The 57490-nt window shown below is 56.6% G+C and carries 54 protein-coding genes and 4 pseudogenes (2 of these 58 only partly in view); 27 read left to right on the forward strand and 31 right to left on the reverse strand.

Annotated elements, in window-relative coordinates:
* The 3 genes in view from BLM14_RS22380 to BLM14_RS22390 are tightly spaced (at most 2 nt apart) and all read right to left on the reverse strand, a layout consistent with a single transcriptional unit that may run on beyond the window.
* On the reverse strand, positions 1-216 hold the 5' portion of the coding sequence (locus BLM14_RS22380; RefSeq protein WP_100002044.1) for a hypothetical protein. Its footprint begins 183 nt before the window's first position; 216 of the gene's 399 nt are visible here — the first part of the coding sequence; its start codon is at positions 214-216; the stop codon falls past the left edge of the window.
* A gap of 2 nt (positions 217-218) precedes the next feature.
* Positions 219-620, reverse strand: coding sequence for a hypothetical protein (locus BLM14_RS22385; protein WP_100002045.1), 402 nt, complete (start codon positions 618-620; stop codon positions 219-221).
* The gene (locus tag BLM14_RS22390) at positions 617-1384 is read right to left on the reverse strand and encodes a ParA family protein (RefSeq protein ID WP_133123864.1); all 768 of its coding nucleotides are present in this window, start codon (positions 1382-1384) and stop codon (positions 617-619) included. The genes BLM14_RS22385 and BLM14_RS22390 overlap by 4 nt, the downstream gene beginning before the upstream one ends.
* Before the next feature lie 409 nt (positions 1385-1793).
* On the opposite strand from BLM14_RS22390, the pseudogene BLM14_RS22395 reads away from it, so the two are divergent.
* Together BLM14_RS22395 and BLM14_RS22400 are read left to right on the forward strand one after the other, a co-directional pair.
* A pseudogene (locus BLM14_RS22395) lies at positions 1794-2441 on the forward strand (two-partner secretion domain-containing protein); the annotation flags it as partial.
* 322 nt (positions 2442-2763) lie between these two features.
* Positions 2764-3066: a helix-turn-helix domain-containing protein gene (locus BLM14_RS22400; RefSeq protein ID WP_100002047.1), complete on the forward strand. Its 303-nt coding sequence runs from the start codon at positions 2764-2766 to the stop codon at positions 3064-3066.
* Between the two features lie 1000 nt (positions 3067-4066).
* Here the strand turns inward: BLM14_RS22400 and BLM14_RS22410 are convergent.
* The 11 genes from BLM14_RS22410 to BLM14_RS22460 all read right to left on the reverse strand — a co-directional run bounded on the left by BLM14_RS22410 (position 4067) and on the right by BLM14_RS22460 (position 10013).
* Complete coding sequence (locus BLM14_RS22410) at positions 4067-4258, reverse strand: hypothetical protein (RefSeq protein ID WP_133123865.1); 192 nt, start codon at positions 4256-4258, stop codon at positions 4067-4069.
* Positions 4259-4423: 165 nt separating this feature from the next.
* Positions 4424-4750 (reverse strand): DUF736 domain-containing protein, encoded by a 327-nt coding sequence (locus BLM14_RS22415; protein WP_100002050.1) that lies wholly within the window; start codon positions 4748-4750, stop codon positions 4424-4426.
* Between the two features lie 728 nt (positions 4751-5478).
* Entirely contained in the window at positions 5479-5886 is a 408-nt protein-coding gene (locus tag BLM14_RS22420; RefSeq protein ID WP_100002051.1) for a hypothetical protein, read from the reverse strand.
* Entirely contained in the window at positions 5879-6136 is a 258-nt protein-coding gene (locus BLM14_RS22425) for a type II toxin-antitoxin system Phd/YefM family antitoxin (RefSeq protein ID WP_100002052.1), read from the reverse strand. Before BLM14_RS22425 ends, BLM14_RS22420 begins: the two co-directional genes overlap by 8 nt.
* Before the next feature lie 153 nt (positions 6137-6289).
* The gene (locus BLM14_RS22430) at positions 6290-6715 is read right to left on the reverse strand and encodes a hypothetical protein (protein ID WP_100002053.1); all 426 of its coding nucleotides are present in this window, start codon (positions 6713-6715) and stop codon (positions 6290-6292) included.
* Entirely contained in the window at positions 6705-7037 is a 333-nt protein-coding gene (locus BLM14_RS22435; protein WP_335672083.1) for a type II toxin-antitoxin system prevent-host-death family antitoxin, read from the reverse strand. The genes BLM14_RS22430 and BLM14_RS22435 overlap by 11 nt, the downstream gene beginning before the upstream one ends.
* A complete protein-coding gene (locus BLM14_RS22440; protein ID WP_100002054.1) occupies positions 7016-7459 on the reverse strand; it encodes a hypothetical protein in 444 nt (147 codons plus the stop codon). Before BLM14_RS22440 ends, BLM14_RS22435 begins: the two co-directional genes overlap by 22 nt.
* 87 nt (positions 7460-7546) lie before the next feature.
* On the reverse strand, positions 7547-7810 hold the full coding sequence (locus tag BLM14_RS22445; RefSeq protein ID WP_100002055.1) for a hypothetical protein: 264 nt from the start codon (positions 7808-7810) through the stop codon (positions 7547-7549).
* A 238-nt stretch (positions 7811-8048) separates the two neighbouring features.
* Positions 8049-8384 carry a hypothetical protein gene (locus tag BLM14_RS22450; protein WP_100022264.1) on the reverse strand — a complete coding sequence of 112 codons (336 nt, stop codon included), beginning with the start codon at positions 8382-8384 and terminating at the stop codon, positions 8049-8051.
* A gap of 38 nt (positions 8385-8422) precedes the next feature.
* Positions 8423-9382, reverse strand: coding sequence for an ArdC family protein (locus BLM14_RS22455; RefSeq protein ID WP_100002057.1), 960 nt, complete (start codon positions 9380-9382; stop codon positions 8423-8425).
* A 340-nt stretch (positions 9383-9722) separates the two neighbouring features.
* Positions 9723-10013 carry a hypothetical protein gene (locus BLM14_RS22460; RefSeq protein WP_100002058.1) on the reverse strand — a complete coding sequence of 97 codons (291 nt, stop codon included), beginning with the start codon at positions 10011-10013 and terminating at the stop codon, positions 9723-9725.
* A 477-nt stretch (positions 10014-10490) separates the two neighbouring features.
* On the opposite strand from BLM14_RS22460, the gene BLM14_RS22465 reads away from it, so the two are divergent.
* The gene (locus tag BLM14_RS22465) at positions 10491-10973 is read left to right on the forward strand and encodes a helix-turn-helix domain-containing protein (RefSeq protein WP_133123866.1); all 483 of its coding nucleotides are present in this window, start codon (positions 10491-10493) and stop codon (positions 10971-10973) included.
* 215 nt (positions 10974-11188) lie between these two features.
* Here the strand turns inward: BLM14_RS22465 and BLM14_RS22470 are convergent, their stop codons facing one another.
* On the reverse strand, positions 11189-11413 hold the full coding sequence (locus BLM14_RS22470) for a hypothetical protein (RefSeq protein ID WP_100002060.1): 225 nt from the start codon (positions 11411-11413) through the stop codon (positions 11189-11191).
* 379 nt (positions 11414-11792) lie between these two features.
* Between BLM14_RS22470 and BLM14_RS22475 the strand changes: the two genes are divergently transcribed.
* The 3 genes from BLM14_RS22475 (at position 11793) to BLM14_RS22485 (ending at position 14596) form a co-directional block, all read left to right on the forward strand.
* The gene (locus tag BLM14_RS22475) at positions 11793-12497 is read left to right on the forward strand and encodes a response regulator transcription factor (RefSeq protein WP_100002061.1); all 705 of its coding nucleotides are present in this window, start codon (positions 11793-11795) and stop codon (positions 12495-12497) included.
* A 239-nt stretch (positions 12498-12736) separates the two neighbouring features.
* On the forward strand, positions 12737-13987 hold the full coding sequence (locus BLM14_RS22480; protein ID WP_100002062.1) for an 8-amino-7-oxononanoate synthase family protein: 1251 nt from the start codon (positions 12737-12739) through the stop codon (positions 13985-13987).
* Positions 13988-14065: 78 nt separating this feature from the next.
* A complete protein-coding gene (locus BLM14_RS22485) occupies positions 14066-14596 on the forward strand; it encodes a GNAT family N-acetyltransferase (RefSeq protein WP_100002063.1) in 531 nt (176 codons plus the stop codon).
* Here BLM14_RS22485 and BLM14_RS22490 read toward each other — a convergent pair.
* From BLM14_RS22490 to BLM14_RS22510, 5 genes are all read right to left on the reverse strand, one after another.
* Positions 14593-16092 (reverse strand): M81 family metallopeptidase, encoded by a 1500-nt coding sequence (locus BLM14_RS22490; protein ID WP_162293223.1) that lies wholly within the window; start codon positions 16090-16092, stop codon positions 14593-14595. The two genes, BLM14_RS22485 and BLM14_RS22490, sit on opposite strands and share 4 nt — an antisense overlap.
* A 46-nt stretch (positions 16093-16138) precedes the next feature.
* Complete coding sequence (locus BLM14_RS22495; protein ID WP_418314255.1) at positions 16139-17215, reverse strand: ABC transporter substrate-binding protein; 1077 nt, start codon at positions 17213-17215, stop codon at positions 16139-16141.
* A 55-nt stretch (positions 17216-17270) separates the two neighbouring features.
* Complete coding sequence (locus BLM14_RS22500; RefSeq protein ID WP_100002066.1) at positions 17271-18011, reverse strand: ABC transporter permease; 741 nt, start codon at positions 18009-18011, stop codon at positions 17271-17273.
* A gap of 106 nt (positions 18012-18117) precedes the next feature.
* Complete coding sequence (locus BLM14_RS22505) at positions 18118-19026, reverse strand: ABC transporter permease (protein ID WP_100002067.1); 909 nt, start codon at positions 19024-19026, stop codon at positions 18118-18120.
* A complete protein-coding gene (locus tag BLM14_RS22510; RefSeq protein WP_100002068.1) occupies positions 19026-20132 on the reverse strand; it encodes an ABC transporter ATP-binding protein in 1107 nt (368 codons plus the stop codon). The genes BLM14_RS22505 and BLM14_RS22510 overlap by 1 nt, the downstream gene beginning before the upstream one ends.
* A 283-nt stretch (positions 20133-20415) precedes the next feature.
* Here BLM14_RS22510 and BLM14_RS22515 point away from each other — a divergent pair, with 283 nt between their 5' ends.
* The 10 genes from BLM14_RS22515 to BLM14_RS22555 all read left to right on the forward strand — a co-directional run bounded on the left by BLM14_RS22515 (position 20416) and on the right by BLM14_RS22555 (position 30255).
* A complete protein-coding gene (locus BLM14_RS22515; RefSeq protein WP_100002069.1) occupies positions 20416-21108 on the forward strand; it encodes a GntR family transcriptional regulator in 693 nt (230 codons plus the stop codon).
* 107 nt (positions 21109-21215) lie between these two features.
* Positions 21216-22550 (forward strand): aspartate aminotransferase family protein, encoded by a 1335-nt coding sequence (locus BLM14_RS22520; protein ID WP_100002070.1) that lies wholly within the window; start codon positions 21216-21218, stop codon positions 22548-22550.
* A gap of 20 nt (positions 22551-22570) precedes the next feature.
* Positions 22571-24283, forward strand: coding sequence for an acetolactate synthase catalytic subunit (locus BLM14_RS22525; protein ID WP_100002071.1), 1713 nt, complete (start codon positions 22571-22573; stop codon positions 24281-24283).
* Entirely contained in the window at positions 24283-25056 is a 774-nt protein-coding gene (fabG, locus tag BLM14_RS22530) for a 3-oxoacyl-ACP reductase FabG (protein ID WP_100002072.1), read from the forward strand. The genes BLM14_RS22525 and fabG overlap by 1 nt, the downstream gene beginning before the upstream one ends.
* A gap of 199 nt (positions 25057-25255) precedes the next feature.
* Positions 25256-25975, forward strand: coding sequence for a response regulator transcription factor (locus tag BLM14_RS22535; protein ID WP_100002073.1), 720 nt, complete (start codon positions 25256-25258; stop codon positions 25973-25975).
* A 394-nt stretch (positions 25976-26369) separates the two neighbouring features.
* Positions 26370-26747 (forward strand): helix-turn-helix domain-containing protein, encoded by a 378-nt coding sequence (locus tag BLM14_RS22540; RefSeq protein ID WP_100002074.1) that lies wholly within the window; start codon positions 26370-26372, stop codon positions 26745-26747.
* Positions 26747-27979 (forward strand): type II toxin-antitoxin system HipA family toxin, encoded by a 1233-nt coding sequence (locus BLM14_RS22545; protein ID WP_100002075.1) that lies wholly within the window; start codon positions 26747-26749, stop codon positions 27977-27979. Before BLM14_RS22540 ends, BLM14_RS22545 begins: the two co-directional genes overlap by 1 nt.
* Positions 27980-28351: 372 nt before the next feature.
* Positions 28352-29056: an IS6 family transposase gene (locus BLM14_RS22550; protein WP_100002076.1), complete on the forward strand. Its 705-nt coding sequence runs from the start codon at positions 28352-28354 to the stop codon at positions 29054-29056.
* 65 nt (positions 29057-29121) lie between these two features.
* On the forward strand, positions 29122-29478 hold the full coding sequence (locus BLM14_RS31230) for a hypothetical protein (RefSeq protein WP_133123867.1): 357 nt from the start codon (positions 29122-29124) through the stop codon (positions 29476-29478).
* 102 nt (positions 29479-29580) lie between these two features.
* A complete protein-coding gene (locus tag BLM14_RS22555; protein WP_100002077.1) occupies positions 29581-30255 on the forward strand; it encodes a response regulator in 675 nt (224 codons plus the stop codon).
* On the opposite strand, the gene BLM14_RS22560 is transcribed toward BLM14_RS22555, so the two are convergent.
* Positions 30252-31691 (reverse strand): sensor histidine kinase, encoded by a 1440-nt coding sequence (locus BLM14_RS22560; RefSeq protein WP_133123868.1) that lies wholly within the window; start codon positions 31689-31691, stop codon positions 30252-30254. The two genes, BLM14_RS22555 and BLM14_RS22560, sit on opposite strands and share 4 nt — an antisense overlap.
* Before the next feature lie 274 nt (positions 31692-31965).
* Between BLM14_RS22560 and BLM14_RS22565 the strand changes: the two genes are divergently transcribed.
* The 5 genes from BLM14_RS22565 (at position 31966) to BLM14_RS22585 (ending at position 45572) form a co-directional block, all read left to right on the forward strand.
* Positions 31966-39135 carry a peroxidase family protein gene (locus BLM14_RS22565; protein ID WP_100002079.1) on the forward strand — a complete coding sequence of 2390 codons (7170 nt, stop codon included), beginning with the start codon at positions 31966-31968 and terminating at the stop codon, positions 39133-39135.
* 65 nt (positions 39136-39200) lie between these two features.
* On the forward strand, positions 39201-39737 hold the full coding sequence (locus tag BLM14_RS22570) for a hypothetical protein (protein ID WP_133123899.1): 537 nt from the start codon (positions 39201-39203) through the stop codon (positions 39735-39737).
* Between the two features lie 6 nt (positions 39738-39743).
* The gene (locus tag BLM14_RS22575; RefSeq protein ID WP_100002081.1) at positions 39744-41510 is read left to right on the forward strand and encodes a type I secretion system permease/ATPase; all 1767 of its coding nucleotides are present in this window, start codon (positions 39744-39746) and stop codon (positions 41508-41510) included.
* Complete coding sequence (locus tag BLM14_RS22580) at positions 41507-44212, forward strand: calcium-binding protein (protein ID WP_100002082.1); 2706 nt, start codon at positions 41507-41509, stop codon at positions 44210-44212. The genes BLM14_RS22575 and BLM14_RS22580 overlap by 4 nt, the downstream gene beginning before the upstream one ends.
* A gap of 13 nt (positions 44213-44225) precedes the next feature.
* On the forward strand, positions 44226-45572 hold the full coding sequence (locus BLM14_RS22585; RefSeq protein ID WP_237143590.1) for an HlyD family type I secretion periplasmic adaptor subunit: 1347 nt from the start codon (positions 44226-44228) through the stop codon (positions 45570-45572).
* Positions 45573-46309: 737 nt separating this feature from the next.
* Here the strand turns inward: BLM14_RS22585 and BLM14_RS22590 are convergent.
* The gene (locus BLM14_RS22590) at positions 46310-46771 is read right to left on the reverse strand and encodes a MarR family transcriptional regulator (protein WP_335672084.1); all 462 of its coding nucleotides are present in this window, start codon (positions 46769-46771) and stop codon (positions 46310-46312) included.
* 137 nt (positions 46772-46908) lie between these two features.
* On the opposite strand from BLM14_RS22590, the gene BLM14_RS22595 reads away from it, so the two are divergent.
* The gene (locus BLM14_RS22595; protein ID WP_133123898.1) at positions 46909-47253 is read left to right on the forward strand and encodes a hypothetical protein; all 345 of its coding nucleotides are present in this window, start codon (positions 46909-46911) and stop codon (positions 47251-47253) included.
* A 41-nt stretch (positions 47254-47294) separates the two neighbouring features.
* On the opposite strand, the pseudogene BLM14_RS22600 reads toward BLM14_RS22595, so the two are convergent.
* Together BLM14_RS22600 and BLM14_RS22605 are read right to left on the reverse strand one after the other, a co-directional pair.
* A pseudogene (locus tag BLM14_RS22600) lies at positions 47295-47471 on the reverse strand (nucleotidyltransferase); the annotation flags it as partial.
* A gap of 56 nt (positions 47472-47527) precedes the next feature.
* Entirely contained in the window at positions 47528-48379 is an 852-nt protein-coding gene (locus BLM14_RS22605) for a type IV toxin-antitoxin system AbiEi family antitoxin domain-containing protein (RefSeq protein WP_100002085.1), read from the reverse strand.
* A 324-nt stretch (positions 48380-48703) separates the two neighbouring features.
* On the opposite strand from BLM14_RS22605, the gene BLM14_RS22610 reads away from it, so the two are divergent.
* Positions 48704-48964: a hypothetical protein gene (locus BLM14_RS22610; protein WP_157929582.1), complete on the forward strand. Its 261-nt coding sequence runs from the start codon at positions 48704-48706 to the stop codon at positions 48962-48964.
* 45 nt (positions 48965-49009) lie between these two features.
* On the opposite strand, the gene BLM14_RS22615 is transcribed toward BLM14_RS22610, so the two are convergent.
* The 6 genes from BLM14_RS22615 to BLM14_RS22645 form a co-directional block, all read right to left on the reverse strand.
* The gene (locus tag BLM14_RS22615; RefSeq protein WP_100002207.1) at positions 49010-49921 is read right to left on the reverse strand and encodes a nucleotidyltransferase and HEPN domain-containing protein; all 912 of its coding nucleotides are present in this window, start codon (positions 49919-49921) and stop codon (positions 49010-49012) included.
* 171 nt (positions 49922-50092) lie between these two features.
* Positions 50093-50632 (reverse strand): hypothetical protein, encoded by a 540-nt coding sequence (locus tag BLM14_RS22620; protein WP_100002087.1) that lies wholly within the window; start codon positions 50630-50632, stop codon positions 50093-50095.
* A gap of 37 nt (positions 50633-50669) precedes the next feature.
* Complete coding sequence (locus tag BLM14_RS22625; RefSeq protein ID WP_100002088.1) at positions 50670-51008, reverse strand: hypothetical protein; 339 nt, start codon at positions 51006-51008, stop codon at positions 50670-50672.
* Positions 51009-51014: 6 nt separating this feature from the next.
* Complete coding sequence (locus BLM14_RS22630; protein WP_100002089.1) at positions 51015-51356, reverse strand: hypothetical protein; 342 nt, start codon at positions 51354-51356, stop codon at positions 51015-51017.
* Positions 51353-52069 (reverse strand): thermonuclease family protein, encoded by a 717-nt coding sequence (locus BLM14_RS22635; RefSeq protein ID WP_237143591.1) that lies wholly within the window; start codon positions 52067-52069, stop codon positions 51353-51355. Before BLM14_RS22635 ends, BLM14_RS22630 begins: the two co-directional genes overlap by 4 nt.
* Before the next feature lie 551 nt (positions 52070-52620).
* Positions 52621-53097 (reverse strand): hypothetical protein, encoded by a 477-nt coding sequence (locus BLM14_RS22645; RefSeq protein ID WP_100002092.1) that lies wholly within the window; start codon positions 53095-53097, stop codon positions 52621-52623.
* Positions 53098-53349: 252 nt separating this feature from the next.
* On the opposite strand from BLM14_RS22645, the pseudogene BLM14_RS22650 reads away from it, so the two are divergent.
* Positions 53350-53484, forward strand: a pseudogene (locus tag BLM14_RS22650) (carbohydrate ABC transporter permease); the annotation flags it as partial.
* 454 nt (positions 53485-53938) lie between these two features.
* Here the strand turns inward: BLM14_RS22650 and BLM14_RS22655 are convergent.
* A complete protein-coding gene (locus BLM14_RS22655) occupies positions 53939-54856 on the reverse strand; it encodes a LysR substrate-binding domain-containing protein (RefSeq protein ID WP_100002093.1) in 918 nt (305 codons plus the stop codon).
* Positions 54857-54976: 120 nt separating this feature from the next.
* Here BLM14_RS22655 and BLM14_RS22660 point away from each other — a divergent pair, with 120 nt between their 5' ends.
* From BLM14_RS22660 to BLM14_RS22670, 3 genes and pseudogenes are all read left to right on the forward strand, one after another.
* The gene (locus BLM14_RS22660) at positions 54977-55942 is read left to right on the forward strand and encodes a tripartite tricarboxylate transporter substrate-binding protein (RefSeq protein WP_100002094.1); all 966 of its coding nucleotides are present in this window, start codon (positions 54977-54979) and stop codon (positions 55940-55942) included.
* A 52-nt stretch (positions 55943-55994) separates the two neighbouring features.
* Positions 55995-56447, forward strand: a complete 453-nt coding sequence (locus BLM14_RS22665; protein ID WP_100002095.1) for a tripartite tricarboxylate transporter TctB family protein — start codon at positions 55995-55997, stop codon at positions 56445-56447.
* A 6-nt stretch (positions 56448-56453) separates the two neighbouring features.
* Positions 56454-57490 (forward strand): annotated as a pseudogene (locus BLM14_RS22670) (tripartite tricarboxylate transporter permease); it runs 468 nt beyond the window's last position.

The raw sequence follows: 57490 nt of genomic DNA on the forward strand, positions 1-57490 counted from the left end.
ATAATCCTCCAACGTCGCCACGAGGTCGCGGTGAAATTGTTGGATTTCCCGCAACGCCTGGTCATGTTCGTCGAGAAGGGCGGGGATTTGCGAAACCTCGCGCAGAACGATCATTTTGACGATACTGCCGGGTGTGGTCTTGAAGCGTTTTGCCAGCGCCTGCAGATCGTTCGCGACGGAGTTTTTGATACGAAAAAATATTCGGGGATTAGGCATGGTCAAAGCAACTTTCTGGCTTCCAGTGCTTCCCTGATGAGACGATAGACCGTCTTGGTCGGGATTTCCCGGTATTGTTGAGACAGCGTCCACACAAGGGAAAGCAGCGGTTCAGTCAAACGCAACGTCAGTCGCGCATGCGCCGACTCAACACCCGCCGCATAATCTTTCATGCGTTCTTGAACCGTCGATCTCTGGCGTGGCTTTTCGCTCGCACCATCAGACTCAAGTTGCTTTTTGGTTTTTGTGGCGAAGTACGCTGCGGTCTGCGAAGGCGGCGTAAAGGCAAGGCCGGGATCGCCTTCGGCCGCAATTTTCACATCAGGCAATTCTGGCACGCGACGGTTTCTGGCAAATTGCAGGATGCTGTTGTCCAGACTCTCTTCGTCGCTCTTCTCATTCATGTCTGCGCCTCCCTCAGAAGCTGAATGATTTCATTGTTGAGGATATTGACGCCTTCGATCGCGCCGTAGACAGGCTCTAGCGCCTTTTGCCTCGCTGACGGCGTCAGTTTCGGATTACTTTCGAAATGTGCGCGCCAGTCATAGAGGGTTCCCCAACCGGCCGCGACACGGGCGTAGTAATCGCGGGTCTTGATTATGGGTTTGGCCAAGGGGAAGTTTGCGTTGACCAGTATCTTGGCCGTTTCAGCTACAGCTGGCGAATTGATATTGAAGGGATGAAGATTGTTGAAAATCGCCTTGTAGGGAATCACCGGCCGCTGCATCTCTTTTCCGTTGGTCTCAAGGATGCTGCGGATCGCCATAGCTTGCGTGGCGGAAGTTGCCTCGTTGATGACGGGAATGAGAACGGCGTCACATTGCTTGTAGGCTTCGACTGCCCTGTCATGGAAAAAGCCGCCGACATCAAAGAGCCGGATGTCGCTGGCCGGTATCGAAGCTACAGCGGTATGGAAGTCCTGGGTAGCTGGAATGGCCGTAAGCCCGATGCCCTCAAGCCTGTAACCGCGTTGCCGGGAGACTGTATGCCACCTCGTCGTGGATTGCTGTTCGTCGCAATCCACGACATGAACCGACGCGCCCTGCTGGGCGAATTCTGCGGCGATCAGACTGGTCAAAACTGACTTGCCAACCCCGCCCTTCAGATTGGTGATGGCGAGCGTTAACCCGGCTGCGTTGACGTGCGTTGGGATCCTTCTGGCGTTCATATGATCGGCTGCCGTACGGTTGCTGATGGGCGGATTTGAACGATCGCGGTTGCTGCTGACGACTTCAATTACTAACACTAGAGTGTGATATTTCGATTTACTCGAAGATGCAACCCTATTTTAGCTCTGAGAGCAGGCGGGCGCCTCGCGTTAACATTCGGAAACTTTTTGTGTCGCTGCCTCTATCGATCGGTAGCTGCGGTCTTGGCGCTTTTGCGGCACGAGTTAATCCAAACGTCCTGGGCTTTCTGCCAATCAGAGAGAATTCATTGACGCCTCGCGCATTTCGCCGGCTGTCTGGTGGCAATTTCCGTCTGTTTCCGGGCTGGATAGCGATCGCGTACACGAAATAGCGCCAGGCAAAGCCGCATGGATCGGGGACAGAGCGATGAAGACGAAGCCTGGACACCTGGTGTTTCAGCCGGCTTTGGTAGCGGCGCAGAGCGTCACACCGGAAACCACGGCACCCGCTGCCAACCAACCGGGGATTGGGGCGGCGCCGAATGGCGTACCACTGGTCGATATCGTAACGCCCAACGGCCAAGGTCTATCTCATAACAAATACGACAATTTCAATGTCGGGTCACCCGGGCTGATCTTGAACAATCACAATGGCGAGGTCGGCACCTCGGCGCTGGGCGGTGCGACCCCCCGGCAATGCGAACTTGCGCAATTCCGGTCCGGCAACGGTGATCCTCAACGAGGTGACCAAGCAAAACCGCTCTGCACTGGAAGGTCCGGTTGAAGTGTTCGGCGGGCCGGCCGATGTGATCATTGCCAATCCGGCTGCGGTTTCATCAACACGCCGCATGCGACGCTGACGACGGGAACACCTGATATCGGCGCCGACGGGCGGCTCAGTGGTTTTACCGTCAACGGCGCTGACGTCACCTTCGGCGCGAAGGGCGGGAACTTTGCCTCCGGGCAGGGGGCTGTTGATCTCTTCGACGTGGTCTCACGCTCGGTGCATGTCGATGGCACCATCTACGGCAAGGATCTGCGTCTGACGGCGGGACGCAACAAGTTCAATTATGCGACCGGCGAGGCAACGGCGCTCTACGAGCCGCCTGTCCCGTCCTTCCGCCATTGTCCTTAGGAAATTCAGGTTGTGCGATGGAGGGCCGTAGTTTGTCAGGGTATCTCACTTGGGATCAAAGATCATCAGGCCTGTCAGGATGCCATTTATGCCTACATAAAGTCTCTCGACCCGGCTGAACGGTCCCGTGTTTTGCATTCATCCGGCTATCTCTCCACCGAGGTACACCGTTCGGTAGACGCGCATAAGTTGCATTTTCGTCTATTGTCAGCAGGACATACCAATCCGGGGAACGAGCACGGCATACCTGGTCAGGCAAAAGTCTTTAAATAGGGAAAAACAAATGGAGCAGCAAACTGTTCTCGGACAAGGTGCGCAAGCTATAATTTCCATTCACTGTCATCCGGTTGATCTCTACGTCGGTCAGCAAATTCGCCGTCGACGAGAGGCCATTGGTGTTTCGCAGCAGGCACTTGCGAGAAAGGCCGGCATCTCTTTCCAGCAAATTCAGAAATACGAACGCGGGAAAAATCGGGTCAGCGCCTCTAAACTCTACGTGGTGGCCTGCGCACTACGAGTTCCAATCACTTATTTCTTCCCAGAGATCGACGAGACTGACCCGATCCCGACAAACGGGCCGGACTGATTTCAGGGCGCAAGCCCGCACTGTCCCCAGCTCCTTATCAGCAGAGTTACCGAAACCACGTCTTACTGGGCGCGAAGGATTACAGCAGGCGAATGGAAGATCGTTGAAAATAGAATTCGATTTTCTCGACGACGCAACCCTGTTTCAGTTCTCGGATAATCAGAGATTAGGAGTTTGAGAATCCGAGAGTTTCAGAGTCTCAAACTGTGCGAATCTGAGACTTTGAAACTTTGAGAGTCTGATAGCTTGAGAATTTGAGAGTTTGAGATTCTAAGACTTTCGGCATATGAGAGTGCGAGAATCTCGCCTGCAAATAATCCCTGTTCACGTCCCGAAAATCGCAGTTCTCGTAAACTGCCAGAGCGGTACCTTTTATCGCCCTGCGGGCGAAACGGACTTCTGGCACCAGAAGTCCTATCCTGCCATTTAGAGGCCTATAGCAGCGAACTCTATCCCAAGCGATCAGATCAAGACAAATACCAACCTCGTTGGTCGAACCGAAGGTCAGCTTGGAATCAGATAGAAGGCGCGACGGAGATTGGCTTATAAGTCAAAAGTGAGCCGTTGTCCCGAGCGTCCTGGCGAAAACCAGACACCAGAATGGGTTTCGTTTGCGATGGTGCGACGGGATGAAACGGCGAACGCAACGCAGATGAACACGCCAAAATGAGCCGGAAGCATGACGGGCGATGCGAAATGCAAGGAGCGATCATCGTCCTGAGTTTGAAAGTCTCGGCAGCGTCCACCCAAGGCGGCCCGAAAGGGGCGCTCGGAAAGAGCCTCAAGGTCGATGATGGCCCGCGTGGTGACAAACTGCTCCGCTCATCAAGCTTGGATTTGTCTCGCTCGTTGAACAGGTTCCTCAGGACATTGGTGCCGGGATAAACGTAAGGATCGTCGCTGCTCATCAGGCGGCACGGGCCTTGCCTGCCGCAAATTCCATGTCGACGAGGAACATGGCTTCCTCATCCGTGAAAAAGCCCGCTTCACAAAGCCAGACCTAGGCCATGCCAGGAATGCTCACTTCATTACCGGAACCGCGCATGATGGCGAAAATGCCCTCGAACTCATGAGTCATCATCCCCCGGACCATCGGCGCAAAGACGCTTTCGTCGAGCGTGCGAAAATGCTTTTCGTACAGTTCAACGGCTTCTTCTTTGGTGGTAAGGACGGTTGAGAATACAACGTCCATGACGCTGTCTTGTAGCATGCTAGCGCAGAAAAGACAATGTTTTCCGTGGTTTGCGGGCGTGCTGGCTGCGCCATGGTCTTGTTCCTTTCCGTGGATAATTGCCCTTTTGTGCGGTGCAATCAACAGGATGAGACCCCGCCGAGGCGGGGTCTGTCATGCTGTTGATTAGTTCTCACCGGGGTTCCAGATCATGACGTATTCGTCTTCCTTGCCGCCGGGTGCCTGCGCGATGTTGGCGAAGATCTTGCCGAATTCGGGGGCGGTGAGGGAAACCGAGATGTATTCCTTGCCGCTGGTCTTCGTTGTCCGGGTCCACGCGGCGCCGACCTCAAAGCCGTTCTTTGTGGCGATGACGCGGAAGTCGGGTTCGTCGCTGCCATCCTTCTTGGTGCGGTTTTCGAGGACGGCGATGGGAGCCTTGATCGTCAGGGTGGAGAGGGTGCCGCGGAAGCCATTTTCGGTGCGGGAGAGGGTTGCGAGTGTAGAAGCCATTTTCAAATCTCCTGATTGGCCGGGATCATTCCCGTTGACGCCCCCAGAAAAAGCGCAGGGCAGTCGGGCCGGTCACACCAGGACATCAAGTGGACGGCGGATTGACCCTCTTGGGGCAAGGAGGCGGACGCTTGGCTGGCTTGGGGCTTGACCCCGGAATGACCTGAAGGGCGGAGGGGGATCACCCACCCCGCAGGGGCGGCGATAGTCGTGATCGCGCAGCGATTATGGGGATACCGCCCGAAAGGGAAATGCAGCGGGTTGACCGGCACGGCGGCGGCGCTTCGATCAGGGGCGTTATGGGAATGATCCCGGCCAATCAGGAGATTTGAAAATGGCTTCTACACCCGTGTTCCCGACTGCTCGATAACGCTTTGACGACATAGCCCTCATCCGCGTGGTCAGGGATATCTCCACAGCCTCCATCAGTTGCACAGCAGGACGGCGAGGCGAACGGCATTCGCTGCGCCATGGCAATACGCCATTGATCGGGACGCTGCTGGGCTGGCCCGTTCATAGCATCGGCAGACGCCATCTGAGCGATCCCACCTGGTCGCGGTCTGCACAATGTTTTAGCCCGCGACAGACGGGGCCGGTCGCAGCAACAGGGCAAGCCATGATTTGGACGGTGGTCCTACTGTGAACAGACAAGACAATCGCCACTGGGGGTGTCGGGATATCGACCGTTCAAACCGATGTTTGCGCAAAGGAGAAGGATGAGGAATTTGTCAGCGCCGGGGAATAGCCCGGATCGATCCTTTGCGGATAGCAATAGCGGCTGCGGCCGCAACGCGCGCCATAAATTTTCGACTGAACGCTCCAAGAGGTTCGGCGTCCTCGATGGCGAAAGATGTTTCCAGATCGTCGCTGTTGAATTCATCCACGATGATCCAGGCGGGCGTGTAAAGAGTGGCACGGCGCGCCTCGATCTCGGGGATTTCGATGGCATCTGCCCGCGGGTCTGGCCGACGGCTGGCAATCGGAAACAGGAGGGTCGTTTTTTTGCCTTCCTGTCCCCGCAAAATAATCATTACGCATGTCTGTCGGGTCTTGCGTCCGCTTTCCTCGCCCCGATCATATTCCCGTCCCCACAAATAGGAATAGAGGATGACATCGCCGGGCCCGAATTTAGTCATCCTGGCCACTGTCCTCAGTTGCTATTTGATCAAGACCGACAAGAAAATGCTCCCGTTCCTTGGCGCCGAGTCTATCAGCGCGATGAACGCGTTGTGCACTTGCACCATGCTTGAGTCGGTCGAACTGATCAGCGGTCAACAGGACAAATTTGCGCTTTCCGCGACTGGTGATATCAACAGGACCGCGAAAGGCGGCCTCGATGACTTCGCCCGATTTGTTGCCAAGTTCGGTCAATGAAAATGTTGGCATAATGGGCCTCCAAGAATATCCCCTGATTTAGTTAATTTAGCTGATTTAGCTAAATTCAGCAAGTACTCCGCGTGAATGGAGGATGTCCCTGATGGTATCGAACGAAGTGAGGGGTTGCGGGGAGGCTCGATGCCCGCGTCAACCCACAAAGGATCAGCGCGTGCGGTCAACACGCCCCTTCTTACTGCGTATGGTAATAAGAGTGGCGGCTTGCACCTTCTTCAGAAAGGGTCGGCTGAACCGGCCTTGTGGTGGGCTGTTGATGGGAAAATCCCATGACTGCTCAAGGATATCGTAGTTGTATTCCGAAACAGTAATCCAGCCCCGCTTTGAATCGGTCAGCCCGGCTCGTTTCAATTCGAGTTGGGGGATTTCGATTGCCGTCTGGTCGGCTGTCGGCGGTGTCCCGGAAATAGCAAGCATGACGAGGTGGGTAAGATTTTGCGCATCGTTCCTAAAGGCCAAGGCAACACAGGCGGGACGATCCTTTTCCCCTTCGTCACGCCCAAGGTCGCGTTGCCATTTCCACAAATAGGCATACAGGACAATGTGGCCTTCCTTATATTGGTCAATCGTCATAGTCAGAAGAACCGTCGTTAATACGCTGCTCAAGTTCTGTCGCGAGCATGTCAGCAAGTTCCGGCGGTGTTTCTCCAACGCCATAAACGCGGCGGGGTCGGCCGCGTCCCTGCATTTTTTCGTAATCCTCGATACTCATCAGAACGAAGCGCGGCTTTCGATGGTGCGTGATCGTGACCGGTTCCTTGCTGGCAACGTGGGTCACAGTGCCGATTTGCTGCGTGAGTTCGACGGTGCTAAATGTCCGCATGGCGGAACCCTTCTGCTGATAATTCAGAATATATATATATTCCATATATTTCAAATAAGCAAGGTTGGCCATGGTCTTGCGCGCTGCAACTCGATCGCGTCAACGATCATGCGAAAAGCCCGATCGATCGGCACTTCCTGATTATCTCCGCTGAACAGTGCCGCGAACAAATCGCCGTCAACCGGCATTTTAAAAGCCGTGCAAATCGCGACAATATAAGTGTCGAGCATTTCGCCACTGATCAACGGGCCACCGTCTTCAGCCTGTTCATAGAATGCTGGATCGAAGTGGATGTAAGTCATTGCAGCCATTGCCCATAGAATCACCTCCAGTTCCTCCAGATCGTTGCTGATCCAATCGGTCCTTTCGATGAGAAGGTAATATTTGCCGCGCGCATCGTCGGGATTGTCTTCGATGTAGGTATCTCCTGCATAGACATAGCCGGTCTTGGCGACGCTATCGGGATCAACGCCAAGACGCGCAGGAAGGTCCAATTCCGGGTGTGCGGGCCGCGCGAAATTCTTTCAACGTGAGCATCTGGCCAGTCTCGCAGTCTGAATTGGGGTCGCGGTCGCCATCAATCATGGGAACATCCAGAAACCATTCCGGGAGGTCGAAGGCGGCGAGGGCGGATGCAAGCGCGTCCTGCACGTCATTCCATTCGACCTATTCGGGGCCTTGGCATAGGCACGGATGAGCTTGCGGCATGCATGGGCGGCTTTGTCGGGATGAGGTGCACCATCGATCCCAAGGTGCACATTTGCCGCCTCGAGACTCAATTGATCTATGATCTCGCGGATTTCCTGAATTTCTTCAGGCGGGAAAAGCCTATGAGTGTTGTTCATGGTTGTCGTCCTTGTTTTTAGCTGTGGGTGTAACCGTCCGGCTCGTTGGCAAGCCACATGCCGCACCATGGAACGGCAATGACAAACTCCATGCCGACGGTGCCGTGGACGGTCTTGCGGAAAGACCGATAGGTCATTGCCTAATTGTGCCTGATCCAGATTTTGACAAGGCTTTGGCGCTGTTCGCGGGTTGTGCGGATCATCGGGTTTTTCCTTTCATCAAAAGAGGGAAGGCGCATCAAGGCTTGGTTAAATGGCGGGTGATATCGTGGCTGATGCGCCGCGCTTCGATGGTCCGGAATGTCTCTTCAATGGTGTTGCCGTCCCAATTGGCCTGATCAGAACTGATAGCGTCCTGTATGATCTGCGCGGCAGCGCGGGCATGGCTGAGATTGCGCGTGTGGCAGATGATGACGCCCTTGACGTTGGAAACGGTGTAGTCGGGCGCGTCGAGCGGCAGACGCGGATGAATGTAGAGGTCGCCAACTTTTTCGGCGTTCTCGAACGTGTAGCTTTCTCCGGTGCGCGCGTCGGTTGTCGTGAAGGTGGCCTTTTCGGGATTGAACATGCACATGGCGTGATCCTTTCTCGGGGCAAGGGATGAAGCCGCTTTCAAGCGGCCTCAGTCAGGTCCTCGGCGTCCTCGGATTGCGGTTCGGCATTGGCTTCAAAGGCGAGCAGATAATCGGCGGATTGGCTGGCAAGCCGGGCGGCCTGAAAGATTGCGCGCTTGTCATCCTGCAAAACGGCGAGCCATGATTTGAGATAGGACGCATGGCGTACCGTGGGTTCAATTCCCATGGCCGCGGCAACGAAGCTTGCGCCTAGTTCGGCGCAAAGCTCTTCGCGCGCGCGCTCGCTGTTATCGGAGTGGTAGCGGCTCAAGTCGCGGTCAAGGCGGCTGGTTGCACCAGCCCAATGAATGGCCTCATGAAAAAACGTCCGCTCGAAATCGAGCCGGTCGGGAAACTGCGACGGGTGCGGCATGGAGATGAAATCGCCTTGCGGGGTATAATAGGCGGTATCTCCGCCTATGCGTAGATCGATCTTGGCGGCAGCGATTATGACGGCGCTGCGCTCCGGCACGGTTGCCAGTTCCGGCGTGACGGTGACAAAGGCTTCTTCCGGTAACTCGTCGCATTGATCGACGTTGAAAACGGTAAAGCCTTTGAGGAAGAAAACCGGCTTCGCATCGCGATTTTCCTTTTTTGCGGCTTGCCGTTCCTCTTTCGGAATGAACTTGTCCGCGTAAACCACAAGGGTTCCGCGCTCGCCCTTGCTGACACATCCGCCAAGCTGTTTGGCCTGATTGAAGGTCAGCCAGCGGTTGCTTTTGTAAGCGCCTTCATCCTTGGCGATCCACAGCAACAGGGTGTTGATGCCGGAATAGAGCCGCTGGCTCTTGGCGTTGCGCGGCATGGAAAAGGATGCAAGCGGTTGCGCTTCTGGTGTCTCGGCAAAGCTTTTCCATGGCCGCGCCCACGGAAAGACGCCCTTTTTCAGTTCCGCAATGAGTTTGTCGGTGATTTCCTGATAAAGATCGCGGCGTGGTGTCTTGGCTGTTGCGGTCATCGGCTTTTCTCCCAAAAAGAAATGGACAGGCAGGGTTCAGGCCCTTTCCTGAACCCTTGCCCGTCGGCGAGACCGGGGTGAATTTTGCAACTTGACGAAAGGGGAGGGGGATCACCCGCCCGAAGGGACGGCGCAAAATCCGCGCATGCGGATCCGCGCCGGTTCTGCACGACGCGGCTCGTCGCCGGGCAAAGCCCGCGACGGCAAGGAGGAAGAACGGGGACACCCCGAAGGATGGTTGCAAAAGAGGGGAGGCCCCCTGATGCACGAGGATGATCCAGCGGCCGGAACGGCCAGGCCGAAGCATCAGCGCTTCATGAAGGAATGTCGCGCTTGCGCGTCAGTTCGGGAGAACGGGTTTGATGTCGCCGGCGAGGATCATTTCGGCAAATTCGTCGAAGTCCTCGATGTTCATCAGGAAGACGTTGTGTCCGGACAGTTTCAAGGTGTCGGAAAGGCGCATGAGCACAGGGCCATCGGCCGCAGCGACAAGCGCCTTGCCAGCGGGCGGGTTATGCTGATCCATGGAAGGAGCAAAGGCGATGGACTTGCCGTCAACGAGCGACATATGGAAGTAGCCAAAATCGTCTTGCTTGAGATAATCGCGCAAATCGTCGGAATGCTGTGCCATGGACGAGTTTTAAAATGATTTGGTCTGTTCCGGCAAGCGTTCACGGTAACCTCTTGTTTACCATAAATTCTTAAGCGTTGTTCCGGAGCACGATTGGTAATGTGTAGGCCTGTCCGAACGGGCAAGCGGATCACCATCGGGCGCGCAAAAGGCGCTTAAGCGTGTAGGTGTGCGGCTGGCGGACGGGAGCGAGAAGCGGTTTATCGTGCCCATTGAGGCAGTCACAAACGATCCATCCCCCACTTTTGATGACACCAAGGGCCGCTTGATCATCCGTGCCGGTTGAGGAATTGTCATATCATCGGCGCAATGCCAATGCATCGGAATCGTCAATCTCGGCGATCGTGTACGTCGGATGCTGGCGAAGGACGATCTTCATAGGGTTGAATTGATGAGTTTCAATGCAGCTCAAGTTTGGCCTATTGTGCCACAGATGACTCATGAATCAAATTAGAGTATTATTTCTGGAGCGGCAATTTGGCCGCCGACGGCCGCAAATGCGCCAGTTGGGCCGATCCTGTTAGTCTTTCTTTTCCGTTGGATACGAGTAAATATCCAGCGACTAATGTAGGTGGGCGGACACAAGCAGCCGATGGTTGTTGTGAATTAAGGGAATATTTAATGCCGATATACAAGGGCGGGTTGGAGAAAAGTGTGGAGTCGGCGATTTTTCCAACGCGCATGGCTGCCGCCTTGAACGCAATCCGCAAACGCGATCGTATCAAGTTGAAGGACCTGGCCGAGCGTGTCGGCATCTCGAACACACACATGACGAAAATAATGCGGGGCCAAGCCAATATTTCCCTGAGCTTGCTGTATTGTTTTTGCAAGGAATTGAACGTTCCAGTCACGGCCTTGATTGGAAAATGGGCCGACGGCTCAATCGGAATCCCGGAGACCTCAAAGGTTGGTGATCCGGGCGAAACCAGTGGTGACGATTATGAAGCTGTCTTGTACTGAGCAAATCGTTTTCATGTTAACCGCACGAATCTGCACGATTGAGCCTTGCCGGGCGATGCAGCGGTGCCTTTCACCTTCCAGTCTTTTCCTGGTGAGGCCATTGCCGGCAGCCGCCATCTGCAACGCATACGCTACCAGGGTGGATCACAGAACTGTGCCGCTGCTTGTAGGCCTTGTCGGGGCGGAATGCCAACTCGGCCGCGAGCTGGTGCAGCCTATGCCGGATTGATGTTGTCCTTTTGTAACCGCTGGAAAATCTCGAACCAGAAGCGATAATCGGTGGTTCGCCCATCGCACCGCGCACCGAGCGCGCACCAAGCTGCTGCAACACTCGCATTTTTCCCATATAATGATTTAGCGGCTTCTATCGCCGCATCGGTATCCCTTCCGCTCCAAACCGTTTTTTCGTCGTCGGTTGATGAACAAGCGAATTCAAACATGTCGTGCTCCCGCGTGAAGCCGGCAGGATGGTGTCGATTTGCCGGACGTTCTCCATCACGATTCGTGAGACACGACAGGCAGCCCTGTCTTTACGTGTCGTCCCTGGCAGTCGAGGTATCAACCGATCAAGCGTTGAGCTGGCCACATTTGCTGCTCAAACTGCAATATTCCAAATTTCGAGTGGTGACGCAAGGCGAACAGGACCAGGCGAGTGCTCGATAAAGCAGAAGCTTTCCAGAACGGAGCGTCGCAATTCAATGGAGCAAAAATTATGACTTTTCACATCAAGAATGTTCGGATATTTTGTTGCAACAAAATTGCATCCTCCTCGCTGTTCGCAATTTCCTCGACAGCTACTCCGGCACAGGAAAGAGAAAAATGCTTCCTTTGATACTGATTTGTTCGCGCGACGCCGAGTTTTGCCTGATGTTACAACATATACTTAAGGCCGATGGTTTCGAAAGTCGCATGGCCGAGACTGTGCAGGAAGCAGTGCAGCGGGTAGAATCGGGTGATGTCTCGGCGGTCATCGTCGATTGTCAGCCGGACTCAAGCCTTGCTCCTGCCATTTGCATCGAGGTTAAATCAAGCAAAACTGCAGGTGGTGTGCCCATTGTTGCATTTGTCACACCTGGTTGCGGGAACCGCTATCTAGAACTTCTCAAGGCCGGTGTCGACCAGGCTTTTGTACGCCCGATTGCGCCCGAGTTGTTCCTTGCCTATTTGCATTCGATCGTTTCCTCTCACCAAGGCGAAAAGCCCGCCGGGGACGACGGGCACATTATCTCATTCGGAAAGATCAAAATACTAGCCGACAAATACCGCGTGCAACGGGGAGACGGCAAGGATATCCACCTCAGCCCGATTGAATTCAGGCTGCTGTGCAAAATGTCGAGACTACCGGGACAGGTCTTTAGTAGAGAAGAGCTCATCCGCGCGGCTTGGCCCGATAACATTTTTGTCGAATTGCGAACCGTGGATGTTCATATTGGAAGGCTTCGCAGATTACTCGTCCGAGAACTCGGTATGGATCTTATTCGAACGGTGCGCTCTGCAGGTTACGCGATGGAAGTTGCGGCCTAGATTGAATGCGTCCAAGCTTCAAGCGCAGTATTTCAGCGAACGTTGGTGTAAACAAGCGAAATAGGAACAACACCTTTCGTATACGTCATGAGATATTATTATAATTTCACAGAGCCTTTATAGAAATTTGTTTGAAACCGGCCGAATATTGCCGCGGGACTTTCCTTGCACTTTATGGCTTTGGAATAACTCGCTCAAATAGAAGTACTCCGGCTCGTTTGCCGCATTAAGGAACCAACATGGCTCAACCACAAAATGCCACGACACAAGCCGTTCAGCGTCATCGCAACACAAGCAAATTAATTGACTATGCTGATCCGTACTTTGCCACGGCGCACCTTGAGGGACTGATGGCACTTTACGCCCGTCCGCTCGATGGCCGGGCAGTGGAGTTAAGCACAGGCGCGGCGAAAGGTCGTCGCGTGGTCGATTTTGTCCGCTGTTCTTACCTTGGCCTTGACAACCATCCTGCAATCATCGAGGGCGCCCTAGAGACAGTCGCACAGTGCGGCGCGTTGCACTGGTCATGTGCGCGTACGCGTCTCAATTTCGATTTTCTGGGGCAACTTGAGGAAGCGCTATCCAATCTCTTTTCTGCGCATGTCATTGCCTATTCATCTGTCCTTGCTGCAAACATGGGCGCATTACCCCTTCTGGCATCGGGTCATCTGACGGGTAATGTCAAGCCGATTATGGTATTCGATCGGTTCGCGCACGCGACGCTGGCTTTCCACAAGGGAACGGTTGCCGAAGAAGCGGAAGTGATTACCATCGAGCATAATGACCTGGAAGCACTGGAGGTCATATGCCGCGAGAATCCGTGCGTCGCCTATATATGCGACGGCGTCTATTCCATGGGAGGCGCGGCGCCTGTCGATCAGCTTCTTGCCCTGCAAGCGCGTTATGGTCTCTTCCTATATATCGATGACGCACATGGGATTTCGCTGTTTGGCGACAACGGAGAGGGTTTTGCTCGCTCCCATTTTGGCGGGGAACTCGGGGAACACACCATTATCGCTGCTTCTCTTGGCAAAGGGTTTGGTGCATCGGGAGGCATCTTGATGCTTGGCACTGCGCGCCAAGCCGAGCTCTTCCGGCGATTTTCGCTGCCTCACGCGTTTTCCGCTTCTCCGAATCTCGCGGCCATTGGTGCTGCGCTTGCGTCAGAATCTTTGCACAGGACATCCGAGCTAGCCATGTTGCAACAACGTTTGAGAGAAAATACCAAGCTATTCGATCGTTTGTTTCCAACGCCATTCACGCACGCCGACCTGCCCATCAGGACGATAGAAATCGGCGACGAGCTCGCAACGATTGGCGCGGCGAAAGCAATCTTGGACCAGGGTTTTTATACCTCGGCGATCTTCTTTCCAACGGTCGCGAAAGGACGTGCCGGGTTGCGAATCTGTCCAACAGCCGGGCATAGCGAAGCGGAAATCACTGCGCTGTGCCAGTTTCTCGTCGAAACATTGCAAACGGCCCCGCATTAGCCACCCCACAACAGGCTATCGAGTTGTGTTTGATCCATCAGTGACGGCGGCTGCGAGGCTTTCCGCAAAGGAGGAAACTTGCTGATTGAAACCGAACGCCTTTATATGCGCCCCGTGCACGCCTCCGATGCCACTGCATTGTACCACCTGCACAGCGATCCGCTGGTCGTACGGCTGACGTCGAATGGAAGTGCGCTGTCGCGAACACAATCCGATGAACGGCTGGACCTCTATTTGCGCGAGTGGCGGGAGTATCATTTCGGCTTTTTTATCGTCTATGAAAAACAGTTGAGCGGCGACCTTGGTTTTGCCGGTCGCTGCGGGCTGCGCAATCTTGATGGCAATAGTGTCGAACTCGGATACTGCTTCAACACGCGGGCCTCGGGGAGGGGGCTGGCAACCGAGGCCGCCACCCAGATTACTCATTTTGCTTTTTCACACTGCAAGCTGGAAAAACTGGTTGGCTTGGTTCGACCTTCCAATGCGCAATCCTCACGGGTTCTGCAAAAGCTCGGTTTCGTTTACACGGCCCTGAGCATTCAGCGCGGCGTTGAGTACCGCCGCTACGAACTCCACCACAAGGGAAGGCCAGGTGAGATATTTGCCTAATGCGACGGAAATCTGTCGCGTCGAAACGCCTGGGTCATGACAGTCAGATCTGTGATATCGTGCTCAGGCCAAAACCGGGCGTTGCGATAGACGAGCGATCCCTTGGTGTAATAGCCAACGCCAGGACTGCGAACGAGCAGGGGGATGGCAAGTCCGGCAAAATTCAACTTGAAATGATAGCCGGATTTCACAACGATAAAGTCCTGCGAGCCGATATCGACGCCTTGACTGGTGAAGACCGCCGGATCGTGACTGAAGGCGGGTTTCGTTGTGATGACCACATGCAGGCGCTCGTCAACAAGAATGGTGGCGGTAGGGCCCAACGCGCTTGGTTCACCCCCTTGAAACGGGCCAGCAAGGACAAAATCTCCGTCACTGAGGTGAATGACCCTTCCCCTGACTGACAAAGGTTGGAAATGCGGAGTAATCTTGCCTCCGATTTGAAGCGAAACCGGTTGATCGATGCCCGCTTCGAACGCGACCTTGACGGATTCGGGATCGGTAACAGGGATTGCACCCCGCAGTCCATCCGCTCTTTGTAACGAAGCCTGAAGGATGGCTGTGCTGTCGCCTGGAGCCCCTGCAAGGACACGATCCCCCATATCGGCCAGAACCAACGGACGTTGATCACGCCTTGCTGCCACCCTCGATAAAGCTTCGTCGATGGAAACCAGATCGTCCTTAAAGCGGTCGCGCTCACGCCAGAACGCTTGCGCAAGCGGCGTGGCCACCTCACCGCTCAAGCTGTTGTCATTTGTGAGTACCACGGCAGCCTGACCGATATCGGTGTCGTCGGCATAGCGGAAGACGTTGAAAAGCGAGATATCCCAAATAGCATCGTCCACGTCGGAGAGCCGTCTTGCTTCTTCGTGGATTTCAAAAAGTGGACCTGACGCTGTTTCTGCCGCCCCGGGAAGGATCATAGGCACTTTGGCCATCGTCATTACCGGACGCAAGTTGCCCTCAAGTACTGCCAAAAGACAGTCTGCAACTTTGTGGCCGCATTCGACAACGTCCGAATGCGGGTTTTCCTTGCAGGCAATGCAGATATCGACCGCTTCGAGCATTGCCGGGGTCACGTGCGCATGCAGATCGAGGCCGATTCCGATAGGGGTTCGGCTGCCCACGCTGGCGCGCAGAGATGTCAGAAGATCACCTTCCGCGTCGTCAAGCTGTGTCGTGGCCATCGCGCCATGCAGCTCCAGGGCGATGGCATCGGGCTTGTGGAGCACCGCATCAGCGATGAGCCTTGCCTTGATTTTCTCGTAGAACGCGTGATCAACGGGGCCGCCCGGCGCCGCTATTGCCGATATGCTCGCAATGACGCGCGCATTGCGCAGCTGCAGCTGCGCGATCATGCCCGACAGGGTCGAGCCCGACGACGCAGCGGTTTTGAGCAGAGCCTCATCCTTTAAGATCTGGAAATCGCCACCCATGGTCACTTTTGGATTGAATCCGTTTGATTCATGCCAGAGGCGCGCGACCAAGATGCTCATTGAACTGTCCTGCATTTTCCGGATTTCCCCGCTGTTGCCTGTGGTTTCATTGTATCCAGGCATTCCACCGCTCCAGCATTTTGGCCGCATTCTGATTGATCCATTTGGCATCCGGCACGACAACATAATCCTTGATATCCTTCGAATTTGGCATGGCGGCGCGCGCCTGCGGCGACATCAATTCCACGGCAGCGCTAGACGGCGGGGTACATGAAAGCACCTCACACACTTTCGCCTGTGCCTTCGGCGAATTCAGCCAATAGGCGAGAAGCTTCAGCGCATTATCCTGATTGGGCGCATTCTTGATCAGCGCCACACGGTCTGCGACAAGGAAGGAGGCTTTATAGGACCATGCAATGGGCTGCCCCTCGCTCTTCAATGCCTGTGCCCGGGTCAGCCAGATTTGTCCCAGAGAATAATCGCCGGTACGAAAGCCCTGAACACTTTGATCGCCGCTTTTCCACCAGAGCGAGACGGACGGACGGATGCGCTCGAGTTTGGCGAGCGCCCGGTCTATGTCGAGTGGAAAAAGCGACTGACGCGGGACGCCGTCGGCGAGGAGCGCTGCGGCCATGACGCGCCAGGGATCGTCGAAATTCGGGAATGAACGGCCGCCGGGAAAGCGCTCCGTGTCCCACATGTCGGCCCAGCTTTCAGGAGGTCGCCCCTTGAACGCGTCACTGCGAAAGGCCAAAAGCGTGGCATTGGACAGCAAACGAACGCCGGCAGCCGTGCATGCATCGACGGGCAGATCGCTGCGGCCCGAAAATTGCTGGCAGAAGCTGCTTAGATCTTGCGCCGATTGGTGGTGTTGATCGGAACTCGCCTGAACTTCGCCCTGCAGATAAAGATCCCACGTCACATTGTCGGCCTGAACCATCGCCGCTGCCTTGGCGCGCATTTGCGTATTTGACCCGGCAACGGTCACGACCGAGATCCCCGTCTCCTTGGTAAAGGGGTCGAACCAGGCCTCTCGCAAAGCCAGTTCATAGGCACCGCCAGTTGTTGCAATAACCACCTGGCCCGTTGCGATCGCACCGTTGCCGGGCATAAGGCAAAGTGTTGCGAACACCCCCCACAGGAGTTTCGGCCTGAGCCAACCAACGCGTGTCCTTGTTCTCATCAACATGATCCTTTCGTTTCAACTGGCTTCGGGAGTGGCATCGGTTCTGATCCCCTCAACGGTGTCTTGCCTGGTGGATGAGACCCATGAGCAGGAACGAGACTGCGACAAGCATCGTCGATATGGCGGCAATGACAGGTGTCAGATTAAAATCGATATCCTTGAACATCTTGCTGCTGATGGTTTTGCCGCCGACATCCGAGAGGAAAAAGGCAACCGTCGCCTCGTCGAAGGAGGACAGGAATGCAAAGACCGCTCCCGTAGCAATAGCCGGCAATATGTTGGGAAGCACCACGTAACAAAAGGTCTGTGCCCGGTTGGCGCCACAGCTGAGCGCCGCAAGCTCGAGGGAAACATCAAAACGCTGCAGCGCTGCCATGACGCTGATCACCACATAGGGAACGGCGAGCACCGTATGAGCCACGAGGAAACCGGCGAAATTGCCTGTCAGGCGCAGCGGGGCAAAAACGAGATAGAGCGCGACGCCAAACACGATGTGCGGAATGATCAATGGCCCGAGGACAAGGGCCTGGATTATGTGTTTACCAGGCAGATTCCCACGCACCAGCGCGATTGCCGCCAACGTCCCCACGACAATCGACGTGGCGGTTGTCGCTAGTGCTATCTTCAGGCTGAAGAATGTCGCCGCCATCCATGTCGGGTCATTGAAATAGGCCTGATACCAGCGCAAGCTCAACGCGGCAGGAGGAAATTCTATGTAGGACGCCGTCCCGAGCGAAATCCCCACAACAATCAAAGTGGGTAAGACGAGAAACAGCAATATAAGCCCGATCATAAAACCAATAGCCAGTGTTATCACTACTTGACGACCGGGTGCCCGGTTTGGGCGTATTGCAACAAGGGTTTCTTTGCGGCGGGCGTGCCGCGACAGGATAATTTGTTCAGTTGACACCTTGAAACCCCCTGTTGGTTGCGAATGCGCGTCTGAAGACGAGAACAAGAACTAAAGTCAGTAGCAGAAGTATCGTCGCGAGCGCTGCGGCAAAGGGCCAGTCGAGAAGGACGGTCACCTGCTGGCCGATCAACGTTGCGGCCATCAACGTGCCGGGGCCGCCGATGAGGGCCGGGGTAACGTAAAACCCTAATGCCAAAATGAAGCACATGACGCATCCGGCAAACACCCCCGGTAAACTCAAGGGGAACGTCATACGCAGGAAGGCTGTAACAGGGCCGGCTCCAAGATTGCGTGCCGCCTGTACATAATCGAGTGGGATCGATCGCAATGCTGCAAAGATCGGCAGGATCATGAACGGCATGAGCACATGGGTCATGGCGAGCATGACGGCGCCTTCCGTGTGAAGAAGCCTGAAGCCAGTCTCGGTGATCCCGGTCTCTTTAACGAGGCGGTTGATGACGCCGTTGCGTTGCAACAGAACGATAAAGGCATAGGATCGCACCAGGACGGGTGACCAGAGCGCGATCAGCACGCACGCCGTCACGGCGGATGCGAGGCGCCCCTTGGTCCGTGCCATCACATAGGCGATCGGGTAACCCAGCAACAGACTCGCCGTCATCACGGCAAGTGCAACTTTTGCCGTTCGCAACATCACCTCGAAGTAGAGTGGCTCTTCGAACAGCCGTCGATAGCTGGAAAAATCGAGGTGCGGACTGAAAAGGCTGAGCCGCACCAAGTAGGCAATCGGCAAGATGAAGCCGAGCAGCAAAAGGACGAGAAGCGGCGACAAGAGCGCCAAAGCCATCGCGGGCGAATAGTGGCCGGCGGACTGGGAAACGCGGTGCGTAGCGCTCCTATTCTTAACGGCAGGACGTGAGATCTTTGCCATGGCCATCATGTCCCAGCGACCGGAAAAATCTGCGCTGCGTCGGAATCGGCGATGAGAGCGACGGCCTCGCCTATTTGAGCAAATGGCACCGGTTCTGTTGCAGCGACGTGGACCTGCAGGAGCGGATTTCCTCTCGTCGCGATCCGAACCAGAACCGTGCGAAAGGCGCCCACGAAAATACTTGCTTCGACATGGCCGGGAATCGCGTTCTCCCCGTCCTCGGGTCGTACCAATTTCAGTCGCTCGGGACGCAGGGCGACACGTACCAGAGCGCCTTCCCGGAAGGGTTCCTGGGCTAGGCAGCTTTGCAAAGAGACTTTGAACGTCGATGTGTCTGAGACACGGATGATTGCGCAACCGTCTTCACAGCCGAGATACTCCCCTTCAACGAAGTTCATCTTGCCAATGAAATCGGCGACAAAGGCCGACTGTGGCTGTGTGTAAAGCTCAAGCGGCGTACCGATTTGAGCCAATTTACCTTTAGCCATGACCGCAATGCGGTCAGACATTGTCAGGGCCTCGTCCTGATCGTGCGTGACGTAGACAACGGTTGCGCCGACCTTTTTCTGAAGCGCCTTGATTTCCAGCTGCATCACCTCGCGCAGATTCTTGTCCAGTGCGCCAAGGGGCTCGTCCATGAGGAGGACGGGCGGTTCAAAAACCAGAGCCCGGGCGAGAGCGACACGTTGCTGCTGTCCGCCGGGCAACTGGTTCGGGTATCGCTGCTCGAAACCGTCAAGTTGAACGAGCTGCAGTGCGCGCTTTACGCGCTGTAACGTCTCAAGTTTTGCAACACGGCGCATGCGAAGGGCGAACCCGACATTCTGCCCAACCGTCATATGGGGAAAAAGGGCATACTTCTGGAACACCATGCCGATGTTGCGCCGGTTGGGTGCAAGGGATGTGACATCTTGATCGCCAATCGCGACTGAACCGGCACTGGGCGCTTCAAAGCCGGCGATCATCGTCAAGAGTGTGGATTTCCCTGAACCCGATGGGCCGAGGATCGACAGGAACTCGCCGCTTTCGATTTGGCACGAAACATCGGCGACCGCCAGCGCTTGCCTGTATTGCTTGCTCAGCCCCTTGAGCGTCAGCGACCGTCCAATCATTCCTGTCTCCTTCCTTAATATGCGATGGGCGCAATCATCTGTGACAAGCGCCGGTGCCGGTACGAGCCGACGGCCCAATTTGGACTTGGTCGGCGTTTTTCCCGCGCAATCGCCTCGAAAACGCCGTTCAACGAGCATTTTTCGGGCGATTTTGCCGCTAGCCAAGAGGACGCCGCCCTCAGAAAGTGATATGACACAGTGATGTCACACAAAGTTTGCATTGCATCATTTCTTCATTTTGATGCAACAAAATATTCACAATGTCAACGCGGGGAAAAATTAAATGAATGCATCGCCTGAAACCGGAGGGATCGAGCTGGGCAAGCAACAGGTTCGTCTTGGCGACATTGCCTACGAAAAGCTAAAGGAACGATTGATCCGGGGCGCCTTTGAGCCTGGGCACAAGCTGACGGTCCGGGCAGCCGCGCAAGCGCTTCAGGTCAGCTCTACCCCGGCGCGCGATGCCATCAACCGCCTGGCTCTCGAGGGAGCGCTGGTCTACACGGGCGCAAAAACGGTAATCGTCCCGTATCTGGATGCACGAGCTCTTGAGGAAATCACCTTGATTCGCCTGGCGCTGGAGGGCTTGGCGGCCGAACGGGCCGCCATGCATGGCACAGCGCAAACTATCCTGGAACTCGAGACGATTCAGGTGCTCATCAACGCAGCCCTCGACGAGGGGCGCTACACAGATGCGCTTTGGCATAACAAGGAGTTTCATTTCCTTATTTATCGATTGTCAGGAATGCCGCATCTGTTGAGCCTCATCGAGCCGCTTTGGCTGAGGATCGGCGCGTCGTTCAACAATCTCTACCCCGAGTTCGCCGAGGCGAAATACGGCGTCCATAACCACCACGCGGCGATAGAAGCAATGGGCGAACGCGATGGTTCGAGCCTGCGCGCGGCGATCGAAAGCGATATTCGCGATGGATTTCGCCGCTTGAAAAAGGCTGCGCAAAGCGCTCCCGCCCGCTAAATCTCGATATTTCGCGACATTTTTGTTGCATCATTGTTATTTCCATGCTTTTTGTTGCAACAAAATGGCATCGCGCAACTATGCGCCGTAACCCGGGATGACAGTGGATGTTTAGAGATGATGCATTGCAGGCAGAGCGGATGCGCGATTGTTCCGTGTCGAAGCGGTTCTATAAGCGCGCACGACGTGTGTTCCCCGACGGCACGACGCGAGTCACCGTGGAAGCACGACCCCAACCCACTTACGTTGCGCGCGGCGATGGGGCCTATCTCATCGATGTCGACGGCCGGCGTTTTCTTGACCTAAACAACAATTTCACGACCCTCATTCACGGTCATGGATTCGTTCCGGTGGTAAAGGCTGTTACGGCGGCACTTGCCGGTGGCACCTGTTTTGCCAATCCGACCGACAGCGAGATTGCGCTGGCCGAGCTTTTGACAGGCCGCATTCCCGCAGCCGAGCGCATAAGGTTCGTCAACAGCGGGACCGAGGCGGTGATGTTCGCCATCAAAGCGGCAAGGGCATTTACCGGGAGGCCCGGCGTCGCGCGCATCGAGGGTGCATATCACGGTGCTTACGACTGGGCCGAAGCCGGGCAGGGCAACGCGCCTGCCACCTGGGGCCCCGCCCACAGGCCATCGGCAAGACCGGCCTACAGGGGCACGCCAAAATCGGTGGGCGATGACGTGGTGATTTGCCGTTTCAACGATGTTGCCGGCGCCGAAAGCGCCATAAGTGCGGCCGCTGACAGGCTCGGCTGCATTTTGATCGATCCCATGCCAAGCAGGGCAGGATTACTGCATCCGGATCCCGGGTTTCTGGAGATGCTGATGCGCGTGGCCAGAAAGTTTGACATTCTCATTGTCGCCGATGAAGTGCTCAATCTGCGGCAGGGTTTTGAGGGCGCTTGTGCCCGCCATGGCCTGGCACCAGATCTCATTGCTCTGGGGAAAATCATCGGCGGTGGCTTTCCCATTGGAGCCATCGCGGGTCGCAAAGAGATCATGACCGTGTTTAGCTCGCTCCATGGCAGGCCCGCGCTTCCGCAGGGCGGCACTTTTTCCGCCAATCCCATTTCCATGATCGCGGGCCGCGTGGCAATGGAGGCCATGACCCGGGCCAAGTTCGAAGAGCTTGATGGGTTTGGCGAACAGCTGCGGCAAGGAATGCGTGCGGCGATCACGCGCCGCAACGCTGCGTTTTGCATCAGCGGCGAAGCTTCTCTTTTCCGCATACATCCAAGACCAACAATCCCTGTTGATTTTCGTCAAGCATACCTCAGCGCGGAGGGCGCGGCCACAATGCAGCGCCTGACTGCGTTTTTCCACGAACGCGCAATTCTCCTGCCCAACGCAGCAGCGGCCTGTCTTTCGACCGCTATGACACAGGGCGACATCGAGAAAATCGTCGATACATTCGACGAATTCCTTGATGTCCTTTGACCTCAACCCAAGGAACGATAATGGATACTAATGTTCAGCAAACTGTTGCGAGCCGAGTTGCGCTCGCGCTTCAACGCCACGGCGTCACCCATATTTTTGCGCAAAGCCTGCCGTCGGCTGTGATCCTCGCAGCAGAAGCGATCGGTATCCGCCAGGTCGCGTATCGTCAGGAAAACATGGGCGGCGCCATGGCTGATGGCTATGCGCGCTGCTCGGGCAAGATTGGCGTTGTCGCGGCTCAAAACGGTCCGGCAGCTGCCTTGCTCGTGCCACCGCTCGCCGAGGCCCTGAAGGCAAGCATTCCCGTTCTCGCGCTTGTTCAGGATGTCGAACGCGATCAGACGGATCGGAACGCCTTTCAGGAACTCGACCATCTTGCACTTTTCCAAAGCTGTACGAAATGGGTTCGCAGGGTCGTTGTTGCCGAGAGGATCGAGGATTATATCGACGCTGCCTTCACCGCTGCCGGATCAGGGCGGCCGGGTCCGGCAGCGCTTCTTCTGCCCGCTGATCTTTTGCGGGAGACCGCGCCGCGCCCTGCCTTTGTCCGATCGCTTGCACTCGGCGCTTGGCCGCTTGACCGCCCACGTCCGCAGGATTCCCTGGTGCTAGAAGCGGCATCGCTCATTGCGAGCGCTCGATCGCCCATCATTATTGCCGGAGGCGGCGCCCATTGCAGTGGGGCGTCAGAGGCGCTTGCTGCCCTCCAGCAGGACTGCGGCATTCCTGTTTTAACCACCAATATGGGCAAGGGGGCGGTCGACGAGCATCATCCCTTGTCGGGTGGTGTTCTTGGTTCTCTGGTCGGTCCGGGTTCCCTTGGTCGCCATACCGCTGCAATGGTTGCGGAGGCTGACGTCGTCGTCCTCGCCGGCACGCGAACGAACCAGAACGGTACCGACAGTTGGCGTCAATTATCTATGGGCACGAAAATCATTCATATCGATATCGACCCCGCCGAAATCGGACGAACATACGAGTGCTTGCGTCTTCAGGGGGACATGCGGGAAACATTGACAATACTTCGGAGCTTCCTGCTCAACAGTGATTTGAATTTGCGTTCGCTGTCGCGCCAGAGTGTTATCAACCGCATCGCATCTTGCTGGGAGAGATTTGAGACCGACAACCGCGCGCAGGCCCTTTCCTCAACGTCCCCCATGAGGCCGGAACGGGTCATGACGGAGTTGCAGGCATTGCTCACGCCGCAGACAATTGTCGTTGCGGACGCAAGCTATTCGTCAATGTGGGTTGCGGGGCAATTGCGGTCCCTAGCGCCGGGCATGCGGTTCGTGACGCCGCGCGGTTTGGCTGGTCTCGGCTGGGGTTTGCCGCTGGCTCTCGGCGCTAAGGCAGCGCGGCCAAACGATCCAGTGGTTTGCATCGTCGGCGATGGTGGTTTTGCCCATTGCTGGGCCGAACTCGAAACCATGGTGCGGTCGCATCTGCCTGTCACCATTGTCGTACTCAATAATGGCATTCTTGGTTTTCAAAAAGACGCAGAGACGGTCAAGTTCGGCAAGTACACCACCGCGTGTCATCTCGGTAATGTCGACCACAGTCTCATCGCCGAGGCGTGCGGTTGCCCGTCCGTACGCATCAGTGATCCGCTCGATCTCGCCGAGCATCTAGGCCGCGCATTGCAGGATCAAACCGCGCTGTTGCTCGAGATTATGACAGATCCGGCAGCCCATCCGCCGCTTTCCCTGTTTGCGCGCATGGACGAGGCTGCGTGATGACGGGCGAACTTGCGCGTGTCGCCGTGGTGACGGGGGGAACGACCGGGATCGGCCTTGAAATCGCAAGGTTCCTTTTGCGCTCAGGGTATCGGGTTGCGGTTTTCAGTCAGAGCCGGGATCATGTCCTGGCGGCCGAGGCGACGCTCGCCGAGGAATTTGGATCGGAGAACATTTTTGCCCGCACCGCAGATATTGCAAATCACCAGGCGATCACAGCTTTTTTTGGTGAACTGACGGCTATATGGACCGCGCCCACGATCCTCGTTTGCAATGCGGGTATATCCCCAAAGGGTATAAATGGCGCTGTACCTTTTACCGGTATTGGCCTTGACGAGTGGAACGAGGTGATCTCGATAAACCTGACCGGTGCAATGCTGTGCTGCCAGGCTGTGGTGCAAGGCATGGTTGAAGGCGGGTTTGGCCGTATTGTGCTCGTCGGCTCCGTGGCAGCGCGGGGCCGCCCGAAGATTGCAGGAACAAGTTATGTTGCCTCGAAAGCGGCTTTGTCAGGTTTGGCGCGAGCATTGATCGAGCCCTATTCCAGTCATGGCATTACGGTCAATCTCGTGGCCCCGGGGCGGATAATCACCGGTATGTCGGGGTCGGCGAACAGCCCGTCCAATCTGGCCGCTATTGAGCGTATCCCGTCGCGCCGTTTTGGCAAACCTGAGGAGGTGGCAGCGCTCGTCGCATTTCTCGTGGGCGAGTCCTCGGGTTTCATCAATGGCGCAACGATCGATATCAATGGCGGCGAATTTGTTGCCCCTTAGACGGCGGGCAGAAGATTAGAAACAAGCGGAGGCAATCCACTTTAGCAAACGACCTTGTCAAACTGTTGTGATGCGGCGTGGTGACATCCCATGCGAGCTCTGCCGAGTTTGACCACTGGTCAGGCCGCTACGATCGACCCCCGCCGCGGTCGAATTGGAACCAGGGTAAGGGGGCAAGCTGACCGAAAGGCGCATCCAGATGAAACCAACGATCGCATTTTGTTCAGACGATCCTGAGCTGTATCTGCTTTTGAGACACATCCTCGAAGCAGAAGGCTATGCAACCATCCTCATTGCTGCATTGTCCGAGATCAACGACGTCTTGACCGAAAACACGCCGCAAGCGATCGTCGTTGACTGTTCTGCCGGCAACTTTGACGCCATCGAACTGTGCGGGCAGATCAAATCCGATGATGCAACCAGGGGTATTCCGATTGCGGCGCTCATAAGCCCTCAGAAGGCCGATCAATTTGTAAGATTGATAAATGCAGGCGTCGACGATGGGTTCGTCCGGCCGCTCGGACCAGATAAGCTGTTGCATTTTCTGCGTAGGGCCACGTCAGGCATTCAAGATCGATCATCGGCCCAATTGCCGCACACTAAAGAAAAAATTCTGCGCCAAGGTGATCTTGAGATCAATTTCGAAGCGCATTACGGAACATTCAAAGGGCGCAGGCTCGACCTGACCCCTATCGGATTTCGCCTGCTTCGTCATTTGCTGCAATATCCCAACTGCGTCCACAGCCGGGAAGAACTGGCGGATCTAATCTGGAACGACAGGAAGGAGACAAATCCGCGAATGGTGGACGTTCACGTGTCTCGTTTGAGAAAATCCCTGCAAACGGACCGGCGCCGATGCCCGATAAAAACCGTACGATCATATGGTTACATTCTTGAAGCCTCCACAGTAACCTCGTGACAAGAGGCTTCACATGTCCGCGATACCTTAGACGTTGAAGGCTCAACTTGCTGTTCCGAAGCGAGCTCGCTTTGAGCCCGACCCGATACTTTTATTGGATCTATGTCTCTTTTTGTCTCGACGACCGCTGCAAAACGACGCGACCCGATGTAGTTACACAAGGCGGGGGCATTCAGTATCGGGCTATAGCGTCGAATCGACGGCTCGCTATTTCCGCATCCTCCACCGGCCGCGAGTCGTCGCGATGCGCTTCTGCAGCCCCCTAGGCAGCCAGTGGCTTCACGATGAGTGGGTCGTCGGCAGGACCTCTGTCGCACGACGCCCTTGTCGAATATACCAATTGGTCATATATGACGTGATAAATACTTTTAGTCACCGTATCTGGATAATTGCTATGGGATCGCCAAAATCAAAGTCCGCCCTTGAAAGACTTGGACACGACGTCCGCGGTGCTCGTTTGCGGCGCGGCATCGCCGTGGCCGATCTGGCAGTGCGTGCGGGCACGTCGCCGAGCACCGTCGCGCGCTTGGAAAAGGGGGATCCTGGTGTCGGAATCGGCACGCTCGCCGATATCCTGGTCGTGCTTGGTCTTGTCGACCGACTGGCCGACCTGATCGACATCCGCAAGGACGATCTGGGTCTGGCGTTGACCGCCGAACGCCAGCCGCGTCGCGGACGGTCTTTTGCGACCACACTGCGCAGGCAGAAGGCGAAGGGTAAGACGGCACAGGATGATCCGGATGTCGTCGATCCGGAAGGCGCGTCATTCTGATGCCCGACTTCAACGCCCATGTCGTTCTCGGCGAGAGCCTGACACCTGTTGGTCAACTGCGTTTCACGCAGGCCGGGCCGCGGCAGTTCTCGACCTTCGCCTATGACCCCGCCTGGATCGAGAATCCCCGCGCCTTTGCCGTGCAGCCGACCTTTCCCCTTCAAGCTGGGCCATTTCACACATCCGGCCAATCCGCAAACATACGCGACGCACTGGCGGGCGTCTTCGCCGACGCCGCGCCAGACAGCTGGGGCCGCAGGCTTCTCGAACGCGCCTATGGCAACGGCCTTTCCGAATTCGAGTATCTGACGCTTTCCGATGATACCTGCCGGCAGGGGGCGCTGCGGTTTCTGGACGACAGCGGAGAAATCATCCGGGGTGGCGCGGCCGACGCCGTACCGCGTCTGGTCGATCTGGAGGCCATCACCGCCATCGCCCGCGCCTATGAGCAGGGCAAGGAGATATCCCCCGAGGACATGCAGGCGCTCGCCGGCGCTGGCGGTTCCGGCGGCGCACGTCCCAAGGCCAATGTCCGGGACGGCGAGACGCTCTGGCTTGCCAAATTCACCTCGGTCCACGACCAGCAGCCAATCGAATGCGTCGAGGTGGCAACGCTCCGCCTCGCCCGGGCCTGCGGGATCCGCACGCCGGAGGTCAGGCTGGAACTGGCCGATACACCGTTTCCAGTGGCTCTGGTCCAGCGGTTCGACCGGCGCGGGACCGCACGTATTCCCTATATCTCGGCCCGCACCGCTTTGGGGAAGACAGGAACCGAGCTCGGTTCCTATACGGAGATCGTCGACTTCATGCGGGCAAACGCCGCCGATCCACAGGGAGATTTCCGCGAACTCTTTCTGCGCCTGATCTTCACGATCCTCGTGTCAAACAAGGATGATCATCTGAAGAATCACGGTTTCCTTTATGTGGGGGCCGGTCGCTGGCGATTGTCTCCGGTTTTCGATGTGAACCCCGCACCTGATCGCAATCCGCATCTCGAATCGGCGATCCTTGAGGGCGGCGCGCATGACCGGTCGATCCGTCTGGCCTTCGAAGCCTGCGAGTTCTTTGAAATCGCCGAGACGGATGCGCGTCAGATGATCCGCGAGACGGCGCAACGCATTTCCGGGGAATGGCGAGATGCTCTTCGCGAGGTGGGCGTTTCCGGTACGCTGGCGCGCGAATATGAAGCCGCCTTCGTAAACGACCAGACTGAGATAGCGCTCGCTTTTTAATTTCCAGATATGCACGATAAAACATGATAACTTGTCATATATAACACATTATACCTGCAGTGTGGTTGAGAATATGATCTGAGTTGGTCCTGATTATCGTCCATCTCACATGCGCAATAATTCCCTAGTCCGCCTAATCTTTCGCAACCAGCAACCCCACGGCGCTGAAGTTTGAGCCATAATCAATATTCCATATCAATTGGATAAGTTCGACGAAATCGCTGCACGAGCACGATTTGGGTGGATCACTGCGCTTTTCAGCTCGATTTCGTATGTGTATCCAAATCTTAGCTTTGCTGAGCATAAGGAGGTGTTTTTTGCGTGATGTCAGGTTAACGTTTCGTCATCGATTTGGGATGTAATCGCCGCAGGATGAATGTTCCTTCCATTCGCTACAAGCGCCATCGATTTCCTGCTTCAATCATTGCTCATGCGGTGTGGCTGTACTACCGGTTTCCCTTGAGCCTGCGGCATATCGAGGAATTGCTGCTCGAGCGTGGGATCAGGGTGTCGTATGAGACGGTCCGGCAGTGGACACGAAAGTTCGGGTCGGAATATGCTCGCCGGATTCGAAGAAAGCCTCCATCATCACAAGATATCTGGTATCTGGACGAAGCCGCCGTCAGCATCAATGGTAAAAGACACTGGCTCTGGCGTGCCGTGGATCAGGATGGATATGTTCTCGACGAAATCGTTCAAAACCGGCGCAACACCAAGGCTGCACGGCGGTTGCTGACACGGCTTATGCGGAAGCAAGGTATCCTGCCGAAGCGAATGATCACCGACAAGTTGCGCTCCTACGGAGCCGCCAGACGCCAGGTCATGGCCAACGTTGAGCATCGCTCGCACAAAGGGTTAAACAATCGGGCGGAGAATTCTCACCTGCCGTTGCGAAAATGGGAGCGAGTGATGCAGGGTTTCCGATCATCGGGAAGCTTGCAGCGGTTTATCTCGATCTTCTCTACCGTCCGCAACCTCTTCGTTCCACCCCACTCACGACGTTCGGCATGCCAGATTTATCTCCACCGCCTGAATGCCATGGCAGAGTGGAAAGCCATGGCAGAAGCACTCGCCTGAAATCAACAGGGCGACCATCCTCGTGACAAGCGCATCAGAGACTGCGACGGTTACTTGAGACTCTGGTGCTTCCAGAAACCAAAGCAATCGCTCCCCAAGCGCAGGTTGGAGGCTATTCCGCGATGAAAAACCAGGCGAACAACGCTAACGCGACGAAGACTGACACGATCCAAAAGAGCTCTTTGGCTCTGAAAAAACGTTCTCCACCAGTTCCCATCGTCGATCCTCGTTTTTTGCGCGTTCACTGGTGTGATGATTGCTTCCGCACCAGCCAACTTGATCAGTGCTTGGTTAGCAATTTAAATGAATTAAAGCATCGCATCCATATTATAGCAAGTGCTATCTTGCAGCGGAAACGCATTGAAATTTACCCGGGATCATTTCGACAGCACCCCCAACCCGAAAGCCGTACAATCGCCTAATCCCAATTGATTATTAGGACGCTTCAAGTGGCTAGTAGTAATTTATGCAATGTATGTGCCTAATAGCGAAAAAGCCGGAAAGGCATGGGGGAGGCGTAATGAATGAGTCCGATTTCAATCGCGTTAGTAGATGACCACCCATTAATGCTGTCGGGTGTGGTCAGTTTGTTCGAACGCAATGACGACTTTGTTGTCGTTGCCAAAGGGACCACGGCTGACGAGGCGCTGCAAATCAATCGAGATTTTTTCCCGAACGTCATGGTCCTTGACCTGTTCATGCCCGGCAATGTCTTTGACGTCATTTCAGAAATCGTCAGGACGTCGCGGGGCTCGAAAGTAGTAGCCTTTACTGCGATGACGGGAAGCGATTATGCGGTGCGCGCGCTCAATGCCGGAGCGAGTGGTTACGTCCTGAAGGGCAGCAGTGCTGAAGAACTTATTCAGGGGGTGCGGGCGGCACATTGCGGCGAAACCTACATCACCCCCGGCTTTGCCTGCAAGGTGATCGAAGCCTTGAGAATTGCCTCGCTGCGAAAGGCAGCAAATGCGCCTATCAAGCTCAGCTTGCGCGAAGAACAGATAGTGCGTCTGTTGTTGCGCGGCTATACGAACCGCCAGATTTCGGTCGGATTAGGTATTGGCGAAAAAACAGTCAAGAACTACATGACAATCCTCATGCAAAAACTGCACGCGCGCAACCGACTGGAAGTCCTGATCGCGGCACAGAAACTTGAGGTTGATAATCGGGGCGAGAATGAATCGATCTCTCGCCACTAGGCGCTGTTGCTTTCCAGCGGGATTGTTACGATGAGCCGGGCGCCGATGCCCTGCTCATGCTGGAATTGCATCGTACCACCAAATGCCTCGACACGGTTGCGAACACCCTGAAGCCCCAAAGGATGCCGGCGCCCGGTTGGAACCGTCGTCTGACCAGATCCAGGGCCGGCGTCGCTTACAACGACCTTGATCGTCTTCTCGTCTGCAGAAGCCATGACGCGTTGTTCGCGGCCCCCCGCATGGCGAAAAGTATTGTTCAATCCTTCTTGAACCATTCTGTAAAGGCAGATCTTCAACGGATGGGTAACACGCTCGGGGAGGGAGCTGAAGGCCGCATCGACGAGCGATCCGGTGGCATATTCATGGCGTTTGACGGCAACACGCAGGGCCTCCTCAAGCGACAGGTTCTCGATCTCCGGGAGTACCAGCCCGGTTGAAAGTTCGCGCAGCTCAGACAGGACCTGTTGCGCCAGGCGCGCCGGGTCCAGTTCACTCGATGTTTGCGCTTGGCCGGAATTCCGGTCGGCATCGACCCCGCCTTTGCCCAATTGCAAGATCAACAGACTAAGCAATTGAACGGGCCCGTCATGCAGATCCGAGCCGATACGATTGAGCAGGGTTTCGTTGGATTTGCTCGCATCCATTCGCGCTCTGTCGGCAGTCTTGCGAAGTTTCCTGTTCTGTTCTGCGAGCGCCTGTGCTTTTTCAAGTTGTGTTTTCAATATGGCACGCTGGCTATCGATGATGTTGCTTGCCCGGCGGACGATGAGGAAGAGCAGTCCCATGATTGCAAGGGTGGTCGCTCCGACAATAGCCCAGGTGTTACGCTGGGCCCGGTCCCGCTGGGCGACGAACTCTCCGGCCTCCTCGTAGAGTTCGCCAACGGCGATCACTTCGCGAGTACCTGTACGATAAATTGGGGCATAGATTTCAATAAGCGGCCGCTCGCTTTCTTGCGGTGCTTCTGCGTCGTCATCATGTCTTTCCTCCAGCTGTGCAATGACTGCACCGGCAAAGGCTTGTTCAATGTCGTGCGAGGGAAGTTTCTTGCCCATCAGGGATTTGTCGGTGCTGTAGATAGCTGTCCCGTCGCGACGCCAGATTCTGAAACCCTCGACGCGCTTGGCGAGATCCGTACCGATCAAAAGCTCATCAAGCTCCTTCTGCCGGTCAGCAGGGACCTGAGGCCCATCAGGCGTCTCCTCGATATGGCGAGCCAGATACCCCTCCATATAGAGCGCGCCGGATTCGGCCCGGCTGCGAAGTTGGCCGGACGCGATCTGTAAATTTAGCCACTCCCCGAGAATTGCCATTGATCCGCACACGATGAGCGCGGCAACAACGAGAAATTGCGATGTCAGTCCAAGTCCCTGCCAGTAGCGGGATTCCGGACGAAATCCCGAAAGACCGTCTCCTTGCTTTGGGTCGGAAGTCACGTTGTCCTTTGGGCCCAAAGTCCCGTCCTTTCTTTGACGAAAGTCTTTGCAAGTGACTGGACCTTCCGAACTATCAAGTTTGTTCCCCCGCCCACATTATTCCAGCATCGAAACTCGTGCCGAAGTTCTTCTTGGCAGTGTGACCCTTTGTACTGGGTGTGGTCAAGAGAAACCAAGTTACGGAGTCAAGTAAATTGCGCCAGAGCGTATCGGCGTTTCGTGAATCTATTGTCCCAAGCGGCAATTCTTGTGTGGGACCAACGGGAGAGTAAAAATGGTAACCTATATTCGTTCTGATCTCGATTTCATCCTGGCGCAAATCAAGATCTCGGAGGCGCATGCCGGCGGTCAGCCACTTTACGGACCCGGCGGCCTGATCCCCAGCTACAACCTGTCCTGGGGCCTGCGCACGGTCGACGGCACCTATAACAACCTTCTCCCGGGGCAGTCCGAAACCGGCGCTTCGGATAATCCGTTCCCGACCCTGCTGACCCCGGAATACCGGACGATCATGGTCGACCCTGACGGCCCCGGCGGTATGGGACCGATGCCGGTCAGCTACCAGCCGGGCGTCGACAACGACGGGCCAGGACCTGCCGATCCCGGCGATGTCTTCGACCCCTATGTCCGCACGATCAGCAACCTGATTGTCGACCAGACCCTCGGCAATCCGTCTGCTATCCTGACCGGGCTGCAACGCGGCGGCCTGGTCGACCCGGCCGACGAGATGACGGTCCTCGGGACCATTACCGTCGCATATGAGGCGATCGAGGCCGAGTTCCTGGCTGTCAGCCAGTCGCGGGTCGCCTATTTCAACGCCGCAACGACCGCGGCGGCCAACCCCGGTGATCCGGTCGCCCAGCAGGCGGCCGCTGACGCGCTCGCGACCTTTAACGCCGCCACCGCCGCACTGGATGCCGTTCGCGGGCCGCTCGACACGCTGTTGACGACCAACGGCATCGTGCTGGAGGGCGAAAACATCCAGATCACGAACGTCGCTCCCGACGAGGGCCTCTCGGCGCCGTTCAACTCGTGGTTCACCCTGTTCGGCCAGTTCTTCGACCACGGCCTCGACCTTGTCGCCAAGGGCGGCGCCGGTACCGTTTTCATTCCGCTGATGCCGGATGATCCGCTGTACGTCCCGGGCGGCACCACCAACTTCATGGTGCTGACGCGGGCGACCCTCGGACCGGACGGTCCGGTAAACACGACGACCTCTTTTGTCGACCAGAACCAGACCTATGCCTCGCACGCCTCGCACCAGGTCTTCCTACGCGACTACGAGTTCAATGGCGCTGGCGATCCGGTCAACACCGGCAGGCTGATCGAAGGTAGCAACAGCGGCATGGCCACCTGGGCCGACCTGAAGACCCAGGCCAGCGATCTCTTGGGCATCTGGCTCCGCGACCAGGACGTGGGCAACGTTCCGCTACTGGCCACCGACGAGTACGGTAACTTCATTCCCGGCGCGAACGGCTTCCCGCAGGTGGTCTTCCCTGGCGCTAACCCCGGTGATCCGCCGGTCCTCGTCGAAGGTAATCCGGCCGCCAATGGCGGGCTGGGCATCTCGATCGTGGGCGCCATCCAGACCGGCCACGCCTTCCTGGCCGACATCGCACACACCGCGGTCCCGGACGGCCTTGAGGATGGCGACATCACGATCGGCCTCGAAAACGGCGGTCTGTCGACCGACGGCTTCTATGACAACGAACTGCTCGACGCCCACTTCATCGCCGGCGACGGCCGGGTGAATGAAAACATCGGCCTGACCGCGGTTCACCACGTGTTCCACTCCGAGCACAACCGGCTGGTCGAGCACACCAAGGCGGTCACCCTGGCCGATGCTCAGGCGATGCTGGCAAACGGTTCATCCGAGGCGGAGGCCGTGGCGTTCCTGAACGAATGGCTCATCAACGACGTAGCCACCGTTCCGGCCGGCCCGGCGGGCTTGGTCTGGGATGGCGAACGCCTGTTCCAGGCGGCCAAGTTCGGCACCGAGATGCAGTACCAGCACCTTGTCTTCGAGGAATTTGCCCGCAAGATCCAGCCGGCGATCAACACCTTCCTCGTTCCGGACGGCTATGACGTCACCATCGACGCCTCGATCGTCGCCGAGTTCGCCCACGTTGTGTACCGCTTCGGCCATTCGATGCTGACCGAGACGATCGACCGGTTCGATCCGACGATGACGCCCGATCAGATCAGCCTGATCGAAGGCTTCCTCAACCCGCTGCAGTTCCAAAACAACGGCGGAGTCGCGACTGTCGACGCTGACATCGCGGCCGGCGCCATCATCCGCGGCATGACGCGTCAGGCAGGCAACCAGATCGACGAGTTCGTGACCAGCGCGCTCCGCAACAACCTGCTGGGCCTGCCCCTCGATCTCGCCACCATCAACCTTGCCCGCGGCCGTGACACCGGCGTGCCGTCGCTCAACGAGGCCCGCCGCGAGTTCTACGAGGCCTCGCAACAGAACATCCTGCTCAAACCCTATGAGAGCTGGGTCGATTTCGCCGGCCACCTGAAGAACGAGGCCTCGATCATCAACTTCATCGCGGCCTACGGCGATCACGCCCTGATCACGGCGGAATCGACGATCGACGGCAAGCGTGACGCGGCCCTGACCATCATCACCGGCGTTTCCGTCGGCGGCATGATCGTCCCGGCCGACCGTCTGGCCTTCCTGAACGCGACCGGACCCTATGCCGGCGAGGTTCCGGGCAGCCTCGGCGGGCTCGAGAATATCGATCTCTGGATCGGCGGCCTCGCCGAGGAAACCATGCCCTTCGGCGGCATGCTGGGCTCGACGTTCAACTTCGTCTTCGAGGTCCAGATGGAGAAACTGCAGAGCGGCGATCGCTTCTACTACCTCCAGCGCCTCGACGGCCTGCACCTGTTCGGTGAGATGGAGAACAACTCCTTCGCGGCGATGATCATGCGCAATACCGACGCGACGCATCTGCCTTCGGACGTGTTCTCGACGCCGGGCCTCATCCTCGAGGTCGATCAGACCAGGCAGTTCAACGACTCGAACGGCGATGGCATCCTCGACAGTCTGGATCCGGTCGGATCCGGCATCCTCACGCAGCTGGTTGTCCGCAACAGCCCGAATAACCTGCGCTACAATGGCGACGAGCACGTCGTCCTCGGCGGTACCGCTGCCAACAACGTCCTAACGGCGGGCATCGGTGACGACACCCTCTTCGGCGATGCCGGCAACGACCGCATGGATGGCGGCTTCGGCAACGACATCCTCAACGGCGGTGACGGCGACGACATCATCGTCGACTCCGGCGGCGACGACAACATCAAGGCCGGTAGCGGCAACGACGTTGTCCATGCGGGTCCCGGCCTCGACCTGGTGATGGGTGGTGCAGGGCAGGACTTTGTCTTCCTGGGCACTGACGAAGGTTCAGAAGTTTTCGCCGGCGAAGGCAACGACTTCATCTACGGCAACCGGAATGCCGAGCGCATCCTCGGCAATGAGGGCAACGACTGGATCGAGACCGGCACCTTCGACGGCGCCCCAGGCGACAACTTCGACGAAATCTTCGCCCATGACGGCATCAACGGACACGACGTGTTCCTTGGCGACGGCGGATTCGATGAGTTCATCGGCGAAGGCGGCGACGACATCATGGTCGGCAGCACCGGCCGCGGCAAGATGGTGGGCATGTCCGGCTTCGACTGGGCGACGTACAAGGACAGCGCAGTCGGCACCGCCGGCGTCAACGCCGATCTGTCGATCCCAATCATCTTCGACGAAGCGCCGACGATCCCCTCCAACGCGGCTCTCGACGAGTACCAGTCGATGGAAGGTCTGTCGGGGTCTGCCGGCAACGACATTCTGCGGGGTTCCAATATCCTCGCCGACGAACGGCTTCCGTTCGACGCGATTACCAACCCGACCCCGCTGGAAGGCTATCAGGGCAGCGCGCTCGACGCTGAGGGCATCGCCCTCATCAGCGGGCTCCAGGCGGTACTCGGCGCCGGGGTGACATCCTTCTCCGCCGGCGACATCATCCTCGGCGGTGACGGCAGCGACACTATCACCGGCCAGATGGGCGACGATATCATCGACGGCGACAAGTGGCTCGACGTGCAGATCGGCGTATTTGCAGCCAATGATCCCGAGCACACCGGGACCCCAATCGCATTGCACAAAAGCATGACAACGCTCGCCAGCGCCATGTTCGCCGGCACGATTAATCCGGGCCAGCTCGGTATCGTCCGCACGATCAAGACGGCGGACGGGACCGGCGATGTCGATCGCGCAGTTTTCTCCGGCGCACTGGCAGAGTACGACATCGACTTCAACACCGATGGAACCATCACTGTAGCGCATACCGGCGGTCTTGCGACCGACGGCACGGACACTCTGCGCAATATCGAGATCCTGGATTTTACCGATCAGGACATCTCGCTACAGGCACCGACGCTGGATCTCCACGGCGATGTTACCACCACGACGACCGTATCCGCACCTCAGGCTTATCGTGATACCTTCGATACGGCGGCGCTTAACAATAGCAATGGCACCGTGGGCTGGGCGGCGACGCCTTGGGTGGAGACCGGCGACAGCGGCGGCGTCACGACTGGTCAGATCCAGATTGATGCAGGTAACTCCAACGAACTGCGCTTCCTCGGCGGCGCGGCCTCGGACGGCGCGTCGATCGCACGCACGGTCAATCTCAGCGGCCTGACGACGGCGACCCTGTCGTTTGACTATGATCGGTTGAACAACGGTAACAGTATCGACGGTGGCGAGACGGTCCAGGTGCAGTACTCAGCATCAGGTTCGTTTACAGCCGGAAATTTCGTCGTACTGCAAACGATCGATAACAACTCCGGAGGCTTTGATGGTGCTGATACGAGCAGTTTTAACCTGAACCTCACGGGAGCGGGGGCGAACTCGGCCATCCGATTTGTTTCCTCGGCGATCAGCACGGCGGGCGAAGAGGTTCGGATCAACAACGTCAATATTGCGACGACGACAAGCACGACCACGACAGTTCCTGGCACACCGGGCAACAACTACCAAACCACCTATAATGAAAATGGTCTTGGCGTCGCAATTGCCGCCGGCACGCTGATCACCGACGACGGCACGACCATGGCTTCGGCCCGCGTCGTTCTGACCAATGCCAGCGCAGGTGATGTCCTGTCGGTATTGGGCGGGCTCCCAGGTGGCATCACATCGTCGGTGGACGCTTCTGTCGCCGGTCAGCTCACTCTGAACCTCACCGGCACAACCTCGATCGCCAACTACCGGACAGCGATCCAGCAGGTGCGATACTCGAGCACGTCGGATAACCCAAATCCCGCCGCCCGAATTCTCCAGGTGACTGTCAATGACGGCCTGTTGAACAGCAACGTTGCCACGGCGACGGTCAACGTCATCGCCGCGAACGATGCGCCGGTCGGGAACACCGACACGGTAATCACCAATGTCGCTCCAAACGTGAACTTCGCCATCGCTCTGTCGGCCCTTCTGGCGAACGACACTGACCCTGAGGGTTCTCCGGTGACGATCACGGCGGTGAATACCCCGAACGGTCTCAACGCCGCCACTCTTGGAGCGACCGCAGTAACCGTGTCCGATGGGTTAACCCCCGGAGGTAGCTTCAACTATGTCGCCAGTGATGGGACGCTGACCGATCCGACAACGACGGTGAACGTCACCCGGGTCGTCGGCACCATCAACGGCGGCGCCGCCAGCGAAATCATCGTCGGTGACCTCAATGGGACGACCATCAATGGCGGTGGTGGCAACGATAACATCAATGCCGGTGACGGCGGCGATACGATCAGCGGTGGCACCGGCAACGACGTCATCCTCGCCGGCACGGGCATTGATACCATTACCTGGAATGCCAACGCGACGGGTGACACCGATGGCTTCGACATGGTCAATGGCGAGGCAGGCGGTGCCGACACCTTTATCGTGAACGGGCGGGCCTCTGAAACCGAGACGTTCCGCATCTACGCAAGGGCAGCCGCCATTGCGGCTGGCATTGCGGTGATCGGAGCCGATACTGAGATCATCATTACGCGCACTGTCGGCCTGACCACGACAGTGATTGCAGAACTCGATAACATCGAAGAGATCACGGTCAACACACTAAATACGACGGCCAACAACGGCAACAGTACAACGCTGCCGGACGGCGGGACGAGCAACGGCGATACGATCCAGGTGATCGGCGACTTCAATGCCCCGTTCACCAGCCTCAGCTTCAGCACGATCACCATCGATGGCAACGCCGGGGACGACACGATCGATATCTCGTCCCTGGATTCGGCTCATCGCATCGTCTTCAGGTCCAACGGTGGTAACGACACGATCGTCGGTAACCTCCGACCCCAGGACGTGATCGAACTGCCAAACGGGGCGACCGTCGCCGATTACGAGGCGACGATCGAAGGCGGCGTCACCACACTAACCAGCAGCGCACATACCATTACGTTTACTGCCCCCGATGGCATGCCGCAGATCGGCGGGGACCCGGAGGATGATAACGATGTTCCTGCACCAGGAACAGGTTCGGACGCACCAGGGGTACCCGTCGTGGGTACTGCCAGTGCCGATGTTCTGCTGGGCACAGCCAATGGCGAGACCATGATCGCTCTTGGTGGCAACGACACTGCTTTGGGTGGCGCTGGAGCGGATGTCATGCGCGGCGATGACGGGGATGACTTCCTCAGCGCTGAAGGCGGCAACGATATGGCCTTCGGTGGTGCCGGTAATGACGATGTCCTCGGCGGCGACGGAAATGACATGCTCTACGGTGATGCCGGGTCAGATCGCCTCTTTGGCGATGCAGGAAATGACCTGATCAATGCCGGTACGGGTAATGACACGGCCTATGGCGGGGCTGGCAACGACACGTTCGTGGCTGAAGCCAGCGACGGTACCGACAGCTACTATGGCGATGCCGGCAATGACACGCTCGACATGGCTGCAATCACCGCAAGTCTCACCGTCGATCTCGGAACCGGGTTCTCGGGCCGAGGAAGCGCATCGAGCAGTCAATCGGGAAGTGACACGCTATGGAACGTCGAGAATGTCGTGACCGGATCGGGTGCAGATACGATCACGGCGAGTAAAGCAGTCAATATCATCGATGGCGGTGCCGGCAATGATACGTTCCGCTTCCTTTCCGAAGGGGACGCGGATGGGGATACGATCGCGGGCTTCCAGCCGGGAGACAAGATCGACCTCAGCGGTATCGACGCCAATAACGGTTCGGGCGGAAACCAGTCCTTCACGCTGGTTGCAGCTTCGACACTGAGTGGCGCCGCGCAACTGGTCGTCACGCATGAAACCCGCGAAGACGGCGACTACACGATCGTCCAAGGCAGCGTCGATGGGGATAGTGGGGCAGAGCTGCGCCTCAGCATCAAGGGTAACCACAACCTCACCAGCACGGATTTCAATCTGTAATCCGAACGGGGCGAGCCGGCACTGCCGGCTCGCCCCAAACATGCAGCAATAGCGCGGTGATGATCATGAGCCTCATAAACAGCCTGGCACGTAACACGAGTGAGAATGCGCGAAACGAGGGTGCAGCATGCAGGGTGCCCGGCCGTCAAGGGCCGATCGCCCTGTTCGATTTACCCTGGCTGCCTCTCTTTCTCATCGCGGTTTATGCCTTCCATGACGAACCCGCCTTGATCATTGCTGCACTCACCATGGCGATCATCGTGGTCGCCGCCGAGTTGATAACGCTGCGCCTGACCGCAGTGAGCAATCAGGCGATCACCTCGCATATTTCATTGCTCCAGAGCTACGAGCGCAATGCGGATCTGCTGGAGTCCATGGGCTTCGCAAGCAGTGAAGCTCGCTGGGTCGTCACCTATGAGCATCGGTCGGATGGGCCGTACACGGTCATCCACGGCAGTGTGAAGGGAGATGTCGAGGCGCAATTCGTGCTCAGCATCAAGGGCACGCACGACGTCGCGGATCTTCACAAGAACCTGCAGCCGCGCTTTCGCGGATTCGCTGGTTTGTCAGGGAACCATGCAACTCAACAACAAAAACGGTAGAGAAAAATGCGTAACAAAACCCCTTTAACCGGCATCAAGCGGAAAAATGCAGAGAAGCTGACACAAGGCTTTCGCGGGATATTCGTGTTTCTCTTCACCACTTCCGGGATCATCAATATCCTCGCGCTGACCGGCTCGTTTTACATGTTGCAGATTTACGACCGGGCCTTGACCAGCGGCAGCGTTCCGACGCTGCTGGCGCTTTCGGCCCTGGCGATAGGCCTGTATCTGTTTCAGGGCCTGTTTGACATCATCCGGTCGCAAGTGCTCGTCCGCGTGGGATCGCGTCTCGATAGCAGGATCGCGCCCATGGCGCATCAGGTAGCAATCGACATGCCACGTTTTGGCTTTTCCACTGCCGAGGCTTTGGAGCGTGGCCGCGATGTCGATACGGTCCGTGGATTCCTGGGCAGCCAGGGGCCTGTCGCCCTGTTCGATCTGCCATGGATGCCGCTTTATCTGATTTTTGTCTACATGCTGCACCCTTATCTCGGCGCACTTACATTTGCAGGCGCCTTCATTCTGTCCATGTTGACGATCGCAACAGAGCTCATGACCCGCCGTCTCGCGAGCTCCACCCATCAGGCAGCGATAACGCGCAATGCGATTGCCGATTCCAATGCCCGCAACGCCGAAATATTGAAGGCCATGGGCTTTGCAGGAAGGGCCGTGGATCGCTTCAACCGCGCCAATCAGGAACACCTCGAACTTCAAACGCGCACCAACGACATCAGTGGGACATTCGGTGCACTTTCCCGCGTGCTCAGAATGGTGCTGCAGTCGGCCGTGCTTGGCCTCGGCGCCTGGCTCACAATCCAGGGTGAATTGTCGGCCGGCGCCATTATTGCAGCATCGGTTGCCTCGGCCCGTGCGCTCGCTCCTGTCGACCTTGCCATCGGCAACTGGAAGAGCGTTGTGGCGGCTCGTACGGCATTTAATAGGCTCAAGGAAACCGTCGTCGCGCTTTCTTCCGTCGAGGCGCCGATGGATTTGCCCGCTCCCGTGGGCTCGCTGAAAGTTGAGAAGATTACGGTTGCCGCGCCCGGCTCGGGACGAGTCCTGTTGAGCGAGGTGAGTTTCGAGATCGCGGCGGGGCAGGCGCTTGGAATCATCGGCCCGAGCGGCGGCGGCAAGACCACACTCGCCCGGGCCCTGACCGGCATCTGGCCGACGTTGCGTGGCAGCGTCCGGCTGGACGACGCAGAACTGACGCAGTGGTCAGACAGCAACCTCGGCCAATATGTCGGCTATCTCCCGCAGGATGTAGCGTTACTCGACGCCACGGTGGAAGAAAATATCTCCCGTCTCGAACCCAAGGTCGATCCTCGTGCGATCGTCGAGGCCGCACAGATCACAGGCATCCACGAAATGATCGTGCGTATGCCCGATGGTTACCGCACTGCATTGGGTCCGCAGGGCGCGTCCCTTTCGGCTGGGCAGCGCCAGCGTATCGGGCTTGCACGCGCCCTTTATCGGAATCCCTTCATCGTTATCATGGATGAGCCCAACTCGAACCTCGACGGCGAGGGGGAGATGGCACTTACCCAGGCGATCAAATCCATTCGGGAGCGCGGCGGCATAGCCATTGTCATCGCCCATCGGCCAAGCGCTCTGGCTGCGGTCGATATGGTGGCCGTTATCCAGAACGGCAAGATGGTGGCCTTCGGGCCAAAGGACGAGGTTCTCAAGCCGTCCGCACCCGCAGAGACAGTCAACAGACCCGCGCCTGCCGCAGAAAATGCGCCGCGCGTCACATCGAGGGTTTCAGCATGACGATCGAGGTCAAGGGTACCAAGTCAGCCAAGCCGGACACTGAGGACTCCTATGAGCAGTATGTTCTGAAAAACCAGGACAAACGGTCAAGTGCGCCACTCTTCTTCACGGTCTTCCTGACGGGGCTTGCGCTCTATCTAAAGAGCGCATTCCCGCGTCTGAGCAACCCCGAACCCGAAGCCGAAGCCAAAACTCCGCCCCAGGATGAGGCGGCGGCCGCAAATGCGGTCGAGGTTGGGGCGCCTCCTGTAACGATCGATATGCATGAAGAAGCCAGGGAAAAGAAGATCGGTTCTGGCGGGCGCCTGTTCGATTCCGCAAATTCGCGCTTTGAGCTGGACGATTCACCGCTGATCGATGTTCAAAATCTCAGTCTGCCCAGCCTCGCGCTCTTGAAGAGTTTTGGAGGGATGTCGTTTTCCTTCCACGCTGCCAATGACAATCAATGGGGCGGCGGCGGGATGTCAAGGCTGCCGTCAGTTGGCAGTGGCGGTTCAAATCCCCAGGCTTTACCGGAACACGATATCGATATCGACAACGATACCGACGAGGACGAAGACGAAGACACAGACACCGACACCGACGATGTTTCAAACCGCGCGCCTCGGGTCAACGGACCGGTCTATCTGGCGGATGTCTTTGGCTGTGCCGTTGCTCTGATCGGACTTTCCGATCTGTTGCGCGGTGCCGTCGATCCGGATGGCGATCCACTTCTGATCCAGAATATAACGGTTTCCTCGGGAACGCTGACCCAGACGGCCGGCGGCTGGTATTTCGATGCGGCAATGCTCGGGCCTGTGACGGTTACCTATCTGGTTACCGATGGCAAACTCTCCGTGCTGCAGACCGCGCAATTCTCGGTGCTCAGGAACCCGCCGGTCATCGGAACTGCGGGCGACGATCTGCTGATCGGAACCGACTGCGCCGATGATATCGACGGACGCGAGGGAAATGACAATATCGACAGCCGGGGTGGAAGCGACACGGTGAATGGCGGCAGCGGTGACGATCATATCGTCGCTGGCAGCGGCAATGACATTATCCTGGCGGGCCTTGGTGACGACATTGTTCTGGGCGGCGTCGGTGACGATCAGATCTGGGGCGGCAGTGGCAATGACCGGCTGTTTGGTGATGAGGGTCGTGACACCATTTTCGGCGAAAGCGGTGATGATGCAATCAGTGGCGGTGATGGCGATGATCTGCTGTTCGGAGGCGAGGGCAACGACATCGTCACCGGTGACCTTGGCCGCGATACGATCCACGGCGACAGCGGCAATGACAAACTCGATGGCGGGGGCGATAACGATATCGTTCTCGGACAAGCCGGGGAGGATACGGTTGACGGCGGTGCCGGCGACGATTTCGTCAGCGGCGGTCAGGGTGTGGATGTTGTTCGTGGTGGTGACGGCGCGGATGTCGTTGCGGGCGAAGCCGACCAGGTAGCTGACATCTATGATGGCGGCACGGGCATCGACACACTGGACTATTCCGCCGTTTTGCATGGCAGCACGGTCGATCTCGAGCACGGCACAGCAAGCAGTACGGAAATTGGCTTCGATACAATCTCAGGCTTTGAAATTCTCGCCGCTGGAGCAGGGGATGACGACGTCCAGGGAAGCGATGCCGACGAAACGATCTATGGCAATGCCGGTGATGACGTCATCGATGGTGCAGGGGGCGCTGACGTTGTGTCCGGTGGTGCTGGCAACGATCAACTGTCCGATGGTTCGGGCGCAGATACCGTCAGCGGCGACGCCGGCACTGACAGTGTTACAGCTGCTCTGGATGCAACTGATGATAGCTATGATGGCGGTACAGGAATGGACACGCTCGATTACTCGGCTGCCCTCATGTCCGTCATCATTGATCTTGTGGCCGCCAATGCCAGCGGCGCCGAAATCGGCACTGACAGTGTGACGAACTTCGAGGTGATCAAGACGGGTGAAGGCGCCGACGAAATCGGCGGCAGCACCGCCAGCGAAAGCATCTTCGGGAATGGGGGGGATGATACCATCTCCGGAGGCAGCGGTAGCGACACATTATCGGGTGGCGCGGGGAACGACGTGATTGCTGATGGCGAAGGATCCGATTCCGTTGAGGCCGGGAGCGGCGATGATGTGGTGCAAGCTGCTGCTGATGCCAGCGATGACATATATTCGGGTCAGGCTGGATCCGATACACTCGATTATTCGCAGTCGGCGCTCGGGGTCCTTGTCGACCTGGATACCGGCGCAGCAACTGGCTTCGACATCGGTCAGGATACTATCAGCGGATTTGAAAAAGTCGTGACCGGCAGCGGCGACGACACTATCATCGTTGGAACCAATGCAATGGTGATCGAGGGTGGCGGGGGCGCGGACACGTTCGAGTTCCACATTCCGGAGGGAAGCTCCAGCGCCGAGGTCATCCACCAGATCCTCGACTTCATGGTCGGCGACCGCATCGAAATGTCGAGGTATGAGATATTTGAAGACGTTATCGACAGTTTGGAGGATCGGTTTGAGGAAGCTTATGGCGACCAGGCTGCTGCACAGCCTCTGCCGATCCGTGTTCGTCACGAGGGAACGGACGAACTGGAGCAGACCTTGATCGAGGTCGATATGGATCGCGATGACCACTACGAAATGACGATCAATCTGAGCGGTCATCACATGCTGATGATTATCGAAAATCCTTTGAGTGAAAATGCCATTGTGACGTGAACGGGAGTGAATGATGTTCGGCCGACAAAAACAAAAAAACAATGCCAACGGCTCGCCAATGCCGACCGAGGCAGACAACGACAGCTTTCCGGTGGGAGCGCGGGTCTTCGCGGGTGTTACGCTTGGGTTACTGCTTTTCGCTGGCGCCGGCGGCTGGGCGGCGACCGCTCAGCTGACCGGGGCGGTGATCGCCCCTGGCATGGTCAAGGTCGACCAGAATCTGAAATCCATACAGCATCGCGACGGCGGTATCGTAAGCGAGATCAATGTTAGGGAAGGCGACTTCGTTACGAGCGGTCAGGTCATGTTAAGGCTTGATGACGCCGAAACGCGTGCCGAGCTCTCCATTGTCAGGACACAGTTGGTTGAGTTGATGGCGAAGCAGGCTCGACTGATCGCCGAGCGCGACAATTTGGGTGCAATCATTCTTTCTGAAGAGCTTGGCCAGCGAGTTGATGACTTCAGCCATATCTTCTTTGGCGAGAATCGCCTGTTCGAGGGAAATCGCCGACATCGCGACAGTCAAAAAGAACAGTTGCAATTGGGTATCGACCAGTTGGGTGAGGAAATCAAAGGACTACAGTCCCAGCATGGCGCCAAGGTCGACGAGATCGCCCTTGTCGAAATCGAACATGGCAAGATCAAGGGGCTGACCGACAAGCGGCTGATTGAGACTTCGCGTAAGTATATCATCGACCGCGAAATGGCCAAGCTCGTTGGCGAGAAGGGCGAGATAGAGGCCAATATCGCCCGGGCCAAGGCTCGCATGAGCGAAATCCAGATACAGATCATAGCTGTCGATGAAACTGCACGCACCGAGGCGCAGCGCGAGTTGAGTTCGATCGAACCGAAGCTGTCCGAATTGCGCGAGCGCCGCGTAGCGATCGAAGACCGTCTGTCGCGGACCGATATCCGCGCTCCGCTTTCCGGCACCGTGAATGAGCTCTCGGTCCACACGATTGGGGGCGTAATTACGCCGGCTGAAAAGCTGGTGACACTTGTACCTGCGGATGCGGCGCTGAAGATAGAGGCGAAACTGTCACCGACCGATATCGACCAGGTATTTGTCGGTCAGCCGTCAAAGCTGCGCTTTTCCGCATTCAACCAGCGCACTACGCCTGAATTGCATGGACGCATCGCCTATGTCTCGGCGGCGACAAGCAGCGATCCCGCCACCGGTCAGGTATATTATCTGGCAGACGTAGTTGTTCCTGCCGAGGAGCTCGAAAAGCTTGGAGATAACAGACTGCTGCCAGGCATGCCTGTGGAAGTCTTCATTTCAACAGAAGAGCGCACCGCAATGTCGTTCCTCGCCAAACCACTTGCAGACCAATTCAGTCGTGCATTTCGAGAGCAATAGGCGGCTGGAATAAGCCAGACCAACGGGCCAAGATTCGTCTGGGCCTACCCTCATTGTGCCGCATTCAGTGGGGCTGCGGCTCCGGCTCCATCAAGGCGGTCGTTGTCGCGAAGCCCGGTCTGTCAGAGAACGTCAAGCCGACGCTTTACGAATAGTGCGCATCACCATTTCGTAGTGCGTGTTCACATAGATCTTAAGTTCCGGCAGAGTTGAATCGCCTCCCAGGAGCATATCGATTGCGTAGGTCAGTGCCGGGCTGATCAGAATTTGACTGATATGGTCGTCGGCCCAGATTTCAAATACGCCCTCACGAACGCCTTTCTGAAGAATGCATTGCGGAACAGATCGGTGAAGAACTTGTAGCCCTCGTTATCTCCGCATTGAGCAAAGGCGGTCGCTATTAGCCGGATCAGTTCGCCACAAGCTGAAAAAGCCCAATTCAGAGAATGGCGGATTTCTGCGGGTTACAACGGATCGCTTTTTTTGTGGTGAATTGGGTGGAATATTCCAATTTCTTTCCATAGTTAAAAGCTAAACTATTGAATTATCAGTGGCATCCCCGATGTGATTTAAAACACGACCTACGGTTTCGGAGGGCAGAACTCTATCCAGCTTGTTGCGGAGGCATATGATGTGGCGATTTGGCTGTTCGAAGCGTTTCTGGCTCCCGCTTCTCTCCACTCACAGGACGTTCCTCGCTCAGGGATTTGTCAAGCGTTGGCAACCGGTCGTTATCGTTACAAGATCTCGTCCGATTTCAAGCGCTCGAAAAGGGTAGGGGCTATGTGAAAACGTCTTGCGGTACCCCGACCGAGCATATTCTTTTCGAGCGTTTCAGTGAGTATCTTCCTTTGAACCAGCTGATCGACTGTTTCGGCCACGCCCGTTCGCGTCAGGCCGGTTTCCTCAACAATATTGGTGAGCGTCAGCGGCACCTGCCCAATGTGCATGTGATAGAGAATGCTTATCATCCCAACCTGCTTCAATCTAGATTGGGCGGTCTCACCGTCCCGCGGGTTGTCCATGATCAGACGCAGAACCAGCGCAGAAAAAGCGAGATTTTTCCATTGAGACGCAAGGGGGCTTGGCATAGCATTAACTGCCCTATATAAGTGAGTTAAATTATTGGTTCGCGTTATATCCCATAGCACTGGATCGGGAGAAACGAAATGAGTTTCGCATCCATCACTTGCGGTCAATCGCTTCTTCTTATGTCTTGTACGGCCTGACGCGGCGAAGTTGACTTATGCCTCTCGGACATGCCGCCCGCCGAATAATAGTGCATGAAGAGAGCCCGATTAGATTCGTCCTTTGGCACTTCAGGGAGCTCACACAGATGACGAGTACGAAATTTGTTCTCTATAATCAACGCCTGGAAGGTACTTACGAGAACAAACTTGGCAATGCCATCGAGCATCACAGGTCAACGAGACGCAAAATTGACATCACGATCGACGCACTTCCAGATGACAGTATTTCTGAAAGCGAAATGCTATGGTTAGATGGCGATCTTGAGAATGCAGTAGAGGATGAGGAAAAGGCGCGGTTGGCATTTTTGAGTTATCCGGTTGAGAGTCTTGAGGATGTTAGGGCAAAAGCCAATCATGTTCGCTTACTCCTAGCGGAAGGCGACGAACTCGACAAAACTGAGCTGGAATTGTTGTTGCTTTCGATGGTCTGAAGTGAAGCTCATTGGGCTGAGCAGGAATTGGCGTGCTGGCCTTAACTGCCGACTGCGTCTTTCAGCTTCGCCAAATGCTCTCTGCAGATTGCCTCAACGAGTTCATGCAAGATTGCGGTCCGATTGCCAAGCCAGCGCAGGGCCTCTTCACTGATTTCATAGTGCTGCGAATAGCACGCTTTAACATAGGCTTCGTTTATTGTGTTGAACCACGCACGGTACATGCCGAAACCCAGGCCACGCTTGATCACCTGCAGCACCTGTTGTGTACCGTTCATTGACCGGCACAGAGTTCCTCCGGCACGGTGATCAGGTAGGTAGGGTCGAGGCGGCCGCCCGGCACAAGCATTCGTTTTCCTGTTCCGAAATTGATGACGTCTTTGTCGAGATGCTTGCGCCACGCATGATTGTAGCGGTCGGCAAAGAAGAAGAACAGGCGTTTGACCTTGATGCTCTTGCAATCAATCAGCAGCTTTTGCAGCTTGCGGGGACTGAGGGTGGTCAGTCCCTCTATGATCTTGTCGGCCTGGTCGAAACTCTCATGGGCGGGCAGCCCGTCCAGCATTTCAAGGATGGCGCGTTCGGGCGTCGAAAGTGTCAGCGGCCATTCCCATTGTCCCCACGGCATGACCCGGAACGAACCACCGTGGAGATTGTCGGCGCTGGCATGTCTGGCATCCTTCAAGTTCCATCCGAGACTGGTGAGCCCGAACGTTATCGGGTCGTTGCGGAACAAGGCCGCGCTGTTGTGATAAACGAAGCTGATCTGCAGGGGCAGCTTGTTCAGCCAGTTGGGCGCTTCCTCGGGACCGTAGAGATGAACCTCTTTTTCTTCCCGTCTGAGGTAGTGCGAGAAGCCGTGAAGCGACAGCGCCGTGCCGCCGCCCACGAGAAGAGGTTTCATGAGAAGGGTCTGTAGTGATATGACGACATGCTCCCACAGGAGTTTGCCGCCGGGTTTCCGGTACACGCCATGTGCCTCGCGTTCCAGCCACCCGTTCATTACGTATTTCCGGCAAAGCTGCGGGGAATATCCGCGCTCTTTCAGCCACGCGGCATCTACGACCAGCCCTTCCGGGAGTTCGCGCTGCAGATAGTTTAGCTTTCCAGGAGATTCTTTACTCATGGTTTATATTATATGGCTTTTCCAAACCAAAATCAAGTTTGCGTTTTACCGCTTTTATAAACCCAAAGGGTACAAAATCAGAGATTCGCAAACCGCCGAGCCGTAAGACCATCGGATTTAAAATCAAACATAGTCAGCCAGCAGCTTGAGAAAGGCTTCCAGGGGGAAAAAATCAGTACACATGCCGCCCGCCAAATAATAGTGCATGAAGAGAGCCAGATTAGATTCGTCCTTTGGCACTTCAGGGAGCTCATACAGATGACGAGTACGAAATTTGTTCTCTAAATCAACGCCTGGAAGGCATTTACAGGAATGAACTTCGCAATGCCATTGAGCATCACAGATCAACGGAAAATTGACAGAACGATCGACGCGCTTCCAGACCGCACTATTTCTGGAAGGGAAGTGGAATGGTTAGATGGCGGTCTTGAGAAGGCCGTTGAGCACAAAGAAAAAGCACGGTTGGCATTTTTGAGTTATCCGATCGAGAGCCTTGTGGATGCTCGGGCAAAAGCCAATCACGCTCGCTGGCCAAAGGTGATGAACTGGATAAAACCGCACTGGAATTACTGTTGCTTTCGATGATCTGACGTGAAGCTCGTTAGGCTGAGCATGAAACTGGCGTGGTGCCTAATTGCCGACTGCGTCTTTCAATTTTGCCAAATACTCTCTGCAGATTGCCTCAACGAGTTCATGCAAGATTGCGGTCCGATCGCCAATCCAGCGTAGGGCCTCTTCACTGATTTCATAGTGTTCTGAATAACGCGCTTTCACATAGGCTTCGTTGACCGTGTTGAACCACGCACGGTAACGCTGCTGATCGCGCGGCCAGGCCTCCGCTAAGCGGCGGTCGCGGCCTTCGGCCAAGGTCCGTAGGAAATTCAAGTTGTGGGATGGAGGACCATAGTTTGTCAGGGTCAAGAGCAACGCAGAATAGGCATGTTCGACAGACTGATGCAGGAGGAAGGCCGCCTCGTTCTTGCGTGTCTTACTCAAAGCATAACTGGACGTATCGAGAAACCCCATCGATGCGGGAAACCGAGTTGCGAAATGTTCGTTTGCCACTTTGTATTCATCCGCCGCCGTCATCGGTCTCGGTTCTGCTAGGGGTTCATCATCCAGTTCATAAAGAACAATGCCTTCGCGGCGGATGTCGGAGAAGAAATATTGACCTTCCCTCAGGGCAGTGTTCACCTCACGGCGCGAGTGAACAATGAAGCCAACCTGGGTCTTTACGCCCCGATCGTGCAGAAGTCTGTCGGCTGCCTTATACCAATAGGTGGCAAAGTCGGTGAGCTTCCGGTTGTTGACGACAACCAGCAGATCGTAGTCCGAGCGATAGCCTTTCATGGTGTGGGGTTCGTCCACCCAGTCGTTGCGGGCGTAGGAACCAAACAGAATGACTTTGAGGATGCGGCCTTTCTTTTTGAAATCGGCGGTTGCATCTTTCAACGCATCGTCGAATTCCTCAAGCAGGATTTCGACGATGCGGGCAAGTTCGCGCTGTTTGCGTTCAGGCAGATGATCAATACTGGATTTCATCATGGGGGAGGCGTCTCCTTACCGAATTCTCCGTACCCGAGGAGAGCCAGACACAACTCCGGTCTGTCACGTTTACAGCTCTGGATCAAGAGGATCGCCAACGCTGATGTCTGCATAACATGTGCCGCCAATTTCGGGCGCAACGACCTGAAATTCCTGACCTGCTGACGGTCAATGGTTTAGATTGAACCAATAGCGTTGTTTGACGCCTTGATCGTTCTTTAAATCAAAGAAGTAAGGGTCGGCGCGGCGCTTCCGCGGATGTGAAATGGTCTGCGTGCAACTGTTTTCCCCATCTCCGGCGGCGCGGCGGTACTGAACCTTTTTACCCAAATTCTTCAAAGCATTCCTGTCTTGGCAAACATTGAAGGTTTTTTCGCAACGGTTGGGTTCCGAGTGATTGCCTTCGTGTCCCAGGGCGGAATACGCCACTTTGAAGCCGGCAGGGCATTCTTCGTACTCTTCCCGACCGGGCTTGCCGGTTCCGGATCTGGGGCAGATCGGCCAGGAGAAGCCGGGCTTGGCCATCGCCGCGATCAGCTTGTACATTGGCGGTTTGCAGTAGGGAACACCGTGCCATGACGGATTCGACGATGCAGCACATAAGAGCACCTGACATCCCCAGGACGCATTGTCGGCTCGAGTCTCGGTCGGGGTAAGCCAGATAATGGCTGTCAGGGCGACCGCTGCAGCTATAAAATGCGATTTCATGCGGGTGTCCTCTCTCGGTTAGATTTGAGGCAGGCTCTCAGGGCGCGACCCATTCATTGTTGATCTTGGCAAACTGTAGTTGCTTCGTTCTGATTTGACCGCCGTTGCCGCCATTGAATTCGGCAATACAGACGACGCCAGCTGCATTTGGGAATGGATTACATTGTCCTAGCTTCACGGTCGCGTTGGGCCAGAGAATCTTACCGGTCTCCGCAACCGAAACTTTCCGCATCGCTGCGGTAGCTTGCTCGTTTGTAGGCACATCCAATTGCGGAACAGCAGTGACGGATTCTACGGACATGCCGCGGACGCCATAACCGGCGCCGAAGCCAATACTTAGTGCGGCGATGGTGATGATGGTTTGTGAGCTGATCATTTCCGATTAATCCTCTGTTGTAAGGCCAAGTCGCTGGAGGATAACGCTCGGGTTTTTCTCGCAATCATTGCGCCACGCCGGCTTGGTGGCGCATGCATGTGCGTAGTTGGCGATGGCCGATGATGACGCCTGCGGTAACAGCTTGTAGCCGAGGTGCATGTATTCTTGTTCACGGTCCGTAGCGCAGCCTCGACCAGCAGCACCACATTCTCCGGGATTGAGTTTCTGTGCCGGCTGCGCGGGTTGTTGCGCGCTATCGGTAGTGGGAATTTGTGCTGAAGTTGATGCGACGGCAGATAGTAAAGCCGTTGCAACAAGGGCAGTTGTAATGGTGAGGCGGTTCCTCATCGTAAGTTCTCCTGGCGTGATATCTTTTCCTGCCCTGCAACGCTGCGCAAGACAGGAGGTAAGGGGAGGGGAGGCAGCGTTGCCCCGCCATCGCCGAGCGATTTCAACGCCCGCGGCTTTGATGTCTGATAGCGATACTGCCACGGCGGCAGGAGACCCTGAGCGGACCACACGCCAAAACCCAAACCTCGCGCTTTGCGTTCAAGGTCAAAATAAGCCGGGACCTGTGGCTCATGCGGATAATTGTAAGCATACCCAATGCCATTGGAAATCGCAGCGGCGGCCAGGTTAACATCACCAACAAAGCAGTGAGCAATGATTACATTGTTGCCATCACGCTGAAGAGGGCGGCAATTTACATCGCGACGCAGCGTATGCAGGATCAGCCAAGATCTTGAAAGCTGACCGGCTGGCCATTCGATACCGTCGCTGCTGGCGGTCTGTTCGATTTCTGGCGCTTCGTAGCCGGCCAGCCGAACTGTTTCCTTTTGTTCGGCAAAGGCGAGCGACTTCCCGTCGATTACGCGCACGCGGCCATACATCTGTCCTGGTAAAGGTTTGGCCTTACTCGAATCTTGCGCCTGGGCTGGTTGGTTAGTTCCGGTCAGAAGCGCCGTGAGAATGATCGCGATCCGGAATTGGGTCATTGTTGACCTACTGATTTTTGCAGATACAAGACCCCCAGTGGGTGAGGCATGTCTGAAAAAGCCCAAAGCCCAGCACGCGTTTCACGTGCGGTTTCTTCAGCAGTCCGATAGGCGGGTACGACTAGCGTTCCATTGCTGGCGACAGCCGCAAAACCCCATCCTTGAGCAATCATATACGTTGCAAGGTCATATCCGCGATTGCCCGCCGTAGTCTGACAAATAACGACATCGTTGTGCTCATCGAGAGACCGTATGCTCGTACAGACGGGCTTTGTATCCCTGATCAGCGCTTGAGCCATGATTAGATTGAGCTCGCCGCAATCGCGCTTCGGGCCCTGCGAAATGGTCACCTGTGTCCCGCGAATGCAGGATTGCAATCCGTATAGCCGATAGCGCTTGCCTTTAGACACCCATGTGTCGCCAGTTTCGAACGAGGCATCCTCCGGAAAAGAGGTGAAGTGGGAGGACACGGGTGCTCGCCGTGTCGAGAGTTTCGTACCCTGACCATCCTGCGCTTGAACCATCATGATCGGTGGTGGCGCTAGGATTGTACCTACGGCGATAATCATAGACCCAGCCATTGTTAAACCAAAGATCATGGTGTTTATGCGCATTTCTTAGCGGTTAATCGGGTTATTTCGGCATCTCTCACCGTACGGATGAGTGAAGAGGGTGTCCGACCAGATGCCCGATTTCGCTTGCTTAGCCTTGGCCTCGAACCAGGCATTAATGGCGATCAGTGGTTTTTCAGTTCCGTCTCTGGCGGGAAAAGCTTTCCCGGCAAGCACGAGATAACTCGATAGGCTGACAATGTTGGCGTCGCTGTCTTCGACGAAGCATTCGGCAAATTTGATTGGTGAGGGCGTGCGCGAAATTGGGTCTTGCCCCTGACTATAGGCTATAGTGTCGTAGCGTACGAATTTCTCAGCCGCGCTGTTGCGGCCAGTTGAGTCCTGCGCGAATGCCGTACCGGAAATGGCGAGTGCCATCGCAAAGAAGGTGGTGAAATTGGATCGCATTTTTCTCATCGAGGACTTGCCATTTTCCGCCGAAAGCAACGTATTCCCAACAAAATCACACTCTAGATACCACATTATCACACTCTAGTATGATTTCCAATAGTCGCGAGGCGATAAAATGGGAACGGTCAAATTGCTACCAAGAAGGCTGCTAATGCTCCACTGCGGTATTTTCTACTTGATGAAAATCGCAGGGCAGGGAGTGGCGCTCCTGGTCCGTTGCGCATTCGCACTCTTCAGCGTCATCGCATTGTTTGGCATGGGCTGTGTGGTGTTGGCGAACCTGTACCCAGATACAGCGCTCGCTGGGTTTCTGTATTGGTTGATGCCTCCGGATCGCAGGGCATCAACTGGTGGTCCATGGCAGCGATCGCGAGTGCCGCCATTCTGCCGCTCGTGCTCATCGGCATATTCCTCGAGCGTTACATCGTGAAGGGCCTGACGGCCGGCGCGGTGAAATAGCTCGGCGCGTCTCTCGCCGACCGAAGACGAGCATGCCGCAAAGCTGGTCAGTACAGCTGAAAAGGATCGTGTTTGACGCGGCTGAGCCGGAAGCCACACGCTCTCAGTATTGATAGGCCCTGACTTCCAAAGAGGGAACAGCGACGGCCTGATTCGTCTGCCGCCTGACAGCGACATATACAATCAAATGAGTTCAGGCGAATTTTACGGCATCGAGATAATGACGTCTCAACCTCTAGGTGCTGCGGTTCTCGATAGGGTTAACCGGCATCGAAAACAACATTTAGTTGTCGGTAAGCACGAAACGCCGCGTCTCGTATGCCAACGTCGAGGTCTCATTGCCTAAGTGCGCGAAGGCGTTGATCTTAGCAACGAGGGCCCGTGACAGCCCGACCGCCTGATGCGAATACCCCGGCGCCGATCGTTTCTAGGTCCGGGGCAGCAAAGACAATCATCAAGCTGACTTCCGCTTCGAGGTACTTTCGACCGTCGTCCAGAATTTTTCAGCCAACTCCGTCATCCTACTCCTGGATCGGATCAGCACGATCTTGACAGGTACCATCCACTTCTCGTCGCCGGCTATTGCAAGCTTTCCTTCTGGTTCCAACTCGGAACTGGCAAGGCTGCGCGGTATCCAGGCGACGCCTTTCCCCTCGAGCGCCAACGCTTTCAGAACCATTGCCAAATGAGATGTAAATACACGAGCCAAATGCAATTCGCTGCCAACGTAGGTCAAGTTGGCCACCAGTATCCGGCCCATTCCTGATTTCTCGTCGAACGATATATGAGGGACAGGGTTCGATGGTGTGCCGGGCAGTTGATGGATTGGCGCGCCCTCCTTACCTCTTTGCGCGACCGGGACAAGAAGGTCGCTGGCCAGTTCCACATGCTTGAAGTCGGCTTCATGCAGCCGAATTTCGCTGTTTGGATGAAAGTGGCACAGGAGAAACTGAGCCCTGCCTTCCGCCATCATCTTTTCGCACTCATTCATATTGTCGGAAAGAAGCCGGATTGGCACCGTCGATACCGACGAGCCCAGACTTTGCACCCAACCAGGAAAAAAGGTGAAGGATAGAGCGTGCGTCGCTGAGAACGTCAGGGTCGCAGTGGCAGATCGTTCCTGGCTCAAGTCATGGGTTGCCCTCTCGATCCTTTGAAGAATATCATTTGCGGCATCCAGCATGATTTCGCCCGCCGGGGTAATCCTTATGCGGTGCGTCGATCGATCGATCAAAACGGATCCGCTCCACTCCTCGAATGCCTTTATCCGGCGACCGAAAGCGGGCTGCGTGATATTCCGCAACTCCGCCGCCCTCGAAAAATTGAGGGTGTCGGCGAGAGCTCGCAAATCTAAAAGCCAGGCAGTATCCATCTCATCCTCTCACCTACGGCATCAATTGAAGCCGAAATGGCATTGGACCGTCAATCGCTTGTTCGCGAATGTTGCGTTGAGGAACGCCGTTGTTGGAGACGACGGCAATGGGAGGAAGAAATGAAGTTACTATCGATCATAGCTGCACTTACGCTGTCCGTCACCTCGGCTTTTGCGGCCGATTACCCGGAGCGCAACATTTTCATGGTGGTTCCCTACGCAACGGGCGGACCAACCGATACCATTGCTCGACTCACCGCAGCCGCCATGTCGAAGTCTCTCGGCAAGCAGATTGTCGTGGAAAACGTCGCAGGCGCAGGTGGAACGATCGGTGCCCGACGTGTCGCGGACGCCGACCCCGACGGGTACACGATTCTCGTTCATCATATCGGGATGGCGACGGCTCCCGCGCTTTACAGGCAGCTACCCTATAAGCCAACGGAAGCCTTTGAGCCGATCGGCCTCGTCAGCGACGCTGCGATGACGGTGATCGCGCGCAACGAGTTCCCCGCCGAGACATTTCAGGAACTCGTTGCGTACATCAAGCAGAACGGCACCAAGGTTACCTATGCCCATGCCGGGATTGGAGCAGCATCCCATGTCTGCGGCACGTTGTTCATGGCAACAATCGGAACCCAGATGACGACAGTTCCTTACAAGGGAAATGGCCCGATCATGACGGACCTGATCGGTGGCCAGATCGATATGACCTGTGACCAGGCAACGAATACCGTCGGGCCGATTACGCAAAAGCAAGTCAAGGCCTACGCGATCACCGGGGAAGAGCGGGCTGACACATTGCCCGACGTGCCGACGACGACCGAGGCAGGATTGCCTGAGTTCAAACTCGGCGTCTGGCATGGCCTGTACGCGCCCAAAGGCACACCGAAAGAGGTCGTCGACAAGCTGACGTCGGCTCTTCAGGCTGCAATGGACGACGCTGACCTGAAAGAACGCTTCGCGCAGATCGCGACCATGCCCGCGACCAAGGAACAGGCGACCCAGGAGGCGCTCCGCACCAAGCTCGACACCGAAATCAAACGGTGGGATCCCATCATCAAGGCTGCCGGTCAGTTCGCAGATTAACGGTGATGGTTCGACTGCGGGGAAGAGCCCCGCAGTCGAACGGAGGTCTTTCATGGATACTAAAAACATCGCCGCCTCCGGCACGCTGCTGGCTGTCGGGATCGGGTTCGGCCTTGCGTCCATATTTACAATGGACGTCGGATCGGCGTTCAGAATGGGGCCGGGCTATTTCCCCCTGATACTGTCGACCGTCATAACGGTGATCGGGGTCGCCATCGGCATGAAGGCCCTCACGGAGACCGAAAGGTTTCGCCTGCAGATCGCCCCCTGGCGGGCTCTGGGGTTTATCATCATCGCCCCTATCCTTTTCGGCCTTACGGTCCGTGGCTTGGGGTTCGTCCCGGCGGTGGCGCTCACCACGTTGTCTGCTGCATCCGCGGTGACAGGGCAAAGACCGCACATCGTTCTTGCAATCACTTTGGGCATCACTGTGTTCTGTCTGGGCGTATTCTACTATGGGCTCGGACTCCCCGTCCGTCTTATCGGCCCTTGGTTGAGAGTTTAGGCCATGATGGACCTCATCGGTAATCTCGCGCTCGGCCTGAGCGCCGCCCTCACGCCCTACAACATTCTCTTCTGCTTCGTGGGCACGCTGCTCGGAACGCTGGTCGGCGTTCTCCCGGGGATCGGCCCGACGGCGACGATCGCCATGCTTCTGCCGATTACGCTGTCGCTTTCGCCCGAGACATCCCTGATCATGCTTGCCGGCATCTACTACGGTGCGCAGTACGGCGGCTCGACGACGGCGATCCTCATCAATCTGCCGGGCGAGTCCTCGTCTGCCGTGACGGCTCTGGACGGATACCAGATGGCCCGGCAGGGGAGGGCAGGGCCGGCGCTTGCCGCCGCGGCGTTGAGTTCCTTCTTCGCCGGGACGATCGCGACCGTGGTCGTGGCCGCGCTTGCACCGCCCCTGACATCGATCGCCTTGAAATTCGGCTCGCCCGAATATTTCGGCCTGATGGTGCTCGGGCTTGCCGCCTCCATCGTTCTTGCGCGCGGATCGGTGCCGAAGACGATCGCCATGGTCTCGATGGGGCTCGTCTTCGGGCTTGTGGGAACGGACATCAATACCGGGGCGATGCGTTTCACGCTCGGCCGGCCGGAACTGGCGGACGGTCTGAATTTCGTCGCCGTTGCCGTCGGTCTCTTCGGGATCGCCGAAATCCTGCGAAACCTGGAAACGACGATGGAGCGAACCGCCGTCGTGAAACGCGTGGCGGGTCTCTGGCCGAGCCGCGCGGATCTGAAGGCCATGATCGGGCCGGCATTCCGGGGCACGTTGCTCGGCTCCGCCCTCGGCGTTCTCCCGGGTGGAGGCGCGATCCTGGCGTCCTTCGCATCCTATGCGCTGGAAAAGAAGATCTCCAAGACGCCGGAGCGCTTCGGCAATGGCGCGATCGAGGGCGTTGCGGGACCGGAGGCCGCGAACAATGCCGGGGCTCAGACGTCGTTCATCCCGATGCTAACCCTCGGCGTGCCCGCCAATCCCGTCATGGCGCTCATGTTCGGCGCCATGATCATTCAGGGCATCGTTCCCGGCCCTCA

Origin of the sequence: Phyllobacterium zundukense (genome assembly GCF_002764115.1) — a bacterium.
Lineage (GTDB): Bacteria > Pseudomonadota > Alphaproteobacteria > Rhizobiales > Rhizobiaceae > Phyllobacterium > Phyllobacterium zundukense.

Bases quoted from the DNA above. Each gene is read 5' to 3' on its own strand.
- BLM14_RS22385 (WP_100002045.1), bottom strand. From the start codon at position 620: ATGAATGAGAAGAGCGACGAAGAGAGTCTGGACAACAGCATCCTGCAA.
- BLM14_RS22390 (WP_133123864.1), bottom strand. From the start codon at position 1,384: ATGAACGCCAGAAGGATCCCAACGCACGTCAACGCAGCCGGGTTAACG.
- BLM14_RS22400 (WP_100002047.1), top strand. From the start codon at position 2,764: ATGGAGCAGCAAACTGTTCTCGGACAAGGTGCGCAAGCTATAATTTCC.
- BLM14_RS22410 (WP_133123865.1), bottom strand. From the start codon at position 4,258: ATGGACGTTGTATTCTCAACCGTCCTTACCACCAAAGAAGAAGCCGTT.
- BLM14_RS22415 (WP_100002050.1), bottom strand. From the start codon at position 4,750: ATGGCTTCTACACTCGCAACCCTCTCCCGCACCGAAAATGGCTTCCGC.
- BLM14_RS22420 (WP_100002051.1), bottom strand. From the start codon at position 5,886: ATGACTAAATTCGGGCCCGGCGATGTCATCCTCTATTCCTATTTGTGG.
- BLM14_RS22425 (WP_100002052.1), bottom strand. From the start codon at position 6,136: ATGCCAACATTTTCATTGACCGAACTTGGCAACAAATCGGGCGAAGTC.
- BLM14_RS22430 (WP_100002053.1), bottom strand. From the start codon at position 6,715: ATGACGATTGACCAATATAAGGAAGGCCACATTGTCCTGTATGCCTAT.
- BLM14_RS22435 (WP_335672083.1), bottom strand. From the start codon at position 7,037: ATGGCCAACCTTGCTTATTTGAAATATATGGAATATATATATATTCTG.
- BLM14_RS22445 (WP_100002055.1), bottom strand. From the start codon at position 7,810: ATGAACAACACTCATAGGCTTTTCCCGCCTGAAGAAATTCAGGAAATC.
- BLM14_RS22450 (WP_100022264.1), bottom strand. From the start codon at position 8,384: ATGTGCATGTTCAATCCCGAAAAGGCCACCTTCACGACAACCGACGCG.
- BLM14_RS22455 (WP_100002057.1), bottom strand. From the start codon at position 9,382: ATGACCGCAACAGCCAAGACACCACGCCGCGATCTTTATCAGGAAATC.
- BLM14_RS22460 (WP_100002058.1), bottom strand. From the start codon at position 10,013: ATGGCACAGCATTCCGACGATTTGCGCGATTATCTCAAGCAAGACGAT.
- BLM14_RS22470 (WP_100002060.1), bottom strand. From the start codon at position 11,413: ATGTTTGAATTCGCTTGTTCATCAACCGACGACGAAAAAACGGTTTGG.
- BLM14_RS22475 (WP_100002061.1), top strand. From the start codon at position 11,793: ATGCTTCCTTTGATACTGATTTGTTCGCGCGACGCCGAGTTTTGCCTG.
- BLM14_RS22480 (WP_100002062.1), top strand. From the start codon at position 12,737: ATGGCTCAACCACAAAATGCCACGACACAAGCCGTTCAGCGTCATCGC.
- BLM14_RS22490 (WP_162293223.1), bottom strand. From the start codon at position 16,092: ATGAGCATCTTGGTCGCGCGCCTCTGGCATGAATCAAACGGATTCAAT.
- BLM14_RS22495 (WP_418314255.1), bottom strand. From the start codon at position 17,215: ATGAGAACAAGGACACGCGTTGGTTGGCTCAGGCCGAAACTCCTGTGG.
- BLM14_RS22500 (WP_100002066.1), bottom strand. From the start codon at position 18,011: ATGATCGGGCTTATATTGCTGTTTCTCGTCTTACCCACTTTGATTGTT.
- BLM14_RS22505 (WP_100002067.1), bottom strand. From the start codon at position 19,026: ATGGCCATGGCAAAGATCTCACGTCCTGCCGTTAAGAATAGGAGCGCT.
- BLM14_RS22510 (WP_100002068.1), bottom strand. From the start codon at position 20,132: ATGATTGGACGGTCGCTGACGCTCAAGGGGCTGAGCAAGCAATACAGG.
- BLM14_RS22515 (WP_100002069.1), top strand. From the start codon at position 20,416: ATGAATGCATCGCCTGAAACCGGAGGGATCGAGCTGGGCAAGCAACAG.
- BLM14_RS22520 (WP_100002070.1), top strand. From the start codon at position 21,216: ATGTTTAGAGATGATGCATTGCAGGCAGAGCGGATGCGCGATTGTTCC.
- BLM14_RS22525 (WP_100002071.1), top strand. From the start codon at position 22,571: ATGGATACTAATGTTCAGCAAACTGTTGCGAGCCGAGTTGCGCTCGCG.
- fabG (WP_100002072.1), top strand. From the start codon at position 24,283: ATGACGGGCGAACTTGCGCGTGTCGCCGTGGTGACGGGGGGAACGACC.
- BLM14_RS22535 (WP_100002073.1), top strand. From the start codon at position 25,256: ATGAAACCAACGATCGCATTTTGTTCAGACGATCCTGAGCTGTATCTG.
- BLM14_RS22540 (WP_100002074.1), top strand. From the start codon at position 26,370: ATGGGATCGCCAAAATCAAAGTCCGCCCTTGAAAGACTTGGACACGAC.
- BLM14_RS22545 (WP_100002075.1), top strand. From the start codon at position 26,747: ATGCCCGACTTCAACGCCCATGTCGTTCTCGGCGAGAGCCTGACACCT.
- BLM14_RS22550 (WP_100002076.1), top strand. From the start codon at position 28,352: ATGAATGTTCCTTCCATTCGCTACAAGCGCCATCGATTTCCTGCTTCA.
- BLM14_RS22555 (WP_100002077.1), top strand. From the start codon at position 29,581: ATGAGTCCGATTTCAATCGCGTTAGTAGATGACCACCCATTAATGCTG.
- BLM14_RS22565 (WP_100002079.1), top strand. From the start codon at position 31,966: ATGGTAACCTATATTCGTTCTGATCTCGATTTCATCCTGGCGCAAATC.
- BLM14_RS22570 (WP_133123899.1), top strand. From the start codon at position 39,201: ATGAGCCTCATAAACAGCCTGGCACGTAACACGAGTGAGAATGCGCGA.
- BLM14_RS22575 (WP_100002081.1), top strand. From the start codon at position 39,744: ATGCGTAACAAAACCCCTTTAACCGGCATCAAGCGGAAAAATGCAGAG.
- BLM14_RS22580 (WP_100002082.1), top strand. From the start codon at position 41,507: ATGACGATCGAGGTCAAGGGTACCAAGTCAGCCAAGCCGGACACTGAG.
- BLM14_RS22585 (WP_237143590.1), top strand. From the start codon at position 44,226: ATGTTCGGCCGACAAAAACAAAAAAACAATGCCAACGGCTCGCCAATG.
- BLM14_RS22595 (WP_133123898.1), top strand. From the start codon at position 46,909: ATGACGAGTACGAAATTTGTTCTCTATAATCAACGCCTGGAAGGTACT.
- BLM14_RS22605 (WP_100002085.1), bottom strand. From the start codon at position 48,379: ATGAGTAAAGAATCTCCTGGAAAGCTAAACTATCTGCAGCGCGAACTC.
- BLM14_RS22610 (WP_157929582.1), top strand. From the start codon at position 48,704: ATGCCATTGAGCATCACAGATCAACGGAAAATTGACAGAACGATCGAC.
- BLM14_RS22615 (WP_100002207.1), bottom strand. From the start codon at position 49,921: ATGAAATCCAGTATTGATCATCTGCCTGAACGCAAACAGCGCGAACTT.
- BLM14_RS22620 (WP_100002087.1), bottom strand. From the start codon at position 50,632: ATGAAATCGCATTTTATAGCTGCAGCGGTCGCCCTGACAGCCATTATC.
- BLM14_RS22625 (WP_100002088.1), bottom strand. From the start codon at position 51,008: ATGATCAGCTCACAAACCATCATCACCATCGCCGCACTAAGTATTGGC.
- BLM14_RS22630 (WP_100002089.1), bottom strand. From the start codon at position 51,356: ATGAGGAACCGCCTCACCATTACAACTGCCCTTGTTGCAACGGCTTTA.
- BLM14_RS22645 (WP_100002092.1), bottom strand. From the start codon at position 53,097: ATGTGGTATCTAGAGTGTGATTTTGTTGGGAATACGTTGCTTTCGGCG.
- BLM14_RS22655 (WP_100002093.1), bottom strand. From the start codon at position 54,856: ATGGATACTGCCTGGCTTTTAGATTTGCGAGCTCTCGCCGACACCCTC.
- BLM14_RS22660 (WP_100002094.1), top strand. From the start codon at position 54,977: ATGAAGTTACTATCGATCATAGCTGCACTTACGCTGTCCGTCACCTCG.
- BLM14_RS22665 (WP_100002095.1), top strand. From the start codon at position 55,995: ATGGATACTAAAAACATCGCCGCCTCCGGCACGCTGCTGGCTGTCGGG.